Source organism: Aurantibacter sp. (genome assembly GCF_039941195.1).
In the GTDB taxonomy this organism is placed as follows: Bacteria; Bacteroidota; Bacteroidia; order Flavobacteriales; family Flavobacteriaceae; genus Aurantibacter_A.
Genome location: NZ_JBDVFA010000105.1, coordinates 1 through 57,671, shown reverse-complemented (window position 1 = coordinate 57,671; position 57,671 = coordinate 1). Strand labels below are relative to the sequence as shown.

Below are 57,671 nucleotides of genomic sequence, written 5' to 3'. Positions count from 1 at the left end.
CGAGTCGGAACCAGTAATCTGTTGACGGCATACGCGCTCCGTTATAGGTTCCATCCCAATTGGCATTTACTGCCAATTGCTCTATAAGCTTTCCATAACGGTCAAAAATATATACTGAAGGATTAATAAGCTCCTCAATTCCTTTCACATTCCAAGTATCATTAGTTCCATCGCCATTAGGGGTGAAAAATTTTGGGTAACCAACCACTAAAAACTCAATTGGTTCAGTGATACCGCAGCCATTTTTATCATTTATGACAACTGTATTAACTCCAGGAGGAATATCGTTGAAAATAGGATCATCTTGAAATTCACCATCGTTGATAGCATACTCGTAATCGCTGTTACCATCAACAATTATTTCAACACTATAAACATCATGAATATCGCTAGCAATAAGGTCATCAATTACTCGTACTTCATCCAATATCGGCTCACCATGAAAAGTGATTAATATTCCGCCATCATCAGCCACTGTAGGTGGTGAACCCGATGCTGTTGTAATTTCAGCAAAATACCTACCAGTATTAGGACTAGTAACGACATATTCTGCTCCAAAAGTTCCTGTTCCAGATAACGTAGCATCTACTGTTCCATCATCATCATAATCTACAGTCCATTCTACATTCGCAATATCTGCGCCTGCCGGTGAATTTAATGCACTTAACGTAATATCTGGATCGCCTTCGCAAGCAACAATATCCAATCCTAAAAATTCATCTCTTAATGTACAATCCAATGCTGAATCTTGATCAGCATCTACAGAACTACCTGTAAAGGTCAACATAAAGGGTTCTGCTTCATCATCAAAATTAGTATTGAAATTATTGATAAGAATGTAATATATTTCACCTGGTTCAACATCTAAGAACTCATCGTAAGTATTTTGACTTTGAGTAACATTAGGAGCACCTTCCTGCCCATTTTCTGGATTTATGCCAAGGCCAGTAAAATTTGTATTGTTTACTTCATAATTACAACGAATCGGAATAGCAGTACCATTACTAATATCTCCACAATCTACATCAGGCCCATAAACAGCAAAATCCCATTCAGCAGTGGGCGTAGTTCCGCTAATTGCAATGGACTCAATATCGAAACCAACTTGTCCGCCAGTTCCCGCTCTAAAAACATACCACGCTGTATTATGCTCTATATTGGCATTTACAAGGCTACCTTTTTCTAAACAACCAGTCTCAGTAATAACTTCGGGATCAAAATCATCGATATCGCCACCACCATCGGCCATTCCCATAATTGGTGCGTCGGCACAAACAGGTATTGCACTACGACAATCTGGTGAATTCGGAGAGGTTTGCCCTCTCATGTTCAATGAAAATAATAGACACGCGCACAAGGCACTAACGATTAAACGCATAAATGTGGGGCTATTGATGTATCGAAAGCCTTGAATGATTGCAATATTATTTAAATAGAATCTAGACGTTCTAAATCATTTAATAAAATCAAAACCCTTATAATCTGATGTTTACAACAAGTTTCTTTTTCTATTTCTCACTTCCAATCCAAAGTCCTATTTCAAAGCCTTCTTATCTGCAATCATAAATAATAACTCATATGAGCGGGATTTAGTATGCATTAGACGGAAAAATATTACAGTTAATCGATTAGGCTAACCCCAGTAATACACAGGGCCATATAATTTTTTAATCATTCATTTTAACACCCACACAACACAATGGAATTTATACATCAAATACAACTAACAAACATTTATATTTTGAAGATTCACAACCAATATCTCATGAAATATCATGAATTTCATAATAAATCCTTAACATCAATTTAAGTCGGCTATTCCATAAAACACAAGATAAAGTTGCTTTTTATCCATATCTTTGCCTTTCGTTTAAGCCATATTTGAATGAAAATCGACAATACTTTGGAAGAGCCATTTGATGAGATAGGTAATGATCATGTTTCCTCCTCAGAAGCCACGCCCCTGCGTGAAGATGCATTTGTATTAACAGATGAAGAAAAAATAGAAAGAATTCGCGAAAATATTCGCGAAGTAATGTTGACATTAGGTTTAGATCTTGATGACGATAGCTTACAAGGAACTCCGAACAGGGTTGCCAAAATGTTTGTTAATGAAATATTTGGCGGATTAGACCCTAAAAGAAAACCTAAGTCTTCTACATTCGACAATAAATACAAATATGGTGAAATGTTGGTTGAAAAAAATATCACATTATACTCTACATGTGAGCACCATTTATTGCCAATTGTTGGTAAAGCACATATTGCCTACATATCTAATGGTACCGTAGTTGGACTCTCCAAAATGAACAGGATAGTTGATTACTTCGCCAAAAGACCTCAAGTACAAGAGCGACTAAATATTCAAATTGTAAAAGAGCTACAAAAAGTACTAAATACAGAAGATGTTGCATGTGTTATAGATGCAAAGCACCTGTGCGTAAACTCTCGTGGAATTAGAGATATTGACAGTAGTACTGTTACCGCAGAATATGGCGGGAAATTTAAAGAAGAAGGTACGCGTCGCGAATTTTTAGACTACATCAACTTAGAAACAAATTATTAATTGTTCAATTTAACATGAACTTGTACCAAGAGCAATCTTTAAAAATTTACAATTCACTTTCTGGTAAAAAAGAAATTTTCGAACCCATAAATGAAGGCCACATTGGCATGTATGTTTGTGGGCCTACAGTTTATAGCAATGTGCATTTAGGAAACTGTAGAACCTTCATGTCATTTGATATGATATTTCGCTATTTTAAACATTTAGGATACAAAGTTCGTTACGTACGTAATATCACAGATGCCGGACATTTAGTTGATGATGCCGAAGATGGTGAAGATAAAATTGCTAAAAAAGCAAGGCTGGAGAAATTAGAGCCAATGGAGGTAGTGCAACGCTACACGGTTGATTTCCATACTATTCTTGAACAATTTAATTTTCTACCTCCTAGTATTGAGCCGACAGCTACAGGCCATATCATTGAACAAATTGAAATTATTAAAGATATTCTTGAAAAAGGATTCGCTTACGAAACGAATGGGTCGGTCTATTTTGATGTAAATAAGTTCAATGAAACCCATGAATATGGTAAGCTAAGTGGTAGAAAGTTGGAAGACATGATTGCGAATACGCGCGAACTTGCTGCACAAGACGACAAGCATAGTCCGCAAGATTTCGCACTTTGGAAAAAAGCAGAACCACAACATATCATGCGTTGGCCTTCGCCTTGGGGAGATGGTTTTCCAGGATGGCACCTTGAGTGTACTGCAATGAGCACCAAATATTTAGGCGAAACCTTTGATATTCACGGTGGTGGTATGGATTTAAAATTTCCACATCACGAATGTGAAATTGCTCAAGCTGAAGCCTGTAATGGACAATCACCTGTTAACTATTGGTTACATGCTAATATGCTTACTATGAATGGTAAGAAAATGGCGAAATCTACAGGAAACAATATTTTACCTGGTGAAATATTTACTGGTGAAAATGATATTTTAAGCAAAGCTTTTGCGCCCGCAGTTGTCCGTTTTTTCATGATGCAAGCCCATTATACAAGCATTCTAGATTTGAGTAACGAAGCTCTAATCGCATCTGAAAAAGGTTATAACAAACTAATGGAGGCTATAGCTACTATTGAAAATCTTCCAGAAGGAAACACCACTAACTTCAACATAACCGATTGGCAAAAAAATTGCTATGATGCTATGAATGATGATTTTAACACTCCAATATTAATTGCGCAATTGTTCGATGCTGTTAAGCACATCAATCTAATTAAAGAAGCTAGAGAGACTATTACTGCCGATGATAAGAAATTATTAGAAAAAAGCATTTATGCATTCGTGTTCGATGTTTTAGGACTTGAAAACACGCAAGATGCTAATGCTAATTCTGACAAATTATCCGGAGTAGTTTCACTCTTAATTGAGCTACGAAATGAAGCTCGCGCCAATAAAGATTTTGCGACTTCCGATAAAATTAGAGATCAATTAACAGCGTTAGGCATACAATTGAAAGATGGGAAAGATGGCACTTCATTTAGTGTTTCTTAATAGTAATTTTGACTCAAATGAAAAAAATTCTGATAGCCCCTTTTGTATTTCTTGTAAAATTCTATCAGAATGTAATTTCACCGTTTACTCCAGCAACATGTCGCTACACCCCTACTTGCTCGCAATATTCTCTTGAAGCACTTCAAAAACATGGGCTTTTTAAAGGTGGATGGTTAGCGTTAAAGCGGATTTTTAGTTGTCATCCGTGGGGTGGCAAAGGTTATGACCCAGTGCCGTAAACGGATGACAACTTGCCAACGCGCCTGCTCGCTTATTCACTAAAAATGTACACTGTACATTTTCTTTACGTTCTAACGCCGTGGGGCGGTAAAGGTTATGACCCAGTTCGTTAACGGATGACAACTTGCCAACGCGCCTGCTCGCTTATTCACTAAAAATGTAAACCGTACATTTTCTTTACGTTCTAACGCCGAGGGGCGGCAAAGGTTATGACCCAGTGCCGTAAATGGAAGACAACTTGCCAACGCGCCAGCTCGCTTATTCACTAAAAATGTACACTGTACATTTTCTTTACGTTCTAACGCCGTGGGTCGGTACAGGTTATCATATAATTCCGTAATCGAGGATTACTAAAGTCTATTATCTATTGCGTAAAAACAAAGCGGTCTAGTATCATTTTTCTATCTTAGCCTTTCAAATAAAATACTATGCTTTTTTTAGGTATTACGTGGAATCCTAGCGACACTTTATTCACCCTTGGACCACTTCAAATAAAATATTACAATTTACTTTGGATTACTGCTTTTGCACTTGGATGGGCCATAATGAAAAAGATTTTTCAGAGTGAGAATAAGTCGATGGAAAAACTCGATTCACTTTTCATTCATACCGTAATTGCAACAATGCTGGGCGCTCGTTTAGGGCATGTATTCTTCTATGACTGGCCTTATTATAAAAATCATTTATTAGAAATACTCTTACCTATTAGAGAAGGTTCGGACGGGTTTGAATTTACAGGATTTACTGGTCTAGCGAGTCACGGTGCTGCAATAGGCATCATTATTGGTATGATGCTTTTTATTCGAAAATGGCCAGAATTTACCCTACTTGGCATTTTAGACCGCGTAGTTATTCCTGTATCAATTGGTGCTGTTTGTATTAGAGTTGGTAATTTCTTCAATTCTGAAATCAATGGAAAACCTGTTGAAGAAACCTTTGTATTTGCAACAAAGTTTATTAGAGATTCAGATGATATGCATCCTTCTAAAGTTATGAGCATTACAAAACAAGACAATTTAAATGCTGCCTATAAAGCGCTAGAAACTAATCCTCAGTTTTCAGAATTTGTAGCCGCAATACCGTATCGACATCCAGCACAATTATATGAGGCATTTTGTTATGTTTTCGTGTTCATAATTTTGTGGTACTTATTCTGGAAAACAGATAAAAAAGAAAAATCAGGATACTTATTTGGAACCTTTCTTGTGTTACTATGGACCATTCGCTTTTTTGTTGAATACGTTAAAAAAAGCCAGGGAGGTTTCGAAGAGTCGCTTGGCCTTTTGTCCACTGGTCAATGGCTGAGTGTACCTTTTATAATTATTGGGTTATACTTTATGTTTAGACTTAAAAAAACTGCTTAAATACATTTATTATGCTGCTTTTGAAACGTTTTCAGTTTATAATTTTCGGTTTCATTTTTTTGCTTATTTTACAAAGTTCATGCAAAGACAAACCGAAAAATTTAATTAAAACCGAAACCGTAACTTTTACCAAAGAAGGGGAGCTACAAATATTTAAAAAAGATTCAGATTCACTTTTAACATCCATAAATATAGAATTTGCAGAAAGTGAATATGAGACCCAAACAGGACTGATGTATCGCCATAGCATGGAAAACAACCAAGGGATGTTATTTATATTCCCCGATGAAGCTATGCATTCCTTTTATATGAAAAACACCGAATTTCCTATAGACATTATTTTTATTAAGGCAGACTCGACTATCGGTAGTTTCCAGGAAAATGCACAACCCTTTAATGAAAAAGGCCTCTCTTCTAAAGTGCCTATAAAATATGTACTTGAAGTTAATGCTGGCTTAGCAGAACAATGGCTACTAGAGGTAGGAGATAAAATAGAATTCCAAAAAAAATAATTTTGATTATCGAGGTAAAAGATTTGAATATTGCTACTGATAATGGCTATTCAATATCTTCTCAACAATTTTTGCCGGAAAATAGTAATGATAAGACTATTGTAATATCATCCGCTACGGGTGTTTTACAAAAGTTCTACTCCAGATTTGCTACTTATTTTGCTGAATATGGCTTTACAGTTTACACATTTGATTATTACGGCATTGGCAAATCGGATTCGAATCCTTCTCGACTAAAACATAACAATTGTAATTTAAAAAGTTGGGGCAAAAATGATCAGGCTGCCGTAGTTGCTTTTGCTAAGAAACAAAATATTAGAGCTGAACTAATTCTTATTACACATAGTATTGGTGGACAGATAACAGGGTTCAATCCAAATTACAATTTCATTGATAAAATTGTAATGGTAGCTTCTCAAAGTGGTTATTGGAAATATTTTAATGGTATTCATTTTGCAAAGATGTGGCTATTTTGGCATGTAATAATTCCTATAATCACTCCTATATTTGGATATTTCCCTTCCAAAAAATTAGGCCTTTTTGAAAATCTCCCAAAGAATATGGTTTACGAGTGGGCCAAATGGGGGAAACAGAAAAATTATTTAATGCATTTTTATACTGATGAAGAATACTATTTTAATAATATTGAAGTACCAGTACTCTCATTAAGTTTTAGTGGTGATAATTTTGCCCCAATCAAAACCGTAGATTGGTTGGCACAACAATATAAAAATGCAAAAACTGAGCGAGTACATTTCACAAAACCAATTAACTCCGCTATGTTAAAGCACTTTGGTTTTTTTAAACAAAAGTTTAAAGATCCTATTTGGAGTATGACTATGGATTGGATACTAACAGGAAAAAAACCTCATGAATAATTTGCTGATTTTTTTAGCAAAACCACAATCTACAAAAATAACCCTGTGCATATTTTTAGGGTATCAATTTAAAAGGTAAATCAATTTATATTAAAACTTTAAATCGTTGAAAATAAATATAGTATTTGTTATACTTTTTTTTAAAAGTGAATTTTATACCAATCCTTAACAGTGATTACAAACTAAACAATTTGCCTCACCCACTAACTTCCCTCCTTTATCAAATTCATATTTACAACAGGCTCTAAACCTTTCTTTAAGAATATCTTTTGCTCTTCGTATTCTTACTTTTACATTTTCAATGCTAATTTCTAATATTCTAGACACATCTTTTTGTTTTTTTCCTTCCAGATATATTAGCTCAATTACATTCTTATACTTCTCAGGCAACTCATTAATGAATTCATCAAAACAACAAATCTGTTCGTATTCCTCTGAAGCAACATTATTATCTCGGTCAAACTTCTCAACGCAATTAGACTTCGTATTAAAATGATTTGCAATTTCATTACGTGCTATTTGATACACCCATGCTTTCACTTTCACCTCGTCCTTTAGTTTTGTAAGATTCTTATGTATCTTGAAAAATGTATTTTGAAAAATATCATTCGAGACTTCGGTATTTTTTACTCTTTTAAGGATAAATAAGTAGAGCTGATTACTGTATTTATTCCAGATATTTTGTGTTTCCATATTCAAAAATAAATAACAAGGTTGGTAATTAAACCAACCTTTATAAATTTAACAACAATTACACTTAACGCATTCACATGCAGTACAAGGACAACCATTTTCTAAACAATTATTACAATTACACTTAGCGCACTCACAATTAGTGCATTTACAATTATTCATACCTAAATTATTTTACGTTTCATTAAGTAGACCAAGAAAAATAAAAAAAGATACATTTAAAATTGATTTTTTTCAATCTCCGACCGAAGGTTTAACTATCTATATTTTAAAAATGCTTATAAATCTATTCCATATTTGCAACTACACCTACAACAATTATTTTCTAAATCATTTTTATCATCGGGTTACAAAGCGTAAAACAATTGAATGAATTTGAATGTATGCGGGTGCCTGTAAATTTTTCAATAGCGATAGACTATCTTTTCTATAGTGTTAAATTCGTACTTGATGACACTTATAAATTTTGCTCTTAAAGTTTTAACAGGAATTATAATCTATTCAATGTTCATTTAAAGGAAATAATTAGACAACCATAAAAGCACTACATATTTATCCTATGCTTTTAAATGAATATGGAGTGTTCCATTCACAATTAAATGATGCAGATTCAAACCTATTCAATATCCTTAACTAATCGCATACCAATTGGATAAGCTCTAGTATCAATAGGGTGAACATAATAGCGATGAAAGGTTGTGAAGCATGCAAAATTATTGAAAGTAGAGCCTCCTCTTATTACTTTATACTTTTCACCATATTCTTCCATGTTGTGCGTATTTCCTGGGTACTGTTGATACCAATCTGCAGTCCACTCCCATACACTACTTGCCATATCAAAACAGCCATAGGGACTAGCTGGTTTGGCTATAGATTGTCCCCGAGTATTCTTTTTCGAATAAATAACAAAACTATCATCATAAAAATCACCCCAAGGTAGCATTCTGCCATCCGTTCCTCGTGCAGCTTTTTCCCATTCTATTTCTGTCGGCAATCTTTTACCTATTGACTTAGCATAGGCATTTGCTTGATCCCAATTAATAGTAGCCGCTCTTTCACCATCGCCTTCATTATAGCTATAATTAGAATCGAACGTTGCATATTCCGCATTACTAACTTCATATTTATCGATATAAAAAGCAATCGTCTCTGCAATATGTTGCGGACTAGAATCTGGATCATCAATATCGCTACCCATTATAAAGGGACCAGCTGGAACATATACCATTCCCTCAGGAGCTGTGATTTCTTTTTCAGCTGCATTATCCGCGGCAATTATCATTAAGGTCACAATACTAAATATCGAAGCAGTTCCAATTTTCTTTAACCATTTTCTCATAGTTCTCTATCTTTTATGCATTACCAAGATGGGTCTATAAATCCAAAATATCTACCAAACCAATAGTTTCTAATAAAAGCTGTTGACGCATGATCATATTCAGTTTTTATCTCCTTTTTTGTTCCATCTTTATTGGGTACCTTAAAAGTTCTCATTCTTCTGGCGTGTCCATTCATATTTTTTAAGACCTCAATTCTAGCTGGATCCTCCATCTTCCCCTCTTTAGTTAATAAATCATAAAGCATAATATAGAAAATAGTACTTTCCGATTCAAATGTAATGTCCTTCCAAACGTGCCACTGTCGATTTAAAGTCATCCGATACTTATTGAGCAATTTTGGATTGTTTTCATATTTCATAACCATGTATAAACTTCTTACCGCATGGTAATCATCCCAAATATGACGCATATTTTCAGGATATAAATGGTTACTTAATAGCTGCCTATCGTCATAATGATACGTATCAATTAATAATTTATAAGCAGATGCAAACCTTGCTTCACCAGTAATTTGATGTGCCACCTTTACAGCAGCAAGTGCCACTAATGAATTCAATTTGTTATGTGGTAAATCGGGACACATATTTCCCCATAGAGTCAATTTACCATCCAAATCCATTATTCGAAAATTGTCATTAACGATTTTCCCTATAAAGCGACTGAGCAGACCTGAAACTTTTTCTTTTTGTTCTAGGTCTGCACAAAGTTCATAATACATACCTAATGAATGAAATACAGAAACTAACTTGTCAATACTCTGATCACCAAGCCAACGATAACCAGGCATGGAACTAGACGTGTGCCATTCATCATACCACATTTTTTCAAACCACTGAGGCTCTTCTGTCTTATAAAAACCTCTCGACAGTAACCCAGGCACCCCTGTAACTCGTTCTGCCTTTAAAATTCCTTCAAATACTTGATCTGCGATTTTTTTATCGGACTGCTTTTTGGTGATAGCATATTTACATGAATAAGCTACCAACATTTCCCCAGTAGCATCAATTAAATCTGAATGACTTCCAAAACCTGGCATATCTTTTCCTCCTGGAGGATGATACACTTGAAACATAATTGTTCCTTCATTCCAATGGTTATCTAAAGTTAAAGCCTCATACTTCTTAACTTTTACATGTAGCGGGTCATTAGCTTTCGGGTAGGTGTTGTTTTTTTGAGCGTTACAAACAAAGGATCCTAATAATGCAAACAAAAGTATCCAATGCCTCATAATTTTATTTGGCATTTATTAAGTTTAAATGATTTGTATAATTACTTGGTTGGTTTGGTAATTTTAATTCCTCCTAAAGATATGTATATATCTTCACTAACTTTTTAGTCAAGTTTAAAAATTTTATAGAAAATTTTATTACACCTCTTTTAACTCACGAAGAATAATCGCTATGCTTTTTTTGGCATCACCAAAAAGCATTTTTGTATTGTCTTTAAAAAATAATGGATTTTGTATACCGGCATATCCTGGATTCATACTTCTTTTTAAGACCACAACATTTTTAGTTTTTGCCAAGTTCAGAATCGGCATCCCATAAATTTTACTAGAAGGATCATCCAAGGCCGATGGGTTAACAACATCATTGGCACCTACAATAATAGCAACATCAGTGGTATCTAAATAACTATTAGCATCATCTAGATCTAATAATTTATCATACGAAACATCCGCTTCTGCCAACAATACATTCATATGGCCTGGCATTCTACCCGCTACAGGGTGAATAGCATATTTAAATTCAACATCTTTTTCATCCAAAAGCTCTTCTACTTCCTTTACTATTTTTTGTGCTTGTGCAACGGCCATTCCGTAGCCTGGCACCACACAAACGCGCTGCGAATAAGCCAATTGTACTGCTAAATCCGCAGGTGTTACTTCCTTAGCATTACCATGAACTTGATTTTCCGAACCTTGAGCGGATGAGAAATTACCGAATATCACACTCAATAAAGGCCTATTCATTGCCTTACACATTAATAGCGTCAAAATAATTCCGGAAGAACCAACTAAAACTCCACCAAGCAACATCAATTTATTATCCGTAATAATACCTGATACTGCAGCCGTAATTCCTGTTAATGAATTTAAAGACGAAATAACTACTGGCATATCTGCTCCACCAATTGGCGCCACAAATACAACACCATACAAAAGTGAAAACACAAGAAATAAAGCAAGTTGCAATGTAGTGAGCACACCCAGGTAAGCAAAGTAAAAAATAGCTCCTATTGTTACCATTAACAATACAATATTTAAAACAGTACTCAATGGAATTTTCAGATGTTCGTCTTTTAGTTTCCCACTCAATTTACCGTAGGCTATCACACTACCACTAAAGGCAACTAAACCTAGAAATAAGTTAAACAAAACAACACCTAAATCTAAAGCAGTTCCCGAAGATGTATTATTAATTAACCATACCAATGAAATTAAACCGGCAGATAATCCACCAAATCCATTAAATAAAGAAACCATTTCTGGCATTTCCGTCATGGCCACCTTTTTCGCAGAAACAATTCCAATAATAGCACCTACTAAAATTCCTAAACCAATATAGCCGTAATTATTATTTTGAGTTTCTAAAGGATAAAAAATAGCTATAACCACACCTAATGCCAACGCAATTGCGGCTAACAGATTTCCACGACTTGCAGAATCTGGATGTGATAATTTACGTAAGCCAATTATTAATAAAACCGCTGCTATGAATAATACTATATCAAATACTATCATGATTATTCTATTTTTTCTTGTTCTTTTTCTTATTGAACATTTCTAACATTCTACCTGTAACAGCAAAACCCCCAACCAAATTAATAGTACCCAAAATAATACCTAAGGTTGCCAAAATTAAAGCCAAATAATTCGTGGGTTCTGTAACACGAATAAGTAAGATAGCGCCAATTAAAACCACACCACTTATAGCATTAGAACCCGACATTAGTGGCGTATGTAAAACCGTTGGTATTTTTGATATTACTTCAAAACCTAGAAAAATTGCAAAAGTTAGCAGATAAATAATCTCCATATTTTGCTCTATAAATGTGATAATCGAATTCATTCTCTAATTTTTAGTTGGTCTAGCGATACATGAAGAAGTAAAAATTTCGTCCTCTTCAAGATCTGTTCTCAATTGTAATTCACTAGAAGTTATATACTTTAAAAAGTTAAAAACATTATTTGCAAAAAGTGTACTTGCGTCGACCACCGCAGCATCAGAAAGATCAGAATCACCAACAATTTGAACATAATTTTCGGTTACTACAGTTTTATTATTCTGCGAATATTCGCAATTTCCTCCTGCATCTGCAGCTAAGTCCACTATTACCGAACCTCTTCGCATGGTGTCAACCATTTCTTTTGTCACAATCACTGGAGCTTTATTTCCCCTTACGGTAGCTGTGCAGATTACGATATCTGAATTAGAAATAGCATCGAACATCATTTGGCGTTGCTTATCAATAAATTCCTGATTTTGCTCAGCGCCATAACCTTGATCCGTTGCCTGATTTGCACCTTCAACTTTTAAAAACTTTCCTCCGAGACTTTTTACTTCATCCTCAGTTTCTAATCTTGTATCAATAGCCTCCACAATTGCACCCAATCTTTTAGCAGTAGCGATTGCCTGTAAACCCGCTACTCCTGCACCGATAACAAAAACTTTAGCCGGTTTAATACTACCTGCAGATGTTATCATCATTTGCAAATATCGTGGCAACAAATCAGCTGCGCGCAACACTGCTTTGTAACCCGCAATAGAAGCCATTGAAGACAATACATCCATTGATTGTGCTATCGATGAACGCGGAATCATATCCAAACTAAAAGCCCATACATCTTGTGATTTTAATTTATCAGTTATATCCTTTTGAACAAACGGTTTAAAATGAGAAATATAAATTTGATCCCTTCTTAATAGTTCAATTTCTACATCAGATAAAACCGTAAATGAGATTAAAATATTTGCCTTTTCAAAAATATCAGCCCTCGTACAAATAGTTGCTCCAGCCTCCTCAAAATCGGTATTCGCAAAAAAAGAATTTCGTCCAGCCTCGTTTTCGATTAACACATTGTAACCATTGGCTATTAACTTTTTAACCACAACTGGTACAAGTCCTACCTTATTCCCAACTGTTTCTTTAAACACTCCAATTGTCATATTGTTATTTTTTTTGAGCAAAAACAAAATAACCTAAACTTTATGAGCCAACAATTGAATATCCTGTAATATATTAATCGTATACCTTATTTTTTGTGATATAATTTTAGCTTGATTAATTTGAATTAAATTTGAAAAGAAACTAGCGATACTTCGAATACAAATTACCTTACCAAAAGCTAAAATGAACAACAAAAATCACTGGGCTCTATTTATAGATAACAATTCTAACAAAGGTCATTTTATCACATCAATTTTAAATCGGAATCCACCAAAAGGTTTTGAAAGATTAAAGAATTTAAATGGTGTGTTATTTTCAAAAATTGCTTTGGCAAAATTTATTGACCTTGAAGATCGACATGGAAATAAAGTTATTACCGACACAGCTATACAAGCTTTAAAAACAATGTCTAGTGGGGAACAAAAAAAAGCTTTGCTTGCTCATATTCTAAAGAATAAACCAGATTATATAATACTAGACAATCCTTTTGACAATCTCGATGTAACATCACAGGCTAACTTAAAAGAAAAGCTAAAACAAATTAGCGATACTGTATTATTAATTCAAATAATTAGTAGAAAGTCAGATATTCTACCTTTTATTGATTCTTATTTCAAACTAAATAAAGAAGAAATAATAGTACTTAATTCTTTTAACACCAAAGAAAGCAAAGCTAAGTATAGATACTCAGGTACCATTCCATCACCGATAGAAAAATTAGTATATACCAATAATATATTAATTGAATTAAAAGGTGTCAACGTTTCCTACTTAGACAAACCTGTTTTAAAGAATATTAATCTAATAATACGAAAAGGAGATTTCTGGGAACTTAAAGGCAATAATGGTACTGGTAAAACGACTATACTTTCAATGATTACCGGTGAGAACCCTAAAGGTTATGGTCAAGAATTATTCATATTTGGAACTAAAAAAGGAAGTGGTGAAAGTGTATGGGATATTAAAAAGAAAATTGGATACTTCACCCCTTCTATGACTGATAAGTTTACAGGTTACCATTCCGTTGAAAACATGATAATAAGTGGCCTAAACGATTCTATTGGGCTTTATACTACACCAACAGAAATACAATTAAGAACGGCCAAGGCTTGGTTGCAATTAATTAACATGTGGGACTTAAGAACAAAACTTTTTCATGACCTTAGTATGGGGCAGAAGCGATTAATAATGTGTGCAAGAGCAATGATAAAACACCCTGTGCTTTTAATTTTTGATGAACCCACTGCTGGTTTAGATGATGAAAGTGCATCACTATTTGTTCGTTTGGTGAACAAATTTTCTAATGAAAGTGAAACCGCAATAATTTTCGTTTCCCATCGTACGGAACCTGATTTAAATCCAAACTATATCTATGAATTAAAAAAAACGGATCAAGGTTCAATTGGAAGCATAAAAAAAGCCACTAAATAGTGGCTTTTTTTATTTTAATTCTATTATTTATTGTTGACTACCGTCCTGAATCTTCTTCTTTAACGTATCAAACATAGTTGGTGTTGCGATAAACACAGAAGAATAAGTACCAATAACAACACCTATAATCATTGCAAACATAAATCCTCTTAAAGATTCACCACCGAATGTGAAAATTGCTAATAACACTACTAAAGTAGTTAAAGAAGTATTTAATGTACGACTTAAAGTGCTATTTAATGCTAGATTAATATTTGAACCACCTTTCCATCCTTTCTCATCAACAATCTCACGAATACGGTCAAATACTACAACGGTATCATTTAATGAATAACCAATTACCGTTAAGATTGCAGCAATGAAGGCTTGATCAATTTCCATGTTAAATGGCATAATCTTTCCAAAAATGGAGAAAACTCCTAGTACAATCATAACATCATGGAAAACTGCAACTACTGCTCCTAATGAAAATTGCCATTTTCTAAACCTAAATAAGATGTATAAAAAGACAACTGCCAAAGATCCAATTATCGCCAAGAATGCATTCTTTTTAATATCATCTGCAATAGTAGGACCTACTTTCATAGATTGCATAATTCCGATTGCTTTACCTTCTGCTCCAAGAACAAAGCTATCATATGACATGCCGTCTGGTAAATACTTTTGTAAAGAAGTGAATAATTTATTCTGAATCTCATTATCAACCTCAATACCTTCAACATCCACTTTATATGGTGTTGTAACTTTTATTTGATTTGCTTCTCCAAAGGTTTTCACCATTGTACCACTACCAAACACAGTATTTAGTTCTGAAGCAATTTCAGAAGGGTTCACAACTTTTTCGAAACGTATTTGATATGAACGTCCACCAATAAAATCTACACCTTGTTGCAAACCTTTTGTCGCCAATGAGAATATTCCAATCCCCACTAGAACAGCTGAAAAGATATATGCTATTTTTCGTTTAGATAAGAAATCAATTTTAATATTCTTAAACAAATTCTTTGTTAAACCTGTACTGAAATCTAATCTTCTTTCTCTACCACTTAAATACCAATCTACAAGTAATCTTGTAATAAATATTGCTGTAAATAATGAAGTTAGAATACCGATTAATAGGGTAGTTGCGAAACCTTTAATAGGTCCTGTTCCAAAAACAAATAAGATAATTGCTGTTAGACCAGTCGTAATATTCGCATCTAAGATTGAAGACAAGGCGTTACTAAAACCATCTTGAACTGCTTCACGCTTACCCTTACCTTTATCTAATTCTTCTTTAATCCGCTCAAAAATAAGTACGTTCGCATCAACTGACATACCTATGGTTAATACAATACCCGCAATACCTGGTAAGGTTAAGACTGCACCTAAGCTAGTTAACACTCCAAATATTAATAAAATATTGAAAAGCAACGCTATATCTGCAAAAATTCCTGCTTTACCATAATAGAATACCATCCATATTAATACAATTAACATGGCAATCATAAAAGACATAAAGCCACTATTAATTGCTTCTTGACCTAAAGAAGGACCAACAATCTCTGATTGAATGATTTCAGCAGAAGCGGGAAGTTTACCAGCCCGTAAAACGTTAGCGATATCTTTTGTTTCAGTAATTGTAAAATTAGGACCAGTAATACGTGTACTTCCACCTGAAATAGGTCCTGAAGAAACACCAGGTGCCGTATAAACTTTATTATCTAAAACTATTGCAATACCGGTTTGGTTATTGAATGCATCACCAGTTAGCTTCTCCCATTCCTTGGCTCCTCTAACGTTCATATTTACGCTAATGGCAGGCTTATTATATTCATCAAAAATATCACTAGCATCTGACACTACATCACCACTCATTCTTGGCACACCATCTCTACTTGCCTTTACAGCAAAAAGACGTACACGCTCTGCATTTTCATCAGCTGGACGCTCCCAGAAAAATTTTGTAAACTGAATTTCATTAGGTAACAACCTTCTTACTTCAGGCATTCTTAAATAAGATCCTACTTCTGCTGTATCTTTTACTGCAGCAGAACCAACTGCATAACCTAAAGGAGCCGGCTCAAATTTGCTTAAAAGAGGATTAAACTCATTTGCTAAATCCAATGAATCTTGAGCTACATCTGATAAAAGTGAATCAATTTCAGATTCTGCTTTTGTTATTGTTTCTTCTTCTTGTACTGTAGGCTCCAAAATATCCTTTAGCTTCATGTTAGCATCGTAGAAGAACTTTAGAATATTCTGATTACCTGTTTCGTAAGTTTCCCAAAACTCTAATTGTGCCGTACTTGACAAAAGGTCTTGTGCTCTTGCTATATCTCTTGCTCCGGGAAGTTCAACTAAAATACGCCCTGAATTACCCTCACGTTGAATATTTGGTTGTGTAACACCAAACCCATCAATACGCTCACGTAGTACTTCAAAAGCTGATTCTACAGATTCATCTACTTTTGTTCTTAAGATTCTTTTTACAGAATCATCAGTAGCATCGTCCATACTTCCAATCTCCTCACTAAGACCCTTTGTAAAAAAGATATCTGGTGAAGCTAATTTTGAATCTCCTTTAATGTTATCCCAAGCATCAAAAAATAAATCGAGATAAGTGTCGTCACTACTTTTTGATGCTAAATCAGCATCAGCTAAAGCCTTATTAAAAACTGGATTCTTAGTATTGTTGGCAAGTCCTTTTAATATATCCTTAACCGAAATCTGAAGTGTTACGTTAATTCCACCCTTAAGGTCAAGTCCTTTATTAAGTTCTTTTTTCTTGGCATCATTATAATCTGTATAGCCAAAAACTGAAACATCTCCGATAGAATCTAGATAACGAACTTCAAGATCTTCTCTTTTGTTGATATAATCATCTTCGCTTTCTGAGATGCGACTATTGGCAAAAACATTTGCCTCTTTTTCAACTTTGTTTGTAACAAACGTAAAGGATAGTTGGTAAATACTAACTAACCCGAACAAGAAAGCAAAAAGCTTTATAAGTCCTTTATTTTGCATTATTTAACTAAATTAATTGATTTTTTTCCTTACAGCCTGCAAATATATGCTTTTACTTAAGGATTAGACAACTTTATTATAAGATATTAGCAAAGCAAAAGGGCGTACCTTTTGTCCGATACGCCCTATTATGATGTATTTGTTCTGTATTTACTAGAGTTCTAAAAGACCATTTGTCTTAGAAACACCAGCCGCACTTTCTTGCATTTTAGCCTTTTCTGCTTCTGTTAATGGAATATCTACGATTTGTTCGATACCATTTTTACCTAAAATAACAGGCACTCCAATGCAAAGATCATTTAATCCGTATTCACCTTCTAAATAAGTTGAACAAGGAAACATTTTTTTCTGGTCGCAAGCAATAGCTTGAACTAATCCTGAAACAGCTGCACCTGGAGCATACCAAGCACTAGTTCCTAAAAGACCTGTTAGTGTAGCCCCACCCACCTTAGTATCTTCAGCAACTTGCGTTAAGCGCTCTTCTGATAAAAACTCAGAAACTTTTACACTATTTCTTGTTGCATGAGATGTTAATGGCACCATTCCTTTATCACTATGACCACCAATTACCATTCCATCAACATCAGATATTGGTGACTCTAAAGCCTCTGCTAAACGATATTTAAAACGCGCACTATCTAAAGCTCCACCCATACCAATAATTCTGTTCTTAGGCAGATCAGTAGTCTTATGCACCAAGTAAGTCATTGTATCCATAGGATTACTAACTACTATAAGGATGACATTTGGTGAATGCTTAATTAGGTTTTCCGAAACCGTTTTAACGATTCCTGCATTAATGCCAATCAATTCTTCACGAGTCATTCCTGGTTTTCTTGGAATTCCAGATGTTATAACCGCAATATCACTATTCGCTGATTTAGAATAATCTGATGTCGTTCCTGTAATTTTAGTATCAAAACCATTTAATGAAGCAGTTTGCATAAGGTCCATAGCTTTTCCTTCTGCATAACCTTCTTTAATATCTAATAAGACTACTTCAGAAGCAAAGTTCTTAATTGCAATATACTCTGCACAACTTGCGCCAACTGCACCAGCGCCAACTACGGTAACTTTCATACTTTTTTATGTTTTAAAGTGATTTTTCCTATTTTTTGGATATCAAAAATACTGATTTTAAAGCAACCATGTATTTTATCGAATCATTAATCGATAAAAATTGTCATTACAACGATCGATAAAATGCACTCTTGTTAAAAAACTCTGACTTACATCGAAGAAAACGATAAAATGATACCATACATCGAATCTTGCGAATAATAATTAGATGTATTACGTTTTAATAAAGGTCACACCCGAAACCTACTTATTATGAAACGTTTATATTCATTTTTAGCCATTTTAGCTATCATTTTTGCAGCTAACTGTACTAGGATAGAAGACAATAATGATCCAATCATTGGAATATGGAACGACAAGAGTTTTTCTGAAGCTGAAAAAAGTATCGAAACTCAAAGTCATGAATGGATTTTTAACGATGCGTATCTTGGAAGATACCAAAGTTACAACAACAATAAATTAGATTTTAAAACAGATTTTAAATGGTCTGAAGAAGACGGAGTATATACGATAACATACCCTGGAACAGATATGCCTTCTAATAAGGTTAGTATGACAGGTTCTATTGAAGGAGATATGTTAGAATTTACAAACGGTAGTCTTCTAGCCATAAGAGAATAATTGTAACCTACAATTCGAAACCTTCGATTACCCCCTAATGTTAAAACCCAGTGATTTTGTAAAAACAAAATCTCTGGGTTTTTAATTTTCAATATAATCGAAATACATTTTATAATCTGTCGTACGAAGTAAACCACATCTTCTAACAATTTTACATTAATGCAATGCAATTTTTTAATTGAAAATTAGAATACTTTTTTCTACCTCTTTTATTTACTAAAAATCTACTATTCACAATTGAAATGTTGACTTCAGAATCAATATGTATTTCATCGAATTTTTCATCGGATAAAACAGTCATTATACCGATCGACAAACTACACACCTGTTAAAAAACATATTCGTTCGTCGAAGAATCACTAAACAGGGTGTATCTCATCGAAACGCACTAATAATAGCACTTCGGAGCTCGTTTTAATAATGTCCCCTAACCTGAAATATTGAAATTATGAAAAATACAATCTCATTTTTCGCCCTAGTAGTAGTTCTTTTATTAACCAGTTGTTCTCAAATAGAAGAAAACAATGATCCTATAATTGGAATATGGAATGATAAGACTATTTCCAATGCAAATAAAAGCAATGAAAATGTCACTCATGAATGGACTTTTAATGATGCCTATCTTGGCAGATATCAACAATACAATAACAACGTATTAGACTATAAAACTGATTTTAGATGGACTGAAGATAATGGTGTTTATACCATAACATATCCTGGCACAGATTTACCTGAAAACAAAGTAAGTATGGTAGGTACTTTAGATGGTGACATGTTAGAATATACAGATGGTAATTTATTAGCCATAAGAGAATAATTGTAACCTACAATTCGAACCCCCTTTTACCTCAATTTAAAAAACCCTGAACTTTACGCTACATAAGTTTAGGGTTCTTTGATTTGTGCAAAGAAAAACCCAGCAATCTGCTGGGTTTTTTTATAAATTTAATTGATTTACAACCGATTAAAATTTAAACATCAATATTCGCGTAAACCGCATTTTTCTCAATAAACTCTCTTCTTGGCGGCACCTCATCACCCATTAACATGGAGAACACTCGATCAGCTTCTGTAGCATTCTCAATTGTTATTTGACGTAAGGTTCTAAATTCAGGATTCATTGTAGTATCCCACAATTGTTCCGCATTCATTTCACCAAGACCTTTATATCGTTGTATACTCACTCCGCCACTATAGCTATCTGCTATTTCATCGCGTTCTTCATCACTCCAAGCGTATCGCTTTTTTTGTCCTTTCTTAACTAAATATAAAGGAGGAGTAGCAATGTAAACATGACCACTATCTATTAACTCTCGCATGTATCTAAAGAAGAAGGTTAATATCAATGTTTCGATATGACTACCATCTACATCGGCATCACACATAATTACAACTTTATGATAACGTAACTTTTCTATATTTAAAGCTTTACTATCATCTTCTGTACCAATAGAGACACCTAATGCGGTATAAATATTTTTGATTTCCTCGTTATCAAAAACACGATGCGGCATCGCCTTTTCAACATTCAATATTTTACCACGTAATGGAAGTATTGCTTGAAAAAATCTATCACGTCCTTGTTTAGCCGTTCCACCTGCCGAATCTCCCTCTACTAGGAATACCTCACAATTTACTGGGTCTTGATCTGAGCAATCTGATAGTTTTCCAGGTAAACCACCAATACTCATAACCGTTTTTCGCTGAACCATTTCTCTAGCTTTGGTTGCAGCATGTCTTGCTTGTGCAGCAAGAATTACTTTTTGAACTATTATCTTGGCATCGTCTGGATGTTCCTCCAAATAGTTTGTCAACATTTCTGACACAGCCTGACTAACAGCAGAAGAGACTTCTCTGTTACCCAATTTTGTTTTAGTCTGACCTTCAAATTGCGGCTCTGCAACTTTTACAGAAACAATTGCTGTTAAGCCTTCACGAAAATCATCACCTTGAACCTCAAATTTCAACTTATCGAGCATTCCAGACGTATCAGCATATTTTTTTAGAGTACTTGTTAATCCTCTTCTAAAACCAGATAAATGAGTACCTCCTTCATGCGTATTAATATTGTTTACATACGAATGTAAATTCTCTGTATACGAAGTATTATAGGTCATCGCAACTTCCACAGGAATGTCATTCTTCTCGCCTTCCATAGAAATAACATTCTGTATCAATGCTTCACGAGTACCATCTAAGAATTTAACAAATTCTTTTAATCCTTCATCAGAATAAAAAGTTTCGCCAACATAACCTGTTTCACTTTCTTTATCCTTTTGGCGTTTGTCCATTATACTGATGGTAACACCTTTATTTAAGAATGAAAGTTCACGCATACGATTAGCAAGCGTCTCGTAACTATATTCTATAGTTTGCTTGAATATGGTTGTATCCGGACTAAAAGTAACAATGGTTCCTCGAATATCAGTTTCACCAATACTTTTAACTGGATAAAGCGCTTTACCTCTTTCATATTCTTGCTCCCAAATTTTTCCGTCTTTATGAACAGTAGCTCTCAAATGGCTTGATAGGGCATTTACACAAGAAACACCAACACCATGCAAACCACCAGAAACTTTATAAGAGTCTTTATCAAACTTACCCCCTGCTCCAATCTTAGTCATTACAACTTGCAGCGCAGAAACACCTTCTTTTTTATGTAACCCTACAGGAATACCTCTACCATTATCTTGCGTAGTTACCGAATTATCTTCATTTATAGTTACACTAATAGTATCACAATGGCCTCCCATTGCCTCATCAATAGAGTTATCTACTACTTCGTAAACCAAATGGTGTAATCCTCGCACGCCAACGTCACCAATATACATGGATGGTCGCATACGAACATGCTCCATTCCTTCTAAGGCCTGAATACTATCGGCTGAATAATCCTTCATTGGTGCACTATCATTATTTTGGGCACTCTGAGGTTTTTCGTTTTCTTGACCTTCGTTTTTAGCTTCTTCGCTCATAAATTATTGAGTTGTTTTCAATTCAAATTTTGCAATCTTACAAATATACGCAATACCCTATAAAACATAGTCTTATCAGACTTTATTAACCCCTAAGTTATTAACAACTATTGTGGAAAATTTGACACTGCTAAAAAAAGCATTTTCTGTACTAAACATCAATACTAGGACGAAGTTTACCAAAAGAAAAACCCTGCTAAAAAGCAGGGTTTTGACTTAAAAATCAACTATTGATTTAAATTTTTAATACGCTTTATCATGTACTTTAGCAATAGCTCTTCCTGAAGGCTCATTCATGTTCTTAAATGCCTCATCCCACTCTAATGCGATTTGTGTACTACACGCAACACTTGCTTCTTGAGGTACACTTAATGCAGCCGCATCGGAAGGAAAATGCTCTTCGAAGATAGAACGATAATAAAATTCCTCTTTGTTTTGCGGAGTTTGAATTGGAAATCTAAATTTCGCATTCGCTAATTGCTCATCTGAAACAGCTTCATCAACAACTTCTTTTAAGGTATCAATCCAACTATATCCTACGCCATCAGAGAATTGTTCTTTCTGTCTCCACGCAACACTTTCTGGCAACATATCTTCAAAAGCTTTTCTTATAATCCACTTTTCCATACGTTCCCCATTAATCATTTTATCTTCAGGGTTTAAACGCATTGCAACATCTATAAATTCTTTATCTAAAAACGGTACACGACCTTCAATTCCCCATGCCATCAAACTTTTATTTGCTCTTAAACAATCATACATGTGTAGCTTGTCTAACTTACGAACTGTTTCTTCATGGAATTCTTGGGCATTAGGAGCTTTATGAAAGTATAAATAACCTCCAAATATCTCATCTGCACCCTCTCCAGATAGTACCATTTTAATTCCCATAGACTTAATAACCCTTGCCATTAAATACATTGGAGTCGAAGAACGAATTGTGGTAATATCATAGGTTTCTATATTATAGATAACGTCTTTTATGGCATCCAATCCTTCTTGAATTGTAAATTTAATTTCGTGGTGTACTGTACCGATATAATCAGCTACTTTTTGTGCAGCTGCCAAATCTGGTGAACCTTCTAACCCTACTGAAAAAGAATGCAATTGTGGATACCATGCTTCTGATGTATCATCAGACTCAATTCTTTTTTGTGCGTATTTCTTAGCAATGGCAGATGTTACTGAAGAATCTAAGCCCCCAGACAACAATACTCCGTATGGCACATCACTCATTAATTGTCTATGCACCGCTGCTTCTAACGCTTCTTTTACAGCCGCAATACTAGTTTCATTTTCTTTTACTGCCTCATATTCGCGCCATTCACGATTCCACCATTTTACAAACTTACCATCACTACTAGACATGTAATGTCCCGGAGGAAAAAGTTCAATTTTGGTACAAACTCCTTCTAAAGCTTTTAATTCTGAAGCAACATAAAAAGTTCCATTTTGATCCCATCCAATATATAATGGAATAATTCCCATATGGTCTCTAGCAATAAAATACTCATCTTTCTCAACGTCATATAAAGCGAAACCAAAAATGCCATTCATTTCATCAATAAAATCGACACCTTTTTCTTTGTATAATGCTAATATTATTTCGCAATCAGAGGCAGTTTGAAAATTGTATTTGCCTTCAAATTGTTTTCTTAATTCGCGATGATTGTATATTTCACCATTGGCTGCTAAAACCAAATTTTTGTCTTCGCTAAATAATGGTTGCTGCCCAGATGCTGGATCTACAATAGCCAATCTTTCATGAGCCATTATAACTTTATCATCACTATAAATACCACTCCAATCCGGACCTCTATGTCTAATTTTCTTAGACATTTCTAAAACCTGAGGTCTTAAACCTTCTGCTTCTTGCTTTAAATCAAAAGCACATACAATTCCACACATAATCTAATTATTATCTAATTGAAAGGCAAATATGCGTCTATTAATTAAATATTGAAACACAAATACACATTTTGATTACACATTGTAATACTTTATTTGAATTTTTATATAATTTAATATTTTTGAACATAATTCAACGAGTAGAATATTGTATTATGTAAGTTGTGTAAAATTTAACGACTTCAATATTCCTAATTCTAGTAGATTGAATTAGTTTTAACTTTTCTAACTTTGGGATAAATCCAAGAAAAAACAAACACATTATGAGAAACTTACTTACTATCGCTTTTATGGCGATTGCTATGGCCTTCGCTACACAAGCGAATGCTCAAAATTTTAGCGGACTGGATAAAAGCCCTGCCGATATTGAAACTTTTCCATCTGGACATAAAAGTTCTGAAAAAAGTATAAAAGTTATTTATAGTCGACCTCAACTAAAAGGGCGTTCTGTTTCTGAATTAGCCAAAGCTGGTGAAGTATGGCGCACTGGTGCTAACGAAGCTGTAGAGATAACTTTTTACAAAGATGCTACCATAGGCGATTCTGCAGTCAAAGCCGGTACATATTCTTTATTCTCAGTTCCAGGTAGCACAGAATGGACAATTATTTTAAACAAAAACTTAAACCAATGGGGAGCTTATAGTTATGAAAAATCAGCAGATGTAGCTAGAGTTAAGGCTTCTGTAAGTACTAGTGGTGATTCGTTGGAAGCTTTTTCAATTGCTTTTGATGAAGCTGATGGCGGAACCAATATGATTATGGGTTGGGGAACTACAAGAGTTAGTTTACCTATTAAAATCTAATTAGGAAAAACTTAAATAAGAAAAACCGTCAGGCATAGGTTGACGGTTTTTTTATTTCCTAAATTCATCAAGTTTTATCAATTTATTTCTTACGAGTCCCGGTCATTGTAAACGGCCCTTGATCCGTATTACCTGACCCTGTTAAAGCATCTCCATCAATTACAATCTTCACATCTACAAGCATACCTTCAACATATAAATCAAAAGTAATTTCATTACCATTTACTTCAACATTATTAGTTGGTATTGTACCACCTGGCAATTCTAAATTCACATTATAATCACCTTTCAAATTAGTTACATGCATTACGCCATTCGCATAAGCTGGCTCTACTCCGGGCACATAATAATCCCATGAACCTAGAACTACATCCTTAACTTCCCTTAAAATCTCTAATGACTTCATTTTAAGGTTTGCTTGTAAAAAATTGGTTGAAAGCATTGTTGTAAACACGAATACTAAAAAAACTAATTTTATGAATCTCATATCTTTTGAATTTAGATTTAGCACAAGCAACTACCTGAGCCTAACAAAAATAACCTTTTTGTGAAATTGACCAAACTTTAATGATCTTAATAGGATATTCCAATTGGCTTCATTATGTTTAATAAAAATAACTTTAATACTATTATGAAATTTACATTCAAGCAACTCGCATTTATACTTGGCATTGCCTTGTTAATTAGCTCAAATACATCTGCACAGGATAACCAACAAGAATTTTATCAACTTAAAATATATTCTTTTGACAACGAACAACAAGTAGCAACCACAGATAATTACTTAAAAGATGCTTATTTACCAGCGCTCAAAGAAATGGGTATACCAACAATTGGCGTTTTTAAAGACCGAGATTCTGTTATTGGCAAAACATATGTTCTAGTTCCATTTAAAACTATAGATGATTTTCTTGCTACAAATGAGAAGTTGATAGATAACAAACTTCATAATACAAAAGGAAGTACTTATTTAGAAGCAGCTCATGATAATGCCCCCTATAAAAGAATTCAGACTATTTTAGTTAAGGCTTTTATTGATATGCCAAAAATGGAAGTACCTAAACTAAAAGGACCGAGAAAAGACCGAGTTTATGAATTGAGAAGCTATGAATCAGCAACAGAAAAACAACATATAAATAAGGTAGATATGTTTAATGCTGGTGGTGAAGTTCCTTTATTTGACAGTCTTGGTTTTAACGCGGTGTTTTATGGCACTGTTATTTCCGGTGCCAATATGCCTAATTTAATTTATATGACTACCCACGAAAATAAGGAAGCTCAAACAGCAAACTGGAAATCTTTTTCAGACTCACCAGTGTGGGCAAAACTTAAAGTTAGACCGGAGTATCAAAACAATGTATCACATATTGATAAATACAATTTATACCCTACTGATTATTCAGATTATTAAGCTATTGGTTATTCGCTTTTGAAATCACAAATTCGACACGACGATTTTGTTTACGATTGATTTCATCCTTATTATCTAGTAAAGGATTTTCACTACCAAATCCTTTACTGGAAATTCGGTTTTCACTTATTCCCGCTTGTTTTAAGTAATCTGCTACCGCTGCAGCTCTATTTTTAGAGAGTTCTAAATTATAATTTGGGGATCCTATATTATCTGTATGTCCATTAATAGTAACAAAAAGCATTGCATTTGATTGAAGATGATGCACTAACTTTTCGAGTTCTTTTTTCGAAGAAGTTAATAGAACTGAATTATCAAATTCAAAAAGCACATTTTTAAAAACGTAATTTTTATCAAGCTCAATATTCTTAGTTTCTTTTCCATTAGTTATTGCCACAAGTTGGGTTTCATGTATTGGTGGGTCTTCTAACACCACAGAAACCATATCTACATAATAATATGCACCTTGGTTGGCATTGCGCTTTGTTTTAAACATTCGCGTTCGCTTATTGCTTTTAAAATTCCCAATAACAATATACCGTTCATTACCCTTTGCTTTAAATTGGGTATGTACTAAAATCCAATCTTTTGTATCGGAATAGAAATTACTATATCCTATTTCCAAATAATGATATTTATATCCTTTTTGCTTGTACAAATGCATTTTAGACAATTCCTTTTTTATCTGCACTTCCAATTTATTGTTCGAAAACAATACACCAAACTCCTTTATTGCAAAATCTGATCGCTCAGCAAGACTAACATAGAAAGATACGCGATAATTTTTTCCCTTTATTAAAGGCTGCATTAATTCTACTTGTAAATACTCTCTATAATCATCTGGAGCATACAAATAAAGACCTGCATAACCTTTTCCAAAATTAGATGGTTGAGATCCATTAAAATTTTCTGGGGTACCCATTGCGGTACTACACGAATTAAAATAATCCGTTGATCCTAAGGTTGGTGCAGACCAATCTTGTAAATCGTGCTTTAAATTACCAAGTTTAGAAGGGCAGTTATCATAAGATTCGAAACTGGCATTCTTAACCAAGTTTTGTCCAATTATTGAAGCGCTTTTAAATAGACAAAATATTACAATCAAATATTTGAACTTAGTTTTATAACACATAAAGAACCTTTAACTAGTTCAAAATTAGAAATTTATAAACCTCTTAAGAGCAAGGCTATGAAACTTGGTAGTTTTACATTATAAATTTCAGAGCACCATAAATTAACAGTATTCCTTAATCAAAGCTATTAATATAATCTTCAATCAATGCCACACCTTCTGTATGTTTCATAGTTGTACCTGTATATGGCATTGCATAATTAGGAAATCCACTATTTATACGTTCTATTATATCAACTTTCTTATCCGAAATATTAGTTGAAGCGAAAGGTGTTTCAAATCTAAAATCAATAGTTTCTACTACCGGATTTCCATTAAAACCACCTGGTTGATGACAATGCGCACAATTTACCTCCATGTAAGCTCTAGCTCTATTTTCCAATGTTTCTGTAGTATCATCCCAATCTGGCAACACCACAATTTGAGAAATATCTGGAAGTCCACTTAACATGTTTTTATCTGCAAAACTTTCCAGTTGATTTACACCATTAATTGTTAGATTCATATTTCGTGTTTTTGGACCGATTGGGAAACTAGTTCCGTTGTTATTATGACACTGAATACATGCTGTCATATTCGGCACTTCATAGGCAATTGACTCCCATTCACCTTCACTATCTTTATAATCAACAATGACCACTTTTACGTCATCAGACTCTTCTAATATAGCCTCAGTTTGAGCATCATTCCAAATGTATTCACCCATCTGCCAACTTCCACTCTTTTTAATTAACACGCGGGTTTCAATTATCTTTTTCCCTAATGCTTCATCTCTTACATCATTTAAATAATAGAACGTTTTTGTAATTACTGAATTATCAGGAAATTCTAATAAGCCTTCGCCATTATAGGTCATTTCCGCATTTTTTGGAAGTGAAATAGAACGTAATTTAAAAGCGTAATCAGTGTATAGTGGTGTTATTAAATCATATTCATGTGACGTACTATTAAACTTTAAATCTGAAATTGGGCCATTAAAAATTTTTAATTCAGAAAGATTGGGTAACAACTCCGCCACCGCAAATACACGATCATCAACATAGGGATCTGTAGCATTAGTTACTTCATCTCCATTTGATACGCCATCACCATCACAATCTGCTGCAGACCAAATGGCATTGCTTGCATTATATTGGTCATAATTAGCATCATGTGCAGGATCACAAGGGTCATTCTCATCAGTACCATCAATTGTCTCAACTGAATCTAACAATCCATCTCCATCAGTATCTAAATCATCTACATAAGGATCAGTTCCATTTGTAGCTTCATCACCATTGGTTATACCATCATTATCACAATCGGCTGCTGCCCATATTGCATTTGCAGAATCGTAAGCCGTATAACCCGAAGCAGGTATTGGGTCACATGCATTATTCTTATCAGTTCCATCGGTAGTTTCTTTACTATCAAAAATACCATCGCCATCAGTATCAACCTCAGGAGTAGGTGTGGGCGTTGGCATTGGAGCAGGTGAATCTGAAGAACAAGATAAAAGTCCTATAATTACAAAGAGTAATAAGACTTTAAAATTTTTTATTGTAAACATGTACAAAAAATTTTCGTTTAAATAGCATAACAAAAATACTGAAACCTCAATAATAAACGAACTATAAAGGGTTAACCTGCTTACTTTTAACGATTAACTCAGGTATACTTTAAATATAATTGTTGAACTTATTACTCAACCACTAAAAATCGAACTTATAGGTTGCACCAGCTAAAATTTGAAGCCCTTGAACTTGATAATTCGACCAACGTTGGTAGTTGTTATTTGCAATATTCGCAGCCTTAGCAAAAATTGATAGTTGTTTATTTAAACGATATCCTATATGGGCGTTAGCATCAAAATAACTATCTAATTCTATAATTTCAGATGCAAATAAATTGGCCGGAGTACTTGGAGATGCTGTTGACGAAAGATCACTTCGCTTACCTACGTAAAACAAATTAGCTCCCATATACCATTTCTCTCCAATTTGATAATCCATAAAAAAGTTTCCTGTTAAATCAGGTAAGTTCCAAGCTGGGTTATCTGTTTCAGTATTATACGAATAATACTCTGCATTTACACCTAAGGTGAAATTCCGATTCACATCAACACTCAATTCACCAAAAACACCAAAGGTTTTTACATCATCATAAAAAACATCAAATGAATTTCCAAAAACATAAGGTCCTTCTCCTCTAAATGTATTTATTGGGTTCAATTTGTACAAGGGCAATCTGTTTTCTGCCTTATATGAACCTTTAATATTATAGCTTAAATTAGTTAACAATTGTCCTTTCAATCCAACATAAGCATCGTATTGCTGATCGGTTGGCTGCATAGATAAAGTTGGCGATACAAACGGATTTTCTTCAACAAATTCATAATAAGAGTTTTGTCTTAAATCACCTACCACACCAGCGTATGCAATTGCCACTTCGTCTAACAAACGATAAGATGCCGTTACATCTGGATAAATATGAAAGCTACCATCGCTATTTTCCAAATCCATTCCATAAATAAATTTCGCTCCTAATCGTAGCGTTAAATCATCTCGCAAAATTTTTAAATTAGGATTCAGTCCTACTTGTAAATTATTGTAATTAATCTCTCCTGTATTATCTGTGCTATTTAAACTAGCATTAGCAAACTTACCATTTACCCAATCTACTTTAGCCCCTAAAGACAATTCTTCATCGGTAATTGGAAAATCAAATACTGGTTCGAAAACTACACGATTCTCTCCAGATTTATACTTATCCCAAAAACGACGATATAATAATTCTCCACTTTTAAAAAAGGAGTCAGACATATTTAATTTAGACCCCACTTCAGCCATAAAGTAATTCTGTCGAGCATCCTTCTCATCCACAGTTGCAAATTCTAATGCTCCTTCGGGTGTACCGTACCAATTGTATAATTGGTGTTGAAAACCAACATTTGCGACCCAATCAAAATCGCGGTCACGTCGTGAATATGAAGCGTCTAATTTTGAATCGGAAAATACATTGTCGAAAGTAACCTCATCAAAATCGCCACGAGAGGAATTATGCGTTAGACCTACATCCAATCGATCTTCACGACCCACAGATCTACTCGTATAAAAATCTGCTAAAACATTACCGGGATTACCCGCCCCAACGGAAGCATAAGAATTATACAAAATTGGAGGAGGTGTTTTCTTTACTGTTGCTGCTTTTCCTTTTGAAGGGGTAAATGTTGATGCCACAGGAACCGAAAAAATACTGTACTCTATTTCCTTTTTTTGAAGGACGATAGAATCGTTCATATCTGGCAATGATTTTATCTTAAACGCATCCGAAATTGTAGGGGTATAAGCCTTGGTTACTGTTACCGTTTCGGTACCTAAACCATCTTCATCATCACCTTCTTCCTCTTGTGCCGATACATTTACACTCCAAAGAAAAACGGGAATAAAGATTATAAATATATGTTTGTACATTTCTGTTCTCAATTTCATTTTGTTCTAGTTACCATTTGGATTAACCGAAGAATTGCTCTTAGATTCTTTTGCCTTAATCATCGCTAATTCACTTCGTGCTTCAGAAACAATTTCAGGATATTGTGTAAAATTAGAAGTCACATTTTCAAGAATATAGGTGGCTTGATAAGCATCGCCCAAAGCATAGAAATTTTTTGCCATTAACACCAATCCTTTTCCTCCCCATTCTTTATAACTCGCATAATCCTTCGCTAGTTTCTGAACCGATATATTTGAACCCTCATGGTCTTGCGCTTTAAATTTAAAATATGCATCGTAGTACAATGCCTCAGCAGCCAAACTACCACTAGCAATTTTCATTACATCCTGATAAGCACTCTCGGCTCTTGCCTCATCATTTGTTGCAATCGCTGAACGCGCAATAAAAATTTGAGCATCACTTTTAATTCTATTATCAATTGATGGTGTTGCTAAAACCTTCTCTGCGTAGGCGATAGTTTGGTCGTAATTCTTTTGTTCGTAATAACCTTTCATCAAATTACTTTGCGCAAATATTTTATTTTGCTGAATGTTAGCCTGACTCTCCAAACGCTGTAAATATGGTAAAGCTGTACCATAATCATTTAGACCAATATATATTTCACAAACTCTAGTTAATGCCTGTTCGGTATATTCACCCGCCCCTGTATCAGCCACGAATTTATAGTGTGGTAGAGCTGTTTCTTTTTGTGATTTACCAAAATACAATTGTGCTAAATTAAAATGCGCATTTACACTATGTGATCCATTTGGAAAATCTTTCAAATACTTTTCATAAGCACGCATAGCAGCATCTTTATTTCCATCTCGTAATTGTTTTTCTGCTGATTCGTATGTCGCATTATCTAATTCGGAATCTGTTACCTCAACAAAATCTAAATCACGCACCCAAGCTGCATATTCATCTACTCTACCAGTGTCAACATATATTAACTTGGCAGTAGCCACAGCCTGTATAGCTTCTTGAGTTTTTGGAAATTGATTTACTACAGATTTAAATCGTTCTAATGCTTTTTCATTATTACCCGAGTTATAATATACCAACCCTTGTCGCATCATTGCTTGCGGCACCAAAGAGCTTCCTCCGTATTCATTAATCAACCTATCATAAGATTGTAAACCTTGTGCTTCTTGCCCCGATGTGATATAGGTATTACCTAGTTCGTAAAGCGCGTCATCTTTTAAAGTGGATTTCGAATATTTTGAAACAAAACTTGTTAGCTCTTGTATTTTGGTATCTTGTTTACCAACAAATCCATAACTAATTGCCTTATGGTAAGCTGCATAATCCTTCTCCGGACCCGAGAGTGCAAGTGCCTTGTTATAGGTTTCGATTGCTGGCCAATATTTGCTGGTAACAAAATAACTATCACCCATACGTAAATAGGTGTCGTACAATTTATGCGTGTCATTAGTTCCAGAACCGGCATAACTATTATAACTAGCTATTGCCTGCCCATAATCTTTAAGTTTAAAATAGGTGTAAGCCAGATTGTAATCCAATTCTTTTTGCTCATTTGTACTGGAAGATTGTGGATTACTCTGGAAACGTTTAAAACCAGCTAGAGCTTCATCAAACCTATTCAACATATAATCAGATTCTGCCTTCCAGTAATTCGTTCTTGCAGTAAATAAAGGGTCTTCGGCGCTATCTAAAGATTTTTGAAATGTAGTTGATGCTCCTTCATAATCTGCAGCTACAAAAAGTTCTACACCTCTATAAAAAGCTACGCGCTGATACGTCGCCTTACTGGCATAATTTCTATTCTTTTCCAGCAAGTCCATTGCTCCTTGAAAATTCTTAGAAGTAATATAAGAATCAACCAAAAGACCTTGCATCTCTTGTGTGTTTTTTCCATTCGGATATTTCTCTAAATAATTCGAAATCACTTGAGGTACTGGCTCATAGGCATTACCTATTTCATAACTTAAACGGGCATAGTTTAAATAGGCATCTTGCTGTATTTCGGCACTAAAATCCATTTGAGTAGCATTTCTAAATGCATTTAAAGCTTCTTGTTTTTTTCCTAATTTCAAATAACATTCTGCTAAATGGTAATAGGCATTTTGCGATACACTATTTGTACCGCCAATAATTTTATTGAATTGCTGTTCTGCGGCAGTATAGTCACCTTGCTTGTAATGTGCATAGCCTAATAAATAGTAATCTGTATTACTCCATTTACCACGCTTACCTTTATATTCCTCTAAATAAGGAATGGCATTATCATATTGATTTAAATTGAAATAGCTTTCACCTATAATTTTATTTAATTCAGACACCTCTTTACGATCTGCCTTTGGAAGATACTTTTTCGCCAATCCAATTGCTTCTTCAAACTTCCCAAGCTTAAAATTCATATCAGCTTGGTAATAACTCATTTTCTCTTCTAGAATTTCTGGATCTGTTATTTCATCGAAACGTTCATTAGCACCTTCATAATCATCTTCTTGGTAAGAAATGTATCCTAAATAATATTTTGCCTGCGAACCATAGGTTGGAGAATCCACAACTTTATTTAAATATTTTTCCGCTTCCTTTGTTTTTTTTGAAGAATACAAAGAATACCCATAATTAAAATTAAAGCGCTCCATTTCACCTCTAGAAAGTGCACCTTGATCCACGCGATTATACCATTTTAATGCATAAGGATATTTCCCGGTTTCAAAATAATATTCTGCTACATCTGCAAATGCATTATTCCTTTTTGTTGACGTCGGATATTGTTCAACAAAATCTTCCATTAACCGATCCGCACCTAATTGATTTAATCGTACAGCGGCATTTGCCTCATAGTATGCGCTATTTGATTTGATTTCGCCATCCTCAGAATTGTTCTTTACTTTCTGAAATAAAGTTTGAGCAGCTTGGTATTGTTCATTATTGTACAATGCCAAAGCATCTTGATACATCTTTTGATCGTGAGTGTAGATTTTAGTTTCTTGGGCGTACCCATTAAAAACCATCCCCGAGAAAACGAGGATTAAAGCAGTGATTCTTTTTAGCATAGTGTTCTGACTAACCTTATATTAATTTTAATAACGTCAAATATTGTACCTAAGTATATTTTCGAAGGCTTTTCACTGTTATTTATTGACTGAGTATTGATTTATATAGACCTAGCGCCTATAAAACTACAAAGGAAAAATATTTATGATTCGAATGGAAGTGCATTCGGTCATAACTTATTACTTTTATATCAACAAAGCAGCAAAAAGTATTAATTATATATTTTGATTTTTACTTTTGCCACAGCACTAAAATACAAGCATAGCCAATGTCAGAAGCAATTCTTGAACTTAAAGATGTAGCAGTTTTTCAAAAAGAAAGCTTGGTACTTAACAATATTAGTCTTCAAGTAAACAAAGGTGACTTTGTATATCTAATTGGAAAAACTGGAAGTGGTAAAAGTAGCTTTATGAAAACGCTTTATGGCGATTTACCTTTACGCCAAGGAACAGGGCAAATTGTAGATTTTGATTTAACCAAACTTAAAGAAAAAGATATACCTTTTCTTCGCAGAAAATTAGGAATCGTTTTTCAAGATTTTAAATTATTACCAGACCGAAATATCTACAACAATCTTCTTTTTGTTTTAAAAGCTACCGGTTGGAAGGATAAAGATAAAATCGATAAAAAAATTCAAGAGGTTCTCGAAAAAGTTGGAATGAAAACCAAAGGTTTTAAATTTCCACATCAAGTATCTGGTGGCGAACAACAACGTGTGGCAATTGCAAGAGCTTTGCTTAATGATCCAGAATTAATAATTGCAGATGAACCTACAGGAAACCTTGATCCGCAAACCAGTGTAGAAGTCATGAAAGTATTGCAAGACATCAACAAAGCAGGGCGTACAATTTTAATGGCAACACATGATTACGCCTTGATATTAAAATTCCCTTCTAAGACCTTGAAATTAGATGGCAACCGTGTATTTGAAGTTATACAGCGCGCTGGATAAAAACTCGTTTATTCAATTAATACAATTAGATTTATCTGCACGTTTACCTCGAAATTCCACCATCAATCGTAAGACATATTCCCGATACATATCGTGCTTCATCTGAAGCTAGATAAAGATAACCGTAAGCGATATCTATTGGTTGCGCGGCTGATTGCAATGGGATACTTTTTTTTATACTTTCTAAATGCTCCACTGGAATATCTTTCACCATTTCAGTCATTGTAAAACCAGGTGCAATTGCATTCGCAGTAATCCCGAATTTTCCTAATTCCATTGTCCAAGTTTTAGACATTGCAATTACCCCAGCTTTCGTGGCAGCATAATTAGTTTGACCAAAATTTCCACGTAGACCAACATTCGAGGCCGCACTTACTATTCTACCATACTTATTCTTTTTCATGTAAGGCACAACAGCTTGAGCACATATAAACACTCCTTTTAAGTTTACATCTATTACAGCATCCCAAGCTTCTTCACTCATTTTCTCGAGTGTTTTATCTCTAGTAATACCGGCATTATTAATAAGGATATCAATTTTTCCGTATTTTAAATTTACCGACTCAAATAGCTTTTCAATCGCACTTTTATCCGTAACTGAAACTGCATGATATTCGGCTTTACCTAAATTCGAATTTATTAAATCTGCTACTTGCTGCCCTTCATGCAAAAGGTCGATGATGATTACTATTGCTCCTTCCTGTGCAAACAGTTCTGCAATTGCCTTCCCTATGCCTCGTGCTCCACCTGTTACTATTGCTACTTTATCTTTTAACCTCATGTTATATTTTAAATCAAGTTATTTTTGCTGATGCGCCATCCATTGCATTAACTTAACCGGCCTACTATTTACATAAACTGGTTGACCATCATAATCAAAATCAGCATCATTTACGTGTGAATAAATCCAAGACCAATGACCACTAAAATGATGATTACTACCTCCATAAAATCCGGACAAATCAACTACATGATCATAATAAGAAAAATGCACATTACTTGCCCCCGTAGAAATAAGCCTATTATATAAAGGCACCACAGTCTCATTTGGCAATGTGGTTTTATCATCTTTTGAATGTACAAACCAAATAGGAATATTCTTAATACTTTGTAATTGCTCATTTGTTACATATTCATCTAAGAAAGCAAGAGCACTGATGTATGCTGCAGCAAAATAATGTGGATGCTCTATCAACAATTTCAAACTCATATAACCGCCATTAGAACAACCCCCAACATAAATCCTATTGGCATCTATATTAGAATTTTCGGCAACATAGTTTTCTATAAGACCAAACAATGCCTTATTATAAATGTCATTTTTTTTACCACGCGTATAGACGCCATCACTATCTTGCATCCAAAATGTAGGACTTTGCGGAACTAATACGTTTGCTCCTCCAAAAATTTCTTGAATCTCTTTTGAAGCGTAATTTGCTGCTTTATTCGCAATCAATGGAATACTTGGATCTACTCCTCCTTCGCCCCCACCATGAAGCCAAATGAGTAATGGTGTTTTACCACTATCAATCTTTGGCACGTACGATGCATAAGTTAATTGTATTCCGTCTTGCTTGTAGGTTCCTTTTAGATCAAATTTATCCACCCCAGGTAGTATACGATCAGATTCTGTATTCCATATTTGACCAGTAGGCTTATGCGTTATTGACAATTGATAATCAATCCATTTATTACTTCCTCTACCGGAGGCTACAATATATTTTATTGGTGAACTTAAAGGATCATTTGGACTTACATCCAAAACTAAAGTTATATGTTTTCCTTTAGAAACAACCACTCCATCTTCATTAGAAACATACGCATATACAACTTTTCTTTCGCCTTTAGATGCAGATTTTTCTATTTTTATTCCGTCTGCTTTTCGCTCCACCGAAACCTTATACTCAGATGCTTTTACTCCATCAACCTCCTCATTTAGTTGCACGATAACCTTATTTGCTCCTGGACCCCAATCAAAGCCTTCAACAACAAGTTTATATTCACTATTCTCTTGTGCTCTAACCAATAATTGACCACAGAAAACCAGTGTAATTATCACTAAAAATTCTTTTTTTATTCGTTTCATAAGTTGATAATTTTAAAGTATTAAACCTAAAGCATCCTGTCGTGTTAGCATTTAAACCTTAACAAATATTTTCTTTTTATAAAGTATGTAAAGTAAAAGCCAAACCAATGCTAATGCCCCTAGGGCATTAATTACTTCATGCCATTGTTCCGGAAGTGGTGCATAGATTCCTCCTAACAACTTCTCCGAAGTATACGAAAAATCAATAAATCGATTTGCAAAATAAATCACCAAAGAATTCATTCCAATTACTTTAAAGAAAAAAGTCCACTTTTGATAGCCTTTCACATCAATAACCCAATAAAACAATGCCATTATCAAAAAGCCCAAGCCACTAGTTAGCGTCACAAAAGAACTTGACCATAATCGTTTGTTAATAGGAAAATGCAAGTTCCAAATTAAACCAACTACTACACACAGAACACCAACTACAATAAGTGTAACCGTCTTTTTATTCTCTGTTTTTTTACTATTAAGAATATCGCCAGCTATGCTACCGAATATGGCAATACATACCGCTGAAATTGTGGTTAATATACCAAGCTCATCGAATGTTACTTGATGAAGTCTACCTGGTAAAAAGGTTCTATCAAACCAGCCTACCAAATTCCCTTCAAAAGATAAATCACCTGAGCCATAACCAGGAACAGGTATTAAGAACATTGCAGCGTAATATATTGCAAGCATACCTACAATCCAATATGCCCTTTTAATTGTTGAATAATTTAAATACAACAAACATGTAACAAAGCTCGCAATACCTATTCGACCTAATACACTACCTAATCTAATTTTGGAAGGTTCGAAATATGGGAAAGGACTGTTCTTATATAGCATTCCTAATAAAACAAGGACTATCATTCGAGTAAAAACCTTTCTATATAATTTCTTCTTAGGAATACCTTTAGAAACACCATTACGCAGTGAAAACGTTAATGATACTCCTGTCATAAACAGAAATAAAGGGAAAATAAAATCATAGAAGACGAATCCGTTCCATGGAACGTGCTCTAATTGGTTAGCTATTGCATCTACCCATGACATATTTGTTTTTCCATGTAACAGGGTGATAAAAGTTCCACCCCCAGCAATAAAAAACATATCGAAGCCTCGTAATGTGTCTAAGGAGAGTAAACGTCCTTTTCTTTTTTCTGACATTAGTTTAGTTTGGTTACTTGCAATTTACACAAACTTCTAAATTTATCTCCACCTTAAAATTTAAAACCTGTTTAGGTGAACAGATTACGGGGTAGCCTTGAATTGACTAAAAACCTATATTTGATAAAATCGTTTTAAATCAATAACCGAATAGATTTAATTTTTATTTATGAGATTTCTTATTTCATTTTTAGTATCAGTGCTGTCCTTTGGAAGTATAATAGGTCAAGAAAAATTAACTTCCATTGAAAATCAAAAGGGACAATTACAACCATGGTCAGAAAATGTTCGCTATTGGGAATACAAAGGCGAGCCAGTTCTTCTTCTTGGTGGCAGTAAAACGGACCACCTCTTTTTAGCTGATGACTTACTAGAGCATCTTAATGAGATAAAAAAAGTTGGCGGTAACTTTGTTCGAAATACAATGTCACAAAGAGAAGGATTAGATCTTAAACCCTATGCTTTAATTAAAGATTCCATATTTGACCTTAATCAATGGAACCAAGATTATTGGAATAGGTTTGAGAATATGCTAAAATGGACTAATGAACGTGATATAATCGTTCAGATAGAAGTTTGGGATCGTTTTGATTACTCCCAGCAATTTTGGGAAATTAGTCCATGGAATCCTCGATTGAATATAAATTACGATTATAAGCAAGTAGGCTTTGATGAAAAATACCCGCGTCATCCATCACAAGACGTTCAACCCTTTTTTCATTCTATTCCAGGTATGCCGAAGTACAATAAAAAAATAGATGCTATTTACGAATACCAAGAAGCTTTCGTAAATAAAATGCTTTCCTATAGTTTACACTATGGCAATGTTCTTTATTGTATGAATAACGAGACAATGACCGATTCTAAATGGGGTAAGCATTGGATAAACTTCATTAAGAATAAAGCAAAAGAAAAAGGAGTTTCGGTAAATACAACCGACATGTTTGATGATGTTCATAAAGGTAAAACCTCAATTTATGCACCAATTATTTTTAACGATGGAGAGCACTATTCGTTTGCAGATATCTCACAAGTAAATAGTCGCAATTTCGACGATACACATTGGCACGAACTGCAATGGTTACTCGAACAAGTTAATAAAAAAAACCCTCGACCAAGCAATCACACTAAAATTTATGGTAGTGGATTTAGCAGTTTTGGATCCGGAAGTCAGGAAGATGGTGTTGAACGTTTCTGGAGGAACATTTTGGCGGGTTCTGCAGGAGTTCGTTTTCACCGCCCTTTTGCAGGAAATGGGTTTAACGACAGAGCTAAAGCAAGTATTAAAGCTGGTCGCCTTTTGGAAAGTCAAATGAAATTATGGGAACTAAAACCACATATGGAACTACTTTCAAATAGACTCCCGAACGAGGCTTATCTAGCTGCTAAACCAGGAGAAAAGTATGCAGTATATTTTACAAATTCTGGCAGTGTTGATCTAGACCTCAGCAAAGCACAAGGTAATTTCACTTTGAAATGGATTAGCATTAGTGAAGGTACATTTTACAAAAAAGAAGAAAAAATTGAAGGAGGTAAAATTGTAAATATTAAAGCGCCATTTAAAGGTGGTTGGGTGGCAGCCTTGACAAAAAATAATTAGTATAAAATGTGTTTTTTATTAAAAATAATTGAGTTTAGTTGAGTTGAGTTAAATGGGAACAAATTTGATTTTGTTCCCATTTTTTTTAAACTTTCAATAAATTATTGGTGTAAATTAATCTAGTTTTAAAACCTCCTCTTCTGACCCGAATATTGCATGGCCTCACCTTTACCAAAACCATAACTAAAACCTAGTGCAACAAAAGTACCACGTAACCCACGACTATATACTTCATAATCGTTTTGTGCAATAAGACTTTCATTAATTCTCGAAGCGAATAAATCACGAACACTTAAATTCAATACCGCTTTACCATTCATAATGTTTTTACGAACACCCATGTCCATAAAAAGGTAATCACTTTGAATTCCTTGAACTGTTTTCACTTCAGACTTATAACTACCTGTTGTTTCGACTTCAAAATCGGCAGGCAACTTAAATTTAGCCATCAATTTAGAAGTCCATTGATCTCCACTAAAATCGAATACTGTATTTTCAAAAGTTCCTACACGATCAAACTGACTCCAATTGAAATCCCCGTTTAACGTCATCCAGTTAGCAGGACTATATTTTCCATTAAATTCGATTCCAGTAGTGTTATTTTCCCCAATATTTTCTGGTCGTACTGTATTCACTTGATTTTCAAAAATTGAAACCCGTTCAATTACATCTGTCGTATATCGATGATAAACCCCAAAATTTAACGATGCCTTTCCCAAAATATAAATACTATTAATTTCATAAGAATCAGTAAATTCTGGTTGTAAATCTGGATTCCCTTGGCGTATACTAAAGTTGTTTCTAATATTAAAAAACGGATTCAAATCCCACATTCTTGGTCGATACACTCGTTTAGAATATCCTGCTTGAATTGAAACTTTATCCGAGAATTTATACGATGTATGGGCACTTGGAAACAGATTAGTATAATCGCGCTCATTCTCTTGATTTGTATTTTCCAATAGCGTATTCAGACTTGTTTGTTCCAATCGAAGACCAGCCATAACACCCCACTTTTCACCTTCATAAGAGCCTGTGCCATAAAGTCCCAAAACATTTTGCTTAAACTCAAACACATTGGTCAACCCTGGATCCAAAACAAAAGTAACACCATCAAAATCACTTACTTCAAAATCATTCGCTACATCATTCAACACAAATTGCGCACCGGTCTCAACTTTCCAATGCTCCAAAAAAGGTTTCGTGTAATCTAATTTAAAAGTATAAACAGCTTCTTTAAAATCGGTTCGGGTATTTTGTTTTGTATCTTCATAATCACCGCTTATACCGGTATTAAAAAATTCTGAAGATTGATCTTTAGCAAAGAAACTTCCTAATGAACTGAAAACTAAATTGTGGTCTTCATCTCCTTCAAAATCTTTTTTATACTGTAGCTCAAATTGCAATTTTGGATTGGTAGCCTCGGTAACTTCAGTTCGTTCCCATTCCGAAACTATTTCATTCGCACCTGCAATTTCACTAAAATTTGTGGTTGATGGTTGGTCCTCAATCTCCATTGCAAAATTACCAGACAAGGTTAATACATTGTTATCATTAATATAATAATCGGTTCCTAAAACAATATTATAATAGGTTTCATTTCTATATTCAGTACCTATTGACGCTACAGTAGTATCATTTACTAAATCAACATTTCTATTAATTTTATCTTGTGGTAATTCACGCACCCCAAAACCTAATTGGGTAAAAAGATTAAACTTCTCACTTCTACGATTTAAACTAACTCCAATACTATGAGCATCAGGCGCACCTGTATTTACAGACACGGATCCGTTTAAACCTTTTCGTTGTTCTTTTTTGATTACAATATTTATAATACCCGAGGTGCCTTCGGCATCATACTTAGCAGAAGGATTCGTAATCACCTCAACCCTATCAATCATATCCGCAGTTATTGTCCCCAATGTATTACCCTGCTCACTAGCAATAACTGACGGCTTCCCATTCACAAGTATTTGTACTCCCTGACTACCTCGCAAACTAATTTCACCCTCTATATTTACATTTACAGACGGCACATTATTAAGTATTTCTAGGGCACTAGCACCGGTAGAACTTAAATCTTTTCCAACATTAAAAACTCGTTTGTCCAACTTAAATTCGGTGCGAGATATTTCTCCTTGCACCACTACTTCTTCTAGCTGTTCGGCATCTTCAACAAGAACTACAATACCTAAATCAATTGTTTTATTTTGAGCGGGTGGCTGCGCGTATGACTTGGTTTGAAAACCCAAAAAACTGACCTCTATATAAAAATTTTCCGCATCAGTTTCTAATGTAAAACTACCATCTTCTAGCGTTGTGGTACCTTCAATAGGTTTCTTAGTTTCAGAATCTGCTACCAATACCGTTGCAAAACCAATAGACTGTCCATTACCATCCTCAACTTTACCTACTATAGTTGTGGCATTCGTTTGTCCAAAAACAAACCCCATATTAACTAGTAAAAATAATATTAGAAATGGAAACTGCATTTTGCTTTTCATAAGCCCAATTAAAATTTTGATTGTAGTAAAATTTAGAATTTTATTTCAATAAATCAATTCATTTTCTTTGAACGACTTAGGTAGTCATGTAAACGACATTAAAAACTAACATCCGGTGTTCAACTATCTAAATCTGTCGTTGGCAGTATTTTGAAATAATGCATACAACTAAAATAGTATTTTTATAATATGACCACAAAAAAGCACTTTTTAAACAGTACCACTAAAGAAATAATTTTTCAAGTGGTCTTGAATATTATACTATTCCTATTCTTTTCATTCGATAGAAATGAGCCGCAGATACCTGAGTTTAAAATTGTAGCCTTTATAAATTATGCTTTGGGAGCACTAGTCATAAACTTTGTTCTTTTACCCCGCTTTTTTTATCGAAAAAAATATCTACATTTCTTTTTCTATGTTTCCATTATGATAGCAATAATTATTGCTATTGAAGAGCTTGTTCTAGAACAAATTTATTACCCAGACACAAGGGGAAAATATTTTCATGGTATAATTTATTGCTTATTAGATGTAATGCCAGTAATTACCATTTTGGCTGGATTTAAATTTGCTTGGGATGCATCAAAAAAACAAATGGAAGTAGACGAATTAAGGGTATCTGTAAGAGATAGTGAACTTCAATTTTTGAAATCTCAAATAAATCCACATTTCTTGTTTAACAACCTAAACAATCTCTATTCGTATGCAATTATGCAATCGCCAAAGACCCCATCTATAATTTTAGAACTCTCTTCGGTTCTTCGGTATATGCTTTACGATTGCAAAGAAAAATTTGTCGCGCTTTCTAAAGAAATTGAGCACCTAAAAAATTTCACTAAACTTAATGAGCTACAAATTGAAGAAAGAGGCACCGTTAGTATTACTACTATAATGGCACAATCTAATTTTAAAATTGCACCATTAATTTTAAATGTATTTATTGAAAACGCCTTTAAACATAGCACAGCAAGTCAATCTGAAGATATTAAGATCAAAATTAATTTAGTGATAGATGAAAATGGCGCACTAGAATTTAATTGTTCAAATACTTTTCTTCCTTTAGGAAATACTGAAAGTTTATCTAAAGGTATCGGATTACAAAATGTAAAAAAGCGTCTACAACTTTTATACCCGGATGCTCATCATCTACAAATAGATGAAAGTAATAACTATTACGACGTATCTTTAAAAATGCAATTAAAAACAGTTTAAAAATGATAAACTGCATAATAGTAGAAGATCAACCACCTGCTCAAAGGGTACTACAAAAATATATAGGTGAAATGGATAATTTAAACCTAAAAGCAACCTATGCAGACGCGCTTCAATGCATAGCTTTTTTGAAGACCGAACATGTAGATTTAATTTTTTTAGATATCCATTTACCTAGGATGTCCGGAATAGATTTTTTAAAAAGTCTTAAAACAAGACCTCAAGTAATATTAACTACTGCGTTTTCTGACTATGCACTCGAGAGCTACGAATACAATGTGCTCGATTATTTATTAAAACCTTTTTCGTTTGAACGATTTGTTCAGGCTGTATCAAAAGTGACCGTACCAACATTGGAAGTAGCAAATAATATTTCTAATACCAGCGTAAGTACTTCTGATATACTTTTTATTAAATCTGGGTATGAGCATATAAAAATCAATATCGATGAAATTCTTTATATTAAGTCCGACGCTGATTACACCGAAATTTTCACCAATAATAAAAAACACCTTGCTCAAGAATCGCTGCGCTATTGGGAAGCTAATTTAGATGCTAAAAAATTCACACGAATTCATAAATCGTACATTATTAATATTATAAAAATTGAAAAGATTTCAGGAAACCAAGTTCAAATTAATAAAAATATTACCATACCCATAGGTCGTGCTTTTAAGGAAGAATTCATGAAACAGGTTTTAAATTAATACCACAAATTCAATATTATGAAAGAGATAAAAAAAGAAGATATTAAGCAAGAAGTTTTTGACCTTTACGACGACTATGCACACGACAGAGTTAGCAGAAGATTATTTTTAGACAAACTATCAACTTATGCAGTAGGTGGCCTAACAGTTTCCTCTTTACTAGGTTTTATCTCACCAGATTACGTTAAAAAAATTCAGATTACTCAAGATGATTCTCGCTTAAAATCGGAATTTATAGATTATGAATCCAATAAAGGTGGTGGAACCATTAAAGGTTTACTTTCAAGACCTATCGATGCTACTACAAAACTACCAGGAATTGTTGTAGTTCATGAAAACAGAGGTCTAAATCCGCATATAGAAGATGTTGGACGACGTGCAGCCTTAGCAGGATTTATTTCTTTAGCTCCAGACGCATTAACTCCCTTAGGTGGCTATCCTGGTACTGATGATGAAGGGCGTGAACTACAACGTAAAAGAGACCGCAATAAAATGCTAGAAGATTTCATCGCCGCCTTTAATTATTTAAAAAATCATCCCGAATGCTCTGGTAAAGTTGGTGTTGTAGGTTTTTGCTTCGGCGGATGGATTTCTAACATGATGGCTGTTAAGGTTTCAGACTTAAGTGCTGCCGTTCCTTTTTACGGAGGTCAACCTAAAGAAGATATCGAAAAAATAAATGCTCCTTTGATGCTCCATTTTGGTGAATTAGATAAACGTGTTAATGAAGGTTGGCCAGCTTATGAAAAAGCACTAAAAGCTAATACAAAAAAGTATGAAGCATTTATTTATAAAAATGCGAACCATGGTTTTCATAATGATACCACACCCAGATATGACCGCGAAGCTGCAGAATTAGCTTGGTCTAGAACGATAAAATTTTTTGAGGAAAATTTAAAGTAACAAAATGCCCGCTCAAGATTTGCAACACTCAGATTATCGTATTCGAAAACTCATTGGCATCTTGGGTTTAGCACTGCCCTTATTACTTCCTTTAACAGAAAGTCAATTTCTATCATCTATTAGTCATTATTATTATCTTCCATTTTCATCCTTATTATTCACTATAATCTTGTCTAGCTTTGGATTATTTTTAATCTCCTATAAAGGATACACTGTAGATGAGACTGAAACAATGAGCGATGACATGCTCACTAATATAGGTGGATTCGCAGCACTAATCGTCGTGTTTTTCCCTACTTACTGCCTAGGTAGCGAAAGTATTATTATTGATAAGTTGTGTTCAGCAAAAACATATCCCTTGTTAGGTCACAATGATAAATTGACAAACACGATTCACCTAATAAGTGCAGGAATATTTATTTTTATAATGGGATGGATGTCTAAATACAAGTTTACAAGAGGAAACGACACCTCTAAAAACAAAATCTATCATATTTGCGGAAATATCGTTTGGACAGCCATTGCCCTTCTTATTCTTTTATTTGTAGCAGACTTAATAAAAGATGGATTCAAAATAACAAATTACGATGTATATATACTCGAAACAATTGCTGTTATCCCTTTTGCAATTTCTTGGCTGATTAAGGGCCAAGCCATGGAAGATATTAAACAACTTTTTACACAACCAACTAAATAATACATTCTTGAAAAGCTTTCAAATTAAATTACAGCTATTAATAATTTCAATTTTCTTAATTAGCTGTTCCAAAGAGCGCGAAAAAGAGAAACAACCCAATGTTCTATTTATAGCTATCGATGATCTTCGAGCAGAATTAGGTGTTTATGATAACGATTATGTTATTTCCCCAAATATTGATGCCATAGCAAATGAAGGTTCTCTTTTTATAAACCACTATGTACAAGTCCCAACTTGTGGCGCTTCTAGACATTCCTTATTAACAGGATATCGCCCATGGAAACAAATTCATTTATCGAATAGAGCTATTGAAAGAGAACTTTCAGATAAGGCTGAAGATACGGTGCCAGAAACATTTATTCACCGCTTTAAGCAAGAAGGATATCATACTATAGGTATTGGAAAAATTAGTCATTCAGCTGATGGGTATTTATATGAATATGAAGAGGAACCTTCTCAAAAACGAGAATTACCGCATAGTTGGAGTGAATTACTTTTTAATTCAGGGAAATGGAAAACAGGATGGAATTCTTTTTTTGCCTACGCTAATGGAGAGAATCGACAGAGCTTAAAAAAACAAGTAAAACCCTACGAAGCAGGAAATGTTGACGACAATGGTTACCCAGACGGTTTAACAACCGAGATTGCAATCTCAAAACTTAAAGAACTAAAAAATCAAAACAAACCTTTTTTTATGGGTGTTGGATTTTTTAAACCGCACCTACCTTTCAATGCTCCAAAAAGATATTGGGACTTGTATAATCGTGACTCCTTGCCAATCTCCGATAACCCAAATATTCCTGAAAACATAAATTTATCAAGCTTACACGAAAGTGGGGAATTTAACCAATATGCTTTAGGTGAAGAAAAAGCAAGTTTATCCAAATCTGTTTCTGATGCTTATGCTCGAAAATTAAAACATGCCTACCTCGCAGCCATTAGTTATACAGATGCCCAAGTTGGAAAAATTATGCAGGAACTAAAAGAATCTGGCCTTGATAAAAACACCATAATTGTTATTTGGGGAGATCATGGATGGCATTTAGGAGATCAACGTGTTTGGGGCAAACATACATTGTTTGAAAATGCTTTGAAAAGCACATTAATTGTAAAATCACCATTTATAAATCATAATAATAAAAAAGTAGATCATATTGTTGAATCCGTTGACATCTACCCTACTCTTCTTGAATTAGCCAACTTACCGCTAAAACAAAAGTTAGATGGTGAAAGTGTTGTTAAAATTATGCAACAACCAGAAGAAGTTTCAGAAGAAGTAGCCTATAGTTACTTTAAAAATGGTATTTCTATGCGCACACCAGAATACAGATTAACTAAATATTCTCGCGAAGACGAACCTACCATAGAATTATATGATCATCGAGAAAAAACTTTTGAACATAAAAATATAGCGGAAGAAAACCCAGAAATTGTAACTGAATTAATGTCCCTATTAGAAGAAGGGAATTCCGGACTTTACATCAAAAAGTAAGGTCTACACATCTTTACTTTAATTCTCACAAAAGTTTTTCTTACTTTGCGTCACTTAACAAAAAAATAACAATGGTTGTATTAGGTATTGATATTGGTGGTTCTGGCATGAAAGGAGCCTTAGTAAACTCAATAACAGGTGAAATGTTGACAAAACGTCACAGAATACCTACACCTGAAGGGCGTAAACCGAAAGACATGGCCAAAGTAGTTGCCCAACTTGTTGAACATTTCGACCACAAAGGTCCCATTGGAATTGGATTTCCAACTAAAATAAAACACGGTATTTGTAAATCTCCTGGCAATTTGCACAAAAAATGGACCGGTGTAAATGTGAAAGAACTTTTTAGTGAAGCAACTGGCCTACCTGTAGTAGTTGTTAACGATGCCGATGCTGCAGGTTATGCAACAATGAATTATGGTATTGGTAAAGACAAAAAAGGTTTAGTGGTTATGATTACTATAGGCACTGGCTTAGGAAGTGGTGCTTTTTTCGATGGCGAATTAATTCCAAACTTTGAATTGGGGCAAATACCATATAAGAAATTTAAGAAAATTGAACTTTGGGCTGCGGATTCTGCAAAATCCCGAGAGGAATTATCATATAAACAATGGGGTAAACGTTTTAATAAATTCTTGACCTTAGTTGAATTAATTGTAGCGCCAGATTTAATTATTTTAGGAGGTGGAGCGTCAAAAGACTTTAATCAATATAAAAATTGCATTAAAATTGAAACTCCTGTTGTACCAGCTGAACTAAGAAATTCTGCAGGTATTGTTGGTGCTGCAGCTGCAGCGCTACATCAAGCTCCTATTGATTAAATTTAATCTCATAGCATAAATTAAAAAGCCCAAAGTTAACTTTGGGCTTTTTAATTATTTCAGTTATAATAGTAACACTAATCAACTATTTTAGCACCTTCTGGAGCTTTAAAATAACCGTCTTCCAAGTTTTGAACATATTTAATATCACTAATTTCAATTTTAGTAATATATTCTCCTTGTTGTTGATTTTCTAGAGTCCAATGTGTTTTAAGTCCGTTTGGTAATAATATTCCACTTACATTCACCAATTCTCCAACTTCCATAAACTTTTCAGGATTGTGACCTCCATTTTTAAAATACTTCGGATAAGAAACAATATATCGAGTTGCCGTTAATAAATGACTCTCTTTATCAAATTGCAAAATATAATAATCATCTGGTGCATCACCGGTACCAGCATCATAAGTTATTTTCACCACATCATTGGCTTTACCCTTATAAGTTGTTTCTGGCAACAATTCTAAATTCACCCCTTCCCCATCAACAATAAAAGGATGTCCGAAAAGGTACAACGGCGTTAACGCCCAGAACTTAGTATCATAAGCAAAGGCTGTAGAATCTTTTGCTTGCACCCACGCCGTAGATCCATCCCAGCCAAATTTAGCATCCTTATCGGTGGTACTAGTATGTAAAGCTCGGTTGTTCCATACATCAATTACTTGATAACTATCGCGCACAGTACTTCCATCTAAGGGTTGATAATTAAATCGAAAAGATAAAGCACCATTACTGTACCATTTATGTAGCCCTCCATGAGCCTCCATCGACAGCCAAACAATTTTTCCGGCTTCACTACCCTGTAATCGTTCTTTGGCTTTTGCAACCCTGTTGGTCACCCAAGAATCGGGAATCACACCTTCCCTTTCCGTTAATTTATTTTCAACATCAGATTTTGAGGTTTCTTTTTTAGTTTCTTCTTTACAACCAATAGTTAAAAGTAGAACGGTTAAGCTAAGTATGCTAAATACTGTTTTCATAGGCAAATTTTAAATTAAAAAAGGTAGTCGCTTCATTTTTTATAACATTACAAAAAGGTCAAAAAAAAACCCTGAACAAATGTTCAGGGTTTTTATATTAAGCTATTTTATTTCGCTTTCGATCTACTTCTGTTAAGTAGATTTTTCGAAGTCGTAAATGACTTGGTGTCACTTCAACATATTCATCTTTCTGGATGTATTCCAAAGCCTCTTCTAAAGAGAATTTAATGGCAGGAACAATTTTCGCTTTATCATCTGCACCAGATGAACGAACGTTCGAAAGCTTTTTTGTTTTCGTGATATTAACAGTCATATCATCACCACGAGAATTCTCTCCAATAACCTGACCTTCATAAATATCCTCTCCTGGATCCACAAAGAACTTACCACGATCTTGTAATTTATCTATTGAATAAGGAATTGCTTTTCCTTTTTCCATAGATACCAACGAACCGTTTTGTCGTTGAGGAATTTCACCTTTCATCGGTTGATATTCCAAAAAGCGGTGAGCCATAATTGCTTCACCTGCTGTAGCCGTTAACAATTGGTTACGTAAACCTATAATACCACGAGAAGGAATTAAAAATTCGCAAACCATACGATCTCCTTTAGCCTCCATACTGGTCATTTCACCTTTACGCATAGATACCATTTCAACAGCCTTTCCTGAAACTGTTTCTGGCAAATCGATAGTTAAAGCTTCAACGGGCTCACATTTAACACCATCAACTTCTTTAATAATAACTTGCGGCTGACCAATTTGCAATTCATAACCTTCACGACGCATTGTTTCAATTAAGACTGATAAGTGTAATACGCCACGACCAAAAACTAAAAACTTATCTGCACTATCTGTTTCATTAACACGTAGCGCTAAATTCTTTTCAAGCTCACGCTCCAAACGCTCTTTAATATGTCTTGATGTTACAAACTTACCATCTTGACCAAAAAATGGACTATCATTAATAGTGAATAACATACTCATGGTTGGCTCATCAATAGCAATAGTTTTTAATGCTTCAGGAGTTTCAATATCGGCAACAGTATCACCAATTTCAAATCCTTCTAAACCAACTATGGCACAAATATCACCAGTTGCTACTTCTTTTACTTTTAATCGGCCTAAACCTTCAAAAGTAAATAACTCTTTAATTTTTGTCTTAACGATACTACCATCGCGCTTTACCAAAGAAACCTGTTGTCCTTCTTTTAAGCTACCACGCTGTAAACGACCAATGGCTATTCTTCCTGTAAATGATGAGAAATCTAAGGAAGTAATTAGCATTTGTGTATTACCTTCTTTAGGTTCAAACGTCGGAATATGTTCAACTACCATATCTAACAATGGTTCTATATTCTCTGTTTCGTTTTGCCAATCGTCACTCATCCAGTTATTCTTAGCTGAACCATAAACGGTAGGAAAATCTAGCTGCCATTCTTCTGCTCCTAATTCGAACATTAAATCAAAAACCTTTTCGTGCACCTCCTCTGGCGTACAATTTTCTTTATCCACCTTATTGATAACTACACAAGGTTTTAAACCTAAATCAATCGCTTTTTGAAGTACAAAACGCGTTTGCGGCATTGGTCCTTCAAAAGCATCAACAAGTAACAAAACACCATCTGCCATGTTCAATACACGTTCTACTTCTCCACCAAAATCGGCGTGACCAGGAGTGTCAATAATATTAATCTTAGTGTCTTTATACACTACAGATACGTTCTTTGAGGTAATGGTAATTCCTCTTTCACGTTCCAAATCGTTATTATCTAGTATTAAATCTCCGGTGTTCTCGTTATCACGAAACAACTGACAGTGATACATAATTTTATCAACCAAAGTAGTTTTACCGTGGTCAACGTGCGCAATAATGGCAATATTCTTTGTTACAGACATAAGTTCTAATTTCAGCGGGCAAAGATACTGCTAATTTTAAAGCATCACCAATATCTTACATTAATTTTATATCATTGATTTTGAGTAGGTTTAAGTGCATATTTGATACTTTTAAACAATAATGATTACATTAATTAGAAAAAACCTCATTACCGTATCCAAATTACACCTAAAATGAGTTTTTATTTTACCTTTATTCTTTTAGCGTCTAGTGTTTAATATGCGTCAAATTCTTTACTTTTTAGGGATTATTATTTCCATATGCTTTTTTAGTTGTTCCGATGCTAATGAAGCTGAAGATATACCTCAGAGCACACCCGAAGATGAGGCTATTGGTGAATTTTTAGATGACTGGACCTTTCAAGTTTATCCTAAAACTCCATACTATAATATTGATGTCGCCGAATTTCGCTTATGGGTACCAGATAGCATACCGGATTTTAAAGCAATAGTAATCTTAGCCCATAGTTTTAACAGCAACGCATTGGGGCTTTCAAATTCTGATGAATGGCAGGAATTTGCAAAAAAAGAAAAACTGATATTATGTAGTTTACACCTTAAAGGAAATAATTACGCCAATGCTAGCGAGGGCAGTGGACGAGCACTGGAAGATGCCATAGAGCAAATAGCCATTAAAAATAACATTCCCGAAATATCGGAATTACCGTTCTTAATGCGAGGCTATTCTGCTGGTGGTAATTTTAGCTATCATTTTTCAACTTACAAGCCAGAAAGAGTAGTAAGTTTAGTTTCCATTAGAGGTGGATATTTAAGTAAATCTACAGCGAACAATACTATCCCTGGTCTAATTCTAACCGGGGAATTAGAAGGGGAAGAAAGAAATAGTTTTTTAAAAAGTATAATGTTAGACAAACGAACAGTACGTGGACTTTGGAGTTTTGCTGTTGAACCAGGGGTAGACCATTACGGCGGATTAAATGATTCTGACGCTTTAACCAGATTATTTTTCTCTCATACATTAAACCAAAGAATAATAACTAATTCTTACGAATTAAATAGTATCTCAGAAGACTCTGGTTGGCTTGGTGATGAAAACGAAACAGTAATAAATCCTTTTAGTGATTTTACGGGAAGCAAAGAAGAGGCTTCATGGTTAATAAACGAAGATTTCGCAAATGCCTGGCTAGAATTTCAACGCTAATTGTATTAGTCGAAAGTCGGTTTTCTTGATTTTCTTTTTGTTGCCACCCAACCAAAACTAAAATTCAACAAACCACCATATCCATTTAATACGCCATCTCCTCGATAATAACCAGCCCCTAATTCAATATTAAAATTAAACCCTTTTGGATACGTACGTTGTACACCGTAAACACCACCATAAAAGGCCATTGCATAATCATCTGCGCCTTCTAGGTTATTAGAAAACTGTACTGGTGCCCAAAAAACACTTCGAGCAGCCGAAATATAATTAGCCGAATTCCCTACTACATTTTTTCGCATATCCACTCTTCTTGTTAAATTATGATAATATCGTAATCTAGTATGCCAGGCATACCCAAATGAATAACCTTCAGTATAATAGGCAAGTGCAGGCCCAAAACTTGTTGAAGCAGTTACGTTTTTAAAAAGACCAAGTTCATAACTAATACCTGGTGCTATAAGGTTTATTTTAAATTGGTGCCTTTCTAAATTTAAAAGACCAGAACCTTGTTCATTGATTTTTCGAATTTGAGAACAAACCAAAAAAGGAGTTGAAATGAATAAAAATAATAGTAGTTTTTTTGTCATCTTTTTTGATTTATTTGCTTAAATCTAAAAAGTAACTTCGTTTTAAGAACTACGTTTATGTAAAATTTAAGATATAGTTTTTACAAAAAGTACAAACTACCAAATGTTCTCTTATTCAATAATTTAACTTTCTACTATCAATTATAATCTTTGAAAAAAGCAATCTTTAAATAAAGAATAATTATTAAGTACTATTTACCTACACACCACCTTTTTTCACTCACAATCCAACCAATACTAATATTAGCAATTGGGTATATTCCTTCAGTTGAAGTACCAAAATAATAGGCTGCTCCTACATCAACAGAAAAGTTAAATCCGGAATCGTAACTACGTTGCAAGCCCGTTACTGCCCCAGCATACGTAACAACATCTTTAACAAGCACATTGTTTATTGTTCTTGAACCTGGAATAAAAATCGCCGCTGCGGGCGCGATATAATTAGCTGAATTTCCGTAAATCTGTCGTCTATTACGCTGCCGTTTCTCAAAATTGTAATAATAGCGATACTGACCGGCAATAGCAGGGAAGAATCCCAACTCATTATAAATATCAGGTTCTGCAGGATCTAAAGCCACCTGTAAACCAGCCTTAATATCGAAGGTTGTGTTAACACCCAAAGCCATCTCATATTCAACACCAGGATTGAATATGTTTATTTTAAACTGCCGTAATTCACAATTTTTACCAAATTGAGCAGTAATTTGAATACTGCAAAACAGCATTGCAATTAATATAATTCTTTGCATAGTAGATTGATTTGGGACCAACACTTTTCACAAGTTAACATACTATTTGTCTTGTATGCGGTGCATAACTTACAATAGTACTAGTTATAACAAATACTATCTCAAAATAGTATCTTTACCTAAAATATTATATATGCAATTAAGCCATATACCTCAACTAAAATATTCAGACGGAGACAACTTTTTTCTACTATCAGGTCCTTGTGCCATTGAGGGAGAAGATATGGCGCTTCGCATTGCAGAAAAAATAGTTACGGTTACTGACAAACTTCAAATACCCTATATTTTCAAGGGTAGTTTTAAAAAAGCAAACCGCAGTAGAGTTGATTCTTTTACAGGGATTGGTGACGAGAAAGCTTTGAAAATATTGCGAAAAGTATCGGAGACTTTTAAAATTCCTACTGTAACTGATATTCATAAAGAATCGGATGCTTTAATGGCCGCTGAATATGTTGATGTCTTACAGATTCCTGCTTTTTTGGTTCGTCAGACAGATTTAGTGGTTGCAGCAGCAAAAACAGGCAAAGTAGTTAATCTTAAAAAAGGACAATTTATGAGTCCGGAAAGTATGAAACATGCGGTTACCAAAGTAACTGATTCAGACAATCAACAAGTTTGGATTACAGACCGGGGAACTATGTTTGGCTATCAAGATATGGTTGTTGACTTTAGAGGAATACCCACAATGCAGCAATTTGCTCCTGTTGTTTTAGATGTTACACACTCATTGCAACAACCCAACCAGACATCGGGCGTTACTGGTGGTAGACCTGCCTTAATTAATACTATTGCCCGCGCAGGTATCGCAGCTGGTGTTGATGGTATTTTTATGGAAACACATTTTGACCCCGCCAATGCAAAGAGTGATGGCGCAAATATGCTTCCGCTAAGTCAATTAGAAAAACTTTTATCCAATTTGGTTGCGCTTAGAAATACGGTGAACCAATTTTAATTATTTTACAATCTCTCAAAAGAAATACATGAAACGTAGGTTATTTTTTAAAAATGCAGCTTCCGCATCAATCGGATTAGGACTAACAAGTTGTACAACAAACCAAAAACCTGAACAGCCTTCCGTAAAAGACCTTCAATTTTGTGTTACACTAGAAGATAACAAGCTTAACTTTTTCTCAGAGGACGTAAAGGAATCTATTAAAATTGTTCATATTGCGGATACACACCTCTTTAGAGATGATGAGCGGGGTGAACCCTATAAGAAGTATAGTCAGCGTATGGCTAAAGCCTACAATAAAACCAGTCATTTTAAAACAGGTGAATCGATAAATCCTGAACTAGGTTTTGAAGCGGCTTTAAACTTCGCTGTAGAAGCAAAGGCTGATTTAATTACTTTGATAGGTGATATATTTAGTTTTCCGTCTGAAGCTGCAATTGAATGGGTTCAGGATAAATTGAAAGCTATTAATATACCTTATGTGTATGTTGCTGGTAATCATGATTGGCATTATGAAGGAATGGAAGGCAGCTTAGAAGACCTTAGAGATCAATGGATTAAAAATAGACTTCTACCACTGTATAAAGGTGAAAACCCTCTGATGACATTTCGAGATGTAAAAGGAGTTCGTTTTGTGGTAATTGATAATTCTACCTATCAAATCAATGATAAACAATTGGCCTTTTTTAATGAGCAAGTAGCTAGTGGCATCCCCCTTATTCTGCTAGTGCATATACCTTTGTACTTCCCCGGGAAATCAATCTATTATGGATGTGGTTCTCCGCATTGGGGAGCTGCCATTGATGTAAATTTTGAAATAGAAGGACGACAAAAATGGCCAGAATCCGGACATACAGAGACCACATTTAATTTTCATAAAGCTGTGTTTTCAGCCCCAAACCTTATGGGTGTATTTGCTGGTCATATACATCGTTTTTCAATGGAATCACTAAAAGGAAAACCTCAAATTATCACAGATGATAATGCTAGCGGTGGTTATTTAGATGTCAATTTTCTACCCCTAAACCCGAAAGATAAATCGCTTATGTTTTAGCGTTAAAATAAAATTTTACATCATTTTATTAATGATTGTATTATTTAAGTCGCTGTTTATCATCCATGAAATATATAAATCAAATAGTGACCGTGCAATTTATATAAATTTAATAAGTAAAATGAGAATTACGCAAAATAACTTCCTATTTGATAAAGAACTCATAATTGACAATAATTAAGTTTTTAATACTGTGGTTGAATTTCAAAATAAATCTATTGTAGTGTTTGAGAAAGATTAAAGTAAACCAATAAAATTGGTACTTTAGCTCAAAATAATTCTTTTTATGCGCTACTACAAACTGATTATATTTTTAGGTTTATGCATTTTTACCGCTTGTAACACAAAGGTTGAATCTCCAAACAAAGACAAACAAAAACCGAATATCGTTTTTATCATGTCTGATGATCATGCATATCAGGCAATTAGCGCATATAGTGACAAGCTAATAAAAACACCAAACATAGATCGTATAGCAAACGAAGGCATGCTTTTCTCCAATGCTACTGTTACGAATTCAATTTGTGCGCCATCAAGAGCTGTAATTCTTACAGGGAAACACAGCCATATAAACGGTAAAATTGATAACCGAATGCCATTTGACACTACCAATGTTACTTTTCCGCAGTTGTTACAAAAAGCAGGTTATCAAACCGCTATGTTCGGAAAATTACATTTTGGGAATAACCCAAAGGGTTTCGACGAATTTAAAATCTTACCGGGGCAAGGCGATTATTACAACCCAAAATTTATAACTGCAGCTGGTGACACTACTATTACTGGCTATGTAACCGACATCACCACCGATTTAACGCTAGATTGGATGGAGAAACGACGAGACACAACCAAACCGTTTATGTTAATGTACTTGCACAAAGCACCCCATAGAACTTGGATGCCCGCAGAACGACACTACAAAGAATTTACTAAAAAAACATTTCCTTTACCCGAAACACTATTTGAAGATTATGTAACCAGAGAAACTACAGCTGCACCGGCAGAAATGAACCTGTTAAAACACATGCAATTAAGTTATGATTTAAAACTGACGGATAGCATAGCTCAACAATTAGATATTAAGAATTGGAATTCCATTGGAAACCGAATTGGCAGACTAAATCCGGATCAAAAAGCAGCCTGGGATGCTATCTACGACCCTATCAACGAAGACTTTGCAAAGCGTTTTCCTGATATGAATGATAGCACATTAATGGTTTGGAAATACCAACGCTATATGCAAGATTATCTCGGTACCATTGCGGCGGTTGATGAAAACGTCGGGCGCTTACTTGACTATCTAGATGAAAAAAATCTTAGTGAAAACACACTTGTGGTTTACACTTCTGACCAAGGTTTTTATTTAGGAGAACACGGATGGTTCGATAAGCGTTTTATGTATGACGAGTCTTTTAAAACGCCGCTATTAATTAAATGGCCAAATGTTATTACGGCTGGCACCACCGAGGAAGAAATGGTGCAAAATCTTGATTTTGCGCAAACTTTCTTGGAAGTGGCAGGAGTATCTTCTCCAAAAGATATGCAAGGTGAAAGTCTTGTTACGTTATTAAAAGGTGAGAAAGAAAAATGGAAAAGGGAGGGAGTATATTATCACTATTATGAATATCCAGGAGAACATGCCGTAAAACGGCATTATGGCCTAGCTACCAAAGAATATAAATTAATCCATTTTTACTATGATGTTGATGTCTGGGAACTTTACGATCGTAAAAAAGATGGTTCGGAATTAAATAATGTTTATGCTGATCCAGCATATGCTGATGTAGTAAAATCGATGAAAACACAACTAGACCAAGTAAGAGAAAAGTATAAAGATTCAGATTCATTAAGCAATCAATACATCGAATTATATAAAGAAAATGGGTGGATTGAGTAATCAGTAATCAGTAATCAGTAATCAGTAATCAGTAATCAGTAATCAGTAATCAGTAATCAGTAATCAGTAATCAGTAATCAGTAATCAGTAATCAGTAATCAGTAATCAGTAATCAGTAATCAGTAATCAGT

The 57,671-nt window shown here is 34.4% G+C and carries 47 protein-coding genes (1 of these 47 running past the window's edge); 23 read left to right on the top strand and 24 right to left on the bottom strand.

From position 1 onward, the window contains the following. Positions 1-1,327 carry the 5' portion of a T9SS type B sorting domain-containing protein gene (locus tag ABJF52_RS18475; RefSeq protein WP_348153570.1) on the bottom strand. It extends 71 nt beyond the left edge of the window, so 1,327 of the gene's 1,398 nt are visible here — the first part of the coding sequence; its start codon is at positions 1,325-1,327; the stop codon falls past the left edge of the window. A gap of 558 nt (positions 1,328-1,885) precedes the next feature. Here ABJF52_RS18475 and folE point away from each other — a divergent pair. From folE to ABJF52_RS18445, 6 genes are all read left to right on the top strand, one after another. Beyond that, complete coding sequence (gene folE / locus ABJF52_RS18470) at positions 1,886-2,566, top strand: GTP cyclohydrolase I FolE (RefSeq protein ID WP_348153568.1); 681 nt, start codon at positions 1,886-1,888, stop codon at positions 2,564-2,566. Between the two features lie 14 nt (positions 2,567-2,580). Further along, positions 2,581-4,062: a cysteine--tRNA ligase gene (gene cysS, locus ABJF52_RS18465; protein ID WP_348153566.1), complete on the top strand. Its 1,482-nt coding sequence runs from the start codon at positions 2,581-2,583 to the stop codon at positions 4,060-4,062. Positions 4,063-4,079: 17 nt separating this feature from the next. After that, the gene (gene yidD / locus ABJF52_RS18460) at positions 4,080-4,301 is read left to right on the top strand and encodes a membrane protein insertion efficiency factor YidD (protein WP_348153564.1); all 222 of its coding nucleotides are present in this window, start codon (positions 4,080-4,082) and stop codon (positions 4,299-4,301) included. A 429-nt stretch (positions 4,302-4,730) separates the two neighbouring features. After that, on the top strand, positions 4,731-5,666 hold the full coding sequence (lgt, locus tag ABJF52_RS18455; RefSeq protein WP_348153562.1) for a prolipoprotein diacylglyceryl transferase: 936 nt from the start codon (positions 4,731-4,733) through the stop codon (positions 5,664-5,666). Between the two features lie 11 nt (positions 5,667-5,677). Further along, complete coding sequence (locus ABJF52_RS18450; RefSeq protein WP_348153560.1) at positions 5,678-6,178, top strand: DUF192 domain-containing protein; 501 nt, start codon at positions 5,678-5,680, stop codon at positions 6,176-6,178. 2 nt (positions 6,179-6,180) lie between these two features. Next, a complete protein-coding gene (locus ABJF52_RS18445; RefSeq protein WP_348153559.1) occupies positions 6,181-7,056 on the top strand; it encodes an alpha/beta hydrolase in 876 nt (291 codons plus the stop codon). A 165-nt stretch (positions 7,057-7,221) separates the two neighbouring features. On the opposite strand, the gene ABJF52_RS18440 is transcribed toward ABJF52_RS18445, so the two are convergent. The 6 genes from ABJF52_RS18440 to ABJF52_RS18415 form a co-directional block, all read right to left on the bottom strand. Further along, positions 7,222-7,749, bottom strand: coding sequence for a sigma-70 family RNA polymerase sigma factor (locus ABJF52_RS18440; RefSeq protein ID WP_348153557.1), 528 nt, complete (start codon positions 7,747-7,749; stop codon positions 7,222-7,224). Between the two features lie 616 nt (positions 7,750-8,365). Next, positions 8,366-9,088: an SUMF1/EgtB/PvdO family nonheme iron enzyme gene (locus ABJF52_RS18435; protein WP_348153556.1), complete on the bottom strand. Its 723-nt coding sequence runs from the start codon at positions 9,086-9,088 to the stop codon at positions 8,366-8,368. A 20-nt stretch (positions 9,089-9,108) separates the two neighbouring features. Next, entirely contained in the window at positions 9,109-10,332 is a 1,224-nt protein-coding gene (locus ABJF52_RS18430) for a hypothetical protein (RefSeq protein WP_348153554.1), read from the bottom strand. Positions 10,333-10,455: 123 nt separating this feature from the next. Beyond that, the gene (locus tag ABJF52_RS18425; protein ID WP_348153552.1) at positions 10,456-11,832 is read right to left on the bottom strand and encodes an NAD(P)(+) transhydrogenase (Re/Si-specific) subunit beta; all 1,377 of its coding nucleotides are present in this window, start codon (positions 11,830-11,832) and stop codon (positions 10,456-10,458) included. Positions 11,833-11,839: 7 nt separating this feature from the next. Further along, positions 11,840-12,127 (bottom strand): NAD(P) transhydrogenase subunit alpha, encoded by a 288-nt coding sequence (locus tag ABJF52_RS18420; protein ID WP_348153670.1) that lies wholly within the window; start codon positions 12,125-12,127, stop codon positions 11,840-11,842. 36 nt (positions 12,128-12,163) lie between these two features. After that, complete coding sequence (locus ABJF52_RS18415; RefSeq protein WP_348153550.1) at positions 12,164-13,258, bottom strand: NAD(P) transhydrogenase subunit alpha; 1,095 nt, start codon at positions 13,256-13,258, stop codon at positions 12,164-12,166. A 184-nt stretch (positions 13,259-13,442) separates the two neighbouring features. Between ABJF52_RS18415 and ABJF52_RS18410 the strand changes: the two genes are divergently transcribed. Then, positions 13,443-14,690, top strand: a complete 1,248-nt coding sequence (locus ABJF52_RS18410; protein WP_348153549.1) for an ATP-binding cassette domain-containing protein — start codon at positions 13,443-13,445, stop codon at positions 14,688-14,690. 27 nt (positions 14,691-14,717) lie between these two features. Here the strand turns inward: ABJF52_RS18410 and secDF are convergent, their stop codons facing one another. Beyond that, positions 14,718-17,696, bottom strand: a complete 2,979-nt coding sequence (gene secDF, locus ABJF52_RS18405; protein ID WP_348153547.1) for a protein translocase subunit SecDF — start codon at positions 17,694-17,696, stop codon at positions 14,718-14,720. 153 nt (positions 17,697-17,849) lie between these two features. Beyond that, positions 17,850-18,776: a malate dehydrogenase gene (mdh, locus tag ABJF52_RS18400; protein ID WP_348153546.1), complete on the bottom strand. Its 927-nt coding sequence runs from the start codon at positions 18,774-18,776 to the stop codon at positions 17,850-17,852. 252 nt (positions 18,777-19,028) lie between these two features. Here mdh and ABJF52_RS18395 point away from each other — a divergent pair, with 252 nt between their 5' ends. Further along, positions 19,029-19,397, top strand: a complete 369-nt coding sequence (locus tag ABJF52_RS18395; RefSeq protein WP_348153544.1) for a hypothetical protein — start codon at positions 19,029-19,031, stop codon at positions 19,395-19,397. 448 nt (positions 19,398-19,845) lie between these two features. Beyond that, positions 19,846-20,214: a hypothetical protein gene (locus tag ABJF52_RS18390; RefSeq protein WP_348153543.1), complete on the top strand. Its 369-nt coding sequence runs from the start codon at positions 19,846-19,848 to the stop codon at positions 20,212-20,214. A 154-nt stretch (positions 20,215-20,368) separates the two neighbouring features. On the opposite strand, the gene gyrB is transcribed toward ABJF52_RS18390, so the two are convergent. Both gyrB and asnB read right to left on the bottom strand, forming a co-directional pair. After that, positions 20,369-22,297 carry a DNA topoisomerase (ATP-hydrolyzing) subunit B gene (gyrB, locus tag ABJF52_RS18385; protein ID WP_348153668.1) on the bottom strand — a complete coding sequence of 643 codons (1,929 nt, stop codon included), beginning with the start codon at positions 22,295-22,297 and terminating at the stop codon, positions 20,369-20,371. A 318-nt stretch (positions 22,298-22,615) separates the two neighbouring features. After that, positions 22,616-24,280, bottom strand: coding sequence for an asparagine synthase B (gene asnB / locus ABJF52_RS18380; protein WP_348153541.1), 1,665 nt, complete (start codon positions 24,278-24,280; stop codon positions 22,616-22,618). A gap of 263 nt (positions 24,281-24,543) precedes the next feature. Between asnB and ABJF52_RS18375 the strand changes: the two genes are divergently transcribed. Further along, entirely contained in the window at positions 24,544-25,083 is a 540-nt protein-coding gene (locus ABJF52_RS18375; RefSeq protein WP_348153539.1) for a DUF2911 domain-containing protein, read from the top strand. 82 nt (positions 25,084-25,165) lie between these two features. On the opposite strand, the gene ABJF52_RS18370 is transcribed toward ABJF52_RS18375, so the two are convergent. Further along, complete coding sequence (locus tag ABJF52_RS18370) at positions 25,166-25,570, bottom strand: hypothetical protein (protein WP_348153538.1); 405 nt, start codon at positions 25,568-25,570, stop codon at positions 25,166-25,168. 144 nt (positions 25,571-25,714) lie between these two features. Between ABJF52_RS18370 and ABJF52_RS18365 the strand changes: the two genes are divergently transcribed. After that, positions 25,715-26,494: an NIPSNAP family protein gene (locus tag ABJF52_RS18365; RefSeq protein WP_348153537.1), complete on the top strand. Its 780-nt coding sequence runs from the start codon at positions 25,715-25,717 to the stop codon at positions 26,492-26,494. Position 26,495: 1 nt separating this feature from the next. Here the strand turns inward: ABJF52_RS18365 and ABJF52_RS18360 are convergent, their stop codons facing one another. The 4 genes from ABJF52_RS18360 to ABJF52_RS18345 all read right to left on the bottom strand — a co-directional run bounded on the left by ABJF52_RS18360 (position 26,496) and on the right by ABJF52_RS18345 (position 34,126). Continuing rightward, a complete protein-coding gene (locus ABJF52_RS18360) occupies positions 26,496-27,599 on the bottom strand; it encodes an OmpA family protein (RefSeq protein ID WP_348153536.1) in 1,104 nt (367 codons plus the stop codon). A 142-nt stretch (positions 27,600-27,741) separates the two neighbouring features. Beyond that, positions 27,742-29,175, bottom strand: coding sequence for a hypothetical protein (locus tag ABJF52_RS18355; RefSeq protein WP_348153534.1), 1,434 nt, complete (start codon positions 29,173-29,175; stop codon positions 27,742-27,744). Between the two features lie 142 nt (positions 29,176-29,317). Next, a complete protein-coding gene (locus ABJF52_RS18350) occupies positions 29,318-31,096 on the bottom strand; it encodes a TonB-dependent receptor (protein ID WP_348153532.1) in 1,779 nt (592 codons plus the stop codon). A gap of 6 nt (positions 31,097-31,102) precedes the next feature. Beyond that, positions 31,103-34,126 (bottom strand): tetratricopeptide repeat protein, encoded by a 3,024-nt coding sequence (locus ABJF52_RS18345; protein ID WP_348153530.1) that lies wholly within the window; start codon positions 34,124-34,126, stop codon positions 31,103-31,105. Between the two features lie 269 nt (positions 34,127-34,395). On the opposite strand from ABJF52_RS18345, the gene ABJF52_RS18340 reads away from it, so the two are divergent. Then, on the top strand, positions 34,396-35,079 hold the full coding sequence (locus tag ABJF52_RS18340; protein ID WP_348153529.1) for an ATP-binding cassette domain-containing protein: 684 nt from the start codon (positions 34,396-34,398) through the stop codon (positions 35,077-35,079). 43 nt (positions 35,080-35,122) lie between these two features. Here the strand turns inward: ABJF52_RS18340 and fabG are convergent, their stop codons facing one another. From fabG to ABJF52_RS18325, 3 genes are read right to left on the bottom strand one after another with little or no spacing between them, the layout of a single operon-like run. Beyond that, positions 35,123-35,860 (bottom strand): 3-oxoacyl-ACP reductase FabG, encoded by a 738-nt coding sequence (fabG, locus tag ABJF52_RS18335; RefSeq protein WP_348153527.1) that lies wholly within the window; start codon positions 35,858-35,860, stop codon positions 35,123-35,125. Positions 35,861-35,878: 18 nt separating this feature from the next. Continuing rightward, positions 35,879-37,165, bottom strand: a complete 1,287-nt coding sequence (locus ABJF52_RS18330) for a prolyl oligopeptidase family serine peptidase (RefSeq protein ID WP_348153525.1) — start codon at positions 37,163-37,165, stop codon at positions 35,879-35,881. A gap of 51 nt (positions 37,166-37,216) precedes the next feature. After that, the gene (locus ABJF52_RS18325) at positions 37,217-38,323 is read right to left on the bottom strand and encodes a DUF5009 domain-containing protein (RefSeq protein WP_348153523.1); all 1,107 of its coding nucleotides are present in this window, start codon (positions 38,321-38,323) and stop codon (positions 37,217-37,219) included. Positions 38,324-38,492: 169 nt separating this feature from the next. On the opposite strand from ABJF52_RS18325, the gene ABJF52_RS18320 reads away from it, so the two are divergent. After that, positions 38,493-39,923 carry a hypothetical protein gene (locus ABJF52_RS18320; protein WP_348153521.1) on the top strand — a complete coding sequence of 477 codons (1,431 nt, stop codon included), beginning with the start codon at positions 38,493-38,495 and terminating at the stop codon, positions 39,921-39,923. A 125-nt stretch (positions 39,924-40,048) separates the two neighbouring features. Here ABJF52_RS18320 and ABJF52_RS18315 read toward each other — a convergent pair whose 3' ends face one another. Beyond that, positions 40,049-42,430: an outer membrane beta-barrel family protein gene (locus tag ABJF52_RS18315; protein WP_348153519.1), complete on the bottom strand. Its 2,382-nt coding sequence runs from the start codon at positions 42,428-42,430 to the stop codon at positions 40,049-40,051. 189 nt (positions 42,431-42,619) lie between these two features. On the opposite strand from ABJF52_RS18315, the gene ABJF52_RS18310 reads away from it, so the two are divergent. The 6 genes from ABJF52_RS18310 (at position 42,620) to ppgK (ending at position 48,262) form a co-directional block, all read left to right on the top strand. After that, a complete protein-coding gene (locus tag ABJF52_RS18310) occupies positions 42,620-43,642 on the top strand; it encodes a histidine kinase (RefSeq protein WP_348153517.1) in 1,023 nt (340 codons plus the stop codon). A 2-nt stretch (positions 43,643-43,644) separates the two neighbouring features. Next, the gene (locus tag ABJF52_RS18305) at positions 43,645-44,349 is read left to right on the top strand and encodes a response regulator (RefSeq protein ID WP_348153515.1); all 705 of its coding nucleotides are present in this window, start codon (positions 43,645-43,647) and stop codon (positions 44,347-44,349) included. An 18-nt stretch (positions 44,350-44,367) separates the two neighbouring features. Further along, the gene (locus ABJF52_RS18300) at positions 44,368-45,252 is read left to right on the top strand and encodes a dienelactone hydrolase family protein (protein ID WP_348153513.1); all 885 of its coding nucleotides are present in this window, start codon (positions 44,368-44,370) and stop codon (positions 45,250-45,252) included. Between the two features lie 4 nt (positions 45,253-45,256). Continuing rightward, positions 45,257-45,949 carry a hypothetical protein gene (locus ABJF52_RS18295; RefSeq protein WP_348153512.1) on the top strand — a complete coding sequence of 231 codons (693 nt, stop codon included), beginning with the start codon at positions 45,257-45,259 and terminating at the stop codon, positions 45,947-45,949. Between the two features lie 7 nt (positions 45,950-45,956). Then, on the top strand, positions 45,957-47,441 hold the full coding sequence (locus tag ABJF52_RS18290) for a sulfatase (RefSeq protein WP_348153510.1): 1,485 nt from the start codon (positions 45,957-45,959) through the stop codon (positions 47,439-47,441). A gap of 71 nt (positions 47,442-47,512) precedes the next feature. Then, on the top strand, positions 47,513-48,262 hold the full coding sequence (gene ppgK / locus ABJF52_RS18285) for a polyphosphate--glucose phosphotransferase (protein WP_348153509.1): 750 nt from the start codon (positions 47,513-47,515) through the stop codon (positions 48,260-48,262). 77 nt (positions 48,263-48,339) lie between these two features. Here the strand turns inward: ppgK and ABJF52_RS18280 are convergent, their stop codons facing one another. Both ABJF52_RS18280 and typA read right to left on the bottom strand, forming a co-directional pair. Further along, on the bottom strand, positions 48,340-49,242 hold the full coding sequence (locus tag ABJF52_RS18280) for a hypothetical protein (protein ID WP_348153507.1): 903 nt from the start codon (positions 49,240-49,242) through the stop codon (positions 48,340-48,342). Between the two features lie 97 nt (positions 49,243-49,339). Then, on the bottom strand, positions 49,340-51,139 hold the full coding sequence (typA, locus tag ABJF52_RS18275) for a translational GTPase TypA (RefSeq protein ID WP_348153505.1): 1,800 nt from the start codon (positions 51,137-51,139) through the stop codon (positions 49,340-49,342). Positions 51,140-51,359: 220 nt separating this feature from the next. Here typA and ABJF52_RS18270 point away from each other — a divergent pair, with 220 nt between their 5' ends. Then, positions 51,360-52,301 (top strand): hypothetical protein, encoded by a 942-nt coding sequence (locus tag ABJF52_RS18270; protein ID WP_348153503.1) that lies wholly within the window; start codon positions 51,360-51,362, stop codon positions 52,299-52,301. A gap of 5 nt (positions 52,302-52,306) precedes the next feature. Here the strand turns inward: ABJF52_RS18270 and ABJF52_RS18265 are convergent, their stop codons facing one another. Further along, positions 52,307-52,891: a hypothetical protein gene (locus tag ABJF52_RS18265; protein ID WP_348153501.1), complete on the bottom strand. Its 585-nt coding sequence runs from the start codon at positions 52,889-52,891 to the stop codon at positions 52,307-52,309. 191 nt (positions 52,892-53,082) lie between these two features. After that, positions 53,083-53,640, bottom strand: coding sequence for a hypothetical protein (locus tag ABJF52_RS18260; protein ID WP_348153499.1), 558 nt, complete (start codon positions 53,638-53,640; stop codon positions 53,083-53,085). 133 nt (positions 53,641-53,773) lie between these two features. Here ABJF52_RS18260 and kdsA point away from each other — a divergent pair, with 133 nt between their 5' ends. From kdsA to ABJF52_RS18245, 3 genes are all read left to right on the top strand, one after another. Next, on the top strand, positions 53,774-54,592 hold the full coding sequence (gene kdsA, locus ABJF52_RS18255) for a 3-deoxy-8-phosphooctulonate synthase (RefSeq protein ID WP_348153497.1): 819 nt from the start codon (positions 53,774-53,776) through the stop codon (positions 54,590-54,592). Between the two features lie 28 nt (positions 54,593-54,620). Next, complete coding sequence (locus tag ABJF52_RS18250) at positions 54,621-55,646, top strand: metallophosphoesterase (RefSeq protein ID WP_348153496.1); 1,026 nt, start codon at positions 54,621-54,623, stop codon at positions 55,644-55,646. A gap of 286 nt (positions 55,647-55,932) precedes the next feature. Next, entirely contained in the window at positions 55,933-57,540 is a 1,608-nt protein-coding gene (locus tag ABJF52_RS18245) for a sulfatase (protein ID WP_348153495.1), read from the top strand. The last annotated feature ends 131 nt before the right edge of the window (positions 57,541-57,671 follow it).

Bases quoted from the DNA above. Each gene is read 5' to 3' on its own strand.
- ABJF52_RS18250 (WP_348153496.1), top strand. From the start codon at position 54,621: ATGAAACGTAGGTTATTTTTTAAAAATGCAGCTTCCGCATCAATCGGA.
- ABJF52_RS18310 (WP_348153517.1), top strand. From the start codon at position 42,620: ATGACCACAAAAAAGCACTTTTTAAACAGTACCACTAAAGAAATAATT.
- ABJF52_RS18375 (WP_348153539.1), top strand. From the start codon at position 24,544: ATGAGAAACTTACTTACTATCGCTTTTATGGCGATTGCTATGGCCTTC.
- ABJF52_RS18320 (WP_348153521.1), top strand. From the start codon at position 38,493: ATGAGATTTCTTATTTCATTTTTAGTATCAGTGCTGTCCTTTGGAAGT.
- ABJF52_RS18355 (WP_348153534.1), bottom strand. From the start codon at position 29,175: ATGTTTACAATAAAAAATTTTAAAGTCTTATTACTCTTTGTAATTATA.
- mdh (WP_348153546.1), bottom strand. From the start codon at position 18,776: ATGAAAGTTACCGTAGTTGGCGCTGGTGCAGTTGGCGCAAGTTGTGCA.
- ABJF52_RS18450 (WP_348153560.1), top strand. From the start codon at position 5,678: ATGCTGCTTTTGAAACGTTTTCAGTTTATAATTTTCGGTTTCATTTTT.
- ABJF52_RS18440 (WP_348153557.1), bottom strand. From the start codon at position 7,749: ATGGAAACACAAAATATCTGGAATAAATACAGTAATCAGCTCTACTTA.
- ABJF52_RS18260 (WP_348153499.1), bottom strand. From the start codon at position 53,640: ATGCAAAGAATTATATTAATTGCAATGCTGTTTTGCAGTATTCAAATT.
- kdsA (WP_348153497.1), top strand. From the start codon at position 53,774: ATGCAATTAAGCCATATACCTCAACTAAAATATTCAGACGGAGACAAC.
- yidD (WP_348153564.1), top strand. From the start codon at position 4,080: ATGAAAAAAATTCTGATAGCCCCTTTTGTATTTCTTGTAAAATTCTAT.
- typA (WP_348153505.1), bottom strand. From the start codon at position 51,139: ATGTCTGTAACAAAGAATATTGCCATTATTGCGCACGTTGACCACGGT.
- ABJF52_RS18325 (WP_348153523.1), bottom strand. From the start codon at position 38,323: ATGTCAGAAAAAAGAAAAGGACGTTTACTCTCCTTAGACACATTACGA.
- ABJF52_RS18270 (WP_348153503.1), top strand. From the start codon at position 51,360: ATGCGTCAAATTCTTTACTTTTTAGGGATTATTATTTCCATATGCTTT.
- ABJF52_RS18280 (WP_348153507.1), bottom strand. From the start codon at position 49,242: ATGAAAACAGTATTTAGCATACTTAGCTTAACCGTTCTACTTTTAACT.
- ABJF52_RS18425 (WP_348153552.1), bottom strand. From the start codon at position 11,832: ATGATAGTATTTGATATAGTATTATTCATAGCAGCGGTTTTATTAATA.
- ABJF52_RS18395 (WP_348153544.1), top strand. From the start codon at position 19,029: ATGAAACGTTTATATTCATTTTTAGCCATTTTAGCTATCATTTTTGCA.
- ABJF52_RS18265 (WP_348153501.1), bottom strand. From the start codon at position 52,891: ATGACAAAAAAACTACTATTATTTTTATTCATTTCAACTCCTTTTTTG.
- secDF (WP_348153547.1), bottom strand. From the start codon at position 17,696: ATGCAAAATAAAGGACTTATAAAGCTTTTTGCTTTCTTGTTCGGGTTA.
- ppgK (WP_348153509.1), top strand. From the start codon at position 47,513: ATGGTTGTATTAGGTATTGATATTGGTGGTTCTGGCATGAAAGGAGCC.
- ABJF52_RS18295 (WP_348153512.1), top strand. From the start codon at position 45,257: ATGCCCGCTCAAGATTTGCAACACTCAGATTATCGTATTCGAAAACTC.
- ABJF52_RS18350 (WP_348153532.1), bottom strand. From the start codon at position 31,096: ATGAAATTGAGAACAGAAATGTACAAACATATATTTATAATCTTTATT.
- ABJF52_RS18420 (WP_348153670.1), bottom strand. From the start codon at position 12,127: ATGGAGATTATTTATCTGCTAACTTTTGCAATTTTTCTAGGTTTTGAA.
- folE (WP_348153568.1), top strand. From the start codon at position 1,886: ATGAAAATCGACAATACTTTGGAAGAGCCATTTGATGAGATAGGTAAT.
- ABJF52_RS18345 (WP_348153530.1), bottom strand. From the start codon at position 34,126: ATGCTAAAAAGAATCACTGCTTTAATCCTCGTTTTCTCGGGGATGGTT.
- ABJF52_RS18435 (WP_348153556.1), bottom strand. From the start codon at position 9,088: ATGAGAAAATGGTTAAAGAAAATTGGAACTGCTTCGATATTTAGTATT.
- ABJF52_RS18330 (WP_348153525.1), bottom strand. From the start codon at position 37,165: ATGAAACGAATAAAAAAAGAATTTTTAGTGATAATTACACTGGTTTTC.
- lgt (WP_348153562.1), top strand. From the start codon at position 4,731: ATGCTTTTTTTAGGTATTACGTGGAATCCTAGCGACACTTTATTCACC.
- fabG (WP_348153527.1), bottom strand. From the start codon at position 35,860: ATGAGGTTAAAAGATAAAGTAGCAATAGTAACAGGTGGAGCACGAGGC.
- ABJF52_RS18410 (WP_348153549.1), top strand. From the start codon at position 13,443: ATGAACAACAAAAATCACTGGGCTCTATTTATAGATAACAATTCTAAC.
- ABJF52_RS18300 (WP_348153513.1), top strand. From the start codon at position 44,368: ATGAAAGAGATAAAAAAAGAAGATATTAAGCAAGAAGTTTTTGACCTT.
- ABJF52_RS18245 (WP_348153495.1), top strand. From the start codon at position 55,933: ATGCGCTACTACAAACTGATTATATTTTTAGGTTTATGCATTTTTACC.
- ABJF52_RS18305 (WP_348153515.1), top strand. From the start codon at position 43,645: ATGATAAACTGCATAATAGTAGAAGATCAACCACCTGCTCAAAGGGTA.
- asnB (WP_348153541.1), bottom strand. From the start codon at position 24,280: ATGTGTGGAATTGTATGTGCTTTTGATTTAAAGCAAGAAGCAGAAGGT.
- ABJF52_RS18315 (WP_348153519.1), bottom strand. From the start codon at position 42,430: ATGAAAAGCAAAATGCAGTTTCCATTTCTAATATTATTTTTACTAGTT.
- ABJF52_RS18370 (WP_348153538.1), bottom strand. From the start codon at position 25,570: ATGAGATTCATAAAATTAGTTTTTTTAGTATTCGTGTTTACAACAATG.
- gyrB (WP_348153668.1), bottom strand. From the start codon at position 22,297: ATGAAGGATTATTCAGCCGATAGTATTCAGGCCTTAGAAGGAATGGAG.
- ABJF52_RS18415 (WP_348153550.1), bottom strand. From the start codon at position 13,258: ATGACAATTGGAGTGTTTAAAGAAACAGTTGGGAATAAGGTAGGACTT.
- ABJF52_RS18430 (WP_348153554.1), bottom strand. From the start codon at position 10,332: ATGCCAAATAAAATTATGAGGCATTGGATACTTTTGTTTGCATTATTA.
- ABJF52_RS18365 (WP_348153537.1), top strand. From the start codon at position 25,715: ATGAAATTTACATTCAAGCAACTCGCATTTATACTTGGCATTGCCTTG.
- cysS (WP_348153566.1), top strand. From the start codon at position 2,581: ATGAACTTGTACCAAGAGCAATCTTTAAAAATTTACAATTCACTTTCT.
- ABJF52_RS18390 (WP_348153543.1), top strand. From the start codon at position 19,846: ATGAAAAATACAATCTCATTTTTCGCCCTAGTAGTAGTTCTTTTATTA.
- ABJF52_RS18340 (WP_348153529.1), top strand. From the start codon at position 34,396: ATGTCAGAAGCAATTCTTGAACTTAAAGATGTAGCAGTTTTTCAAAAA.